Source organism: Fructobacillus sp. ESL1129 (assembly GCF_058507945.1).
On sequence record NZ_CP196668.1, the window covers coordinates 935,001 to 992,671 of the forward strand.

Sequence of the window (57,671 nt, forward strand, 5' to 3'; positions counted from 1 at the left end):
TGTCCGGCCGTACTCAGGATCCTGTCTAGAGGTAAGTCATCTTTCGGTTACGGGATTATCACCCTCTTTGATAACGCTTCCCAACGTTTTCACCTAAATGCTTACTTGGTAACTCAACGACAGTCCTACAACCCCAAGATGCAAGCATCCTGGTTTGGGCTCTTCCCGTTTCGCTCGCCGCTACTCAGGGAATCGATTTTTCTTTCTGCTCCTGCTGCTAATGAGATGTTTCAGTTCACAGCGTATTCCTTCTAAAAGCTATGTATTGACTTTTAGATAACATTATAATGTTGGGTTTCCCCATTCGGAAATCTCCGGCTCATAGCGTACTTACCGCTCCCCGAAGCTTATCGTAGTTAGTCACGTCCTTCATCGGCTCCTAGTGCCAAGGCATCCACCACGCGCCCTTATTCACTTAACCACAACTATTTATAGTTGGATCAGTTTTATGAGTTGGTCATTTTTCAGACCTGCGATTAAACCGTTCTTTTTAAAGAACTTGTGTTGTTTCTCGGTTTATTTAAGAATCAATTTCTTGATTTTAAAAGATTTTCTTGATTATTCAGTTTTCAATGTACAAGCTTGGTTACCGAAGCAACCAATGGAGAATATCGGGATCGAACCGATGACCCCCTGCTTGCAAAGCAGGTGCTCTCCCAGCTGAGCTAATCCCCCGTACCCAAATTCGGTAGAGTTCACACACTCAAAACTAAACAAAACTTTGTAACAAATCAAATTGACACTTAAGTCCCTGTAACGTTCCGGTTATCCTTAGAAAGGAGGTGATCCAGCCGCAGGTTCTCCTACGGCTACCTTGTTACGACTTCACCCCAGTCATCAGTCCTGCCTTAGACGGCTCCTCCCCGAAGGTTAGGCCACCGGCTTTGGGCATTACCAACTCCCATGGTGTGACGGGCGGTGTGTACAAGACCCGGGAACGTATTCACCGCGGCATGCTGATCCGCGATTACTAGCGATTCCGACTTCATGTAGTCGAGTTGCAGACTACAATCCGAACTGAGACGTACTTTAAGAGATTCGCTTACCTTCACAGGTTTGCTGCTCGTTGTATACGCCATTGTAGCACGTGTGTAGCCCAGGTCATAAGGGGCATGATGACCTGACGTCGTCCCCGCCTTCCTCCGGTTTGTCACCGGCAGTCTGTCTAGAGTGCCCAACTGAATGCTGGCAACTAAACATAAGGGTTGCGCTCGTTGCGGGACTTAACCCAACATCTCACGACACGAGCTGACGACGGCCATGCACCACCTGTCACTTTGCTTCCGAAGAAGACAGCACTATCTCTAGTACCTTCAAAGGATGTCAAGACCTGGTAAGGTTCTTCGCGTTGCTTCGAATTAAACCACATGCTCCACCGCTTGTGCGGGTCCCCGTCAATTCCTTTGAGTTTCAACCTTGCGGTCGTACTCCCCAGGCGGGATACTTAATGCGTTTGCTTCGTCACTAAAGGGCGGAAACCCTCTAACAACTAGTATCCATCGTTTACGGTGTGGACTACCAGGGTATCTAATCCTGTTTGCTACCCACACTTTCGAGCCTCAACGTCAGTTGCAGTCCAGTAAGCCGCCTTCGCCACTGGTGTTCTTCCATATATCTACGCATTCCACCGCTACACATGGAGTTCCACTTACCTCTACTGCACTCAAGTTGCCCAGTTTCCAAAGCCATTCCACAGTTGAGCTGTGGGCTTTCACTTCAGACTTAAGCAACCGTCTGCGCTCGCTTTACGCCCAATAAATCCGGATAACGCTCGGGACATACGTATTACCGCGGCTGCTGGCACGTATTTAGCCGTCCCTTTCTGGTATGGTACCGTCACTGTCTAAGCATTTCCTCTTAAACCCGTTCTTCCCATACAACAGTGCTTTACGACCCGAAAGCCTTCATCACACACGCGGCGTTGCTCCATCAGGCTTGCGCCCATTGTGGAAGATTCCCTACTGCAGCCTCCCGTAGGAGTTTGGGCCGTGTCTCAGTCCCAATGTGGCCGGTCAGTCTCTCAACTCGGCTATGCATCATCGTCTTGGTGAGCCTTTACCTCACCAACTAACTAATGCACCGCGAATCCATCTTAAAGCGCTGCAAACGCAGCTTTTAACCTTAGTGCATGTGCACTTGGGTTTTATCCGGTATTAGTCACTGTTTCCAATGGTTATCCCAGACTTTGAGGTAGGTTATTCACGTGTTACTCACCCGTTCGCCACTTACTTGGAAAGTGCAAGCACTTTCCGCTGTTCGTACGACTTGCATGTATTAGGCACGCCGCCAGCGTTCATCCTGAGCCAGGATCAAACTCTCATGTTAAAAGTTTGAAGATTGCTCTTCGATTAAACTGACTAGTTGCTATCTCTCGATAACGCCTATCCGTTTATTGTTTGTTACGAATTGACTTCGCAAATTTGTTCGATTTAGCTGTCAAAGCTAAATCGCGTTACAGATTTGTTTGTTCAAAGTTTTGTTCAGTTTTCAATGTGCTAACCCGTTTGGGCAACTCATATATCATAGCAGGCATCATTTCTTTTGTCAACTACTTTTTATTGAGTTTTCTTGCCCTTCGACCTTTGCCGAAGCGCTTGTCCCTCGCAAGGAACAATAATTAGTATACTGACTTTCTTCCTCCTGGTCAATGCTTTTTTTCAAAAAAACAAACAAATCACAATTCATCTGTTATACCATTTAAAAAGCCGAGAAACATTCGTTTCTCAGCTTTTTATTTTTGGCATTCACATCAAATTGTTCGTTATTTTATAACCATTCAATGGTTTGACCATCGCGACCATCTTTGACAGCTACTCCGTTTTCCTTTAAGGCATCACGCAACTCATCGGATAACGCGAAGTCCTTTTCCTTGCGTGCTTGTGCCCTACGCTCCAAAAGTCGCTTTACTTCGTCCGATAACTGATGATCTTCCTCAAAATAATCAATTCCAAAAATATGCAGCCAGTTTTGCAGGTGGTTTTCAATCAGTTGCAATCCCGCTGCTGATTCACCTGCTTCAAGCGAACGGTTTGCCAAAGTCAGCGCTTCAAAGACAGCTGTTAGTGCGTTCTCCACCCCAAAGTCGTCATCCATCGCGCCAATAAAACGCTCCTCCAACAAGTGCACCTGCTCCGCCAAGTTGTCAGACACCTCACCCGTATTTCCGGCTTTTTTAGCCAAGGCCCGCATCGTCCGGTAAATTTTTGTTAATTCCTGCTGAGCCTGATCCAAACGGGCACGAGAATAAGCGACTGGACGGCGGTACTGTGTTTTGGCTAAGAAATAACGCAATCCCTGAGGGTCGATGGAAGGGTCTTGCAACAAGTCATGGATCGTTACGAAATTCCCCATCGATTTGGACATTTTCTCGTCGTTAATGTTCACAAAGCCATTATGCAACCAGTAGTTGACGAACGTCTTGCCATGGTACGACTCAGACTGGGCCAACTCATTCGTATGGTGTGGAAAGACCAGGTCAATGCCGCCCGCATGAATATCAATGGTTTTACCCAAGAGAACGTCGTTCATTACTGAACACTCCAGGTGCCACCCTGGGCGTCCTGGTCCCCATGGCGATGGCCAGGACGTGACATTTTCACGGACCTCTTTCTTCCAGAGAGCAAAGTCAGTTGGGTTTTCCTTTTCTTCCTGATCATCCCCATCCAGACGGCCGGCAGCGTTCTTTTTTAATTCGTCCATGTTTTGGTGCGATAACACGGCATAATTTTTAAACTGATTCGTCCGGAAATAGACGTTGCCGTTGACCTCGTAAGCCATTCCTTCCGCCATTAATTTTTCGACGAAGTGAACCATTTCTTCCATATACTGTGTGGCACGTGGTCGACTAGTCGCTGCCTCCACATTCAAAGCCGCTACATCTTCCAAAAAGGCATCCGCATATTTGTCAGCCACTTCTTCTTCAGTTAAGCCTTCCTTTTCACCCTGAGCAATGACTTTGTCACCCAAATCCGTAAAGTTTGAGACAAAATTTACGTCATAGCCCCGCCATTCCAAATATTTCCGAATGGTGTCAAAGGCCACGGAAGAACGAGCATTCCCAATGTGGATGTAGTTGTATACCGTTGGTCCACAGAGATACATGCGCACCTTGCCGGGTTCGATTGGTGAAAAGATCTCTTTTTCCAAACTATAGGTGTTGTAGACACTTTGCATGCTTCTGCTTCCTTTTCGACTTTTTTCTTAATTATAACAAAAAGCGAGAACCAACCGGCTCTCGCTTTTATGTGATGATTACCCCTGATACTTAGCGATAACGTCATCCATTGTCTTCAGTACTTCTTCCTTATCTAAAAGAACAAGCAATTCTGGCAAGTTGGGACCTTGAATCTGATGGGTTGTGGCAATTCGGATTGGGTTCCAAAGATCACGTCCCTTGATTTCCAAGTCGTTTTGAATAGCACGAATCGTCTTCATGTAGGTATCTGCATCAGTATCGTCAGGCAGTGCACGGTACGCATCATTCCAAGCAGCCAAGACCTTTTGACCGGCTTCTGACGTGAGGTAATCCGTCATTTCATCCGTGATTTCACCCAATTGGAAGAAAGGTTCACGCATCAAATCAACAATTTGACGAGTGTAAGAAATACCATCTACTCCGGCAACGTCAATGGCTTGGACTAACCAATCGTGCTTAGCCTTTGCCTCATCTTCCGTGATGAAACCGGCCTTGACCAATTCATCAATCAGTTGCGGCATAATCTTATCTTTTTCGCGACGAATCCACTGGTTGTTGATCCACTCCAGCTTCTTTTGGTCGAACTTAGCGTTCGCCTTTGACAAACGGTGTTCGTCAAACATGTTCTTAAATTCTTCAAGGGAGAAGATTTCATCCTCGCCCTTTGGTGACCAACCAAGCAAACCAATGAAATTATCAAGAGCTTCAGGTTGGTAACCCAATTCGCGATACTGCTCCACGAACTGCAGAACATCGTTATCACGCTTAGACAACTTCTTACCAGTTGCCGCGTTGATGATCAAAGCCATGTGCCCGAACTTTGGAATATCCCAACCAAAGGCATCGTAAACCATCATTTGCTTTGGCGTGTTCGACACGTGATCATCCCCACGCAAAACGTGCGAAATTTTCATCAAGTGGTCATCAACCACAACGGCAAAGTTGTACGTTGGCATACCATCAGCTTTTTGGATAACCCAATCGCCACCAACTTCTTTTCCGCCAATGGAAATGTGTCCCTTAACGATGTCGTCCCATTCGTAAACCTTTTCTTCAGGCACACGAATCCGAACAACGGGCTTCAATCCCTGCGCTTCATACTTAGCGTATTCAGCTTCACGCTCTTCTTGTGACATTCCCTCGTATTCGTACACATAGTGAGGAGCCTGCTTAGCCGCCTGTTGCGCTTCACGTTCAGCCTTCAATTGCTCTGAAGTCTTGTAGGACTTGTAAGCCAAACCACGCTTCAACAAATCATCGATGTAGGGTTGGTAAATTCCCTGTTCGTTACGTTCTGATTGGCGGTAAGGACCGTATTCACCAGGGTTTTCTGGTGATTCGTCCCAGTCCAAGCCCAACCACTTTAAGTTATCGAGTTGGGACTTTTCCCCGTCAGCAATGTTTCTGGCAGCGTCAGTATCTTCGATACGAATCACAAAAGTACCGTTGTAATGACGTGCAAAAAGCCAGTTAAACAGCGCCGTACGGGCGTTTCCAATATGCAAGTAGCCCGTTGGTGATGGGGCATAGCGGACACGAAAGTCGTCTGTCATGAATTCTTTTCTCCTAAGTCAGCTTAGCTGAAAATTTCTCTTAATTAGTATACAACAAAAAGGCCGTCTTTTCAGTCGAATCCCCCGACTTTACCGGGTTTCTCAACCAAGGGCAAGTTGCAAGGCTTCCTTAATCGTGGAGACCCCGATGACTTTTAAGCCATCCGGCACGTTGACCCCGCCTAAATTATTTTTAGGAACCACCGCCCTGGAAAAGCCAAGTTTCCGCGCTTCCTTCAAACGGCCTTCCAAATCAGTGACCGAACGAACTTCACCAGTCAATCCCAGTTCGCCGATGAAAACATCCGATGCCGGTGACTCCTTATCCTGATAGGAAGAGGCAATCGCCACGGCAATCGCCAAGTCAATGGCCGGTTCATCCAGTTTCACACCCCCAGCCGCTTTCAAATAAGCATCCTGATTTTGCAACAACAGGTTGGCCCGTTTTTCCAAAACTGCCATAATCAGGGATACCCGGTTGCGGTCCAAACCAGTGGCCGTTCGCTGCGCATTTCCAAAGACCGATGGTGTGACTAAGGCCTGTAGTTCAACCAAAATGGGTCGTTCCCCTTCCAAAGTCGCGACGATGGAAGAGCCAGTCGCTCCCGCCAACCGTTCTTCCAAGAAAATTTCCGAAGGATTGGCCACTTCAGCCAATCCCTTATCGCGCATTTCAAAGATTCCTAGTTCGTTCGTTGCACCAAAACGGTTTTTGACAGCCCGCAAGATACGGTATTTGTAGTGCCGATCGCCCTCAAAGTATAGAACTGTATCGACCATGTGTTCCAAAATCTTTGGACCAGCGATGGCGCCGCCCTTCGTTACGTGACCAACAATGAAAATGGAAATGTTGTTTGTCTTTGCAATTTGTAACAGGTCCGCCGTGACTTCTCGAATCTGCGCCACCGAACCAATCGGCGATGTCAAATCCGGTTCCTGCATCGTCTGAACGGAATCAATGACTAAGAAATTCGGCTTCAGTTCTTCCACCTGTTTCTTAATCGCTTCCATATCCGTTTCGGGGTAAAGGTAAAAGTCTTCCCCACCAACTTCCAACCGGTCCGCCCGCATCTTAACCTGTGTGGCGGATTCTTCTCCCGTCACGTAAAGGACTTTGCCATGGTTAGCCAACTGTCCAGACACCTGTAACAGGAGCGTGGACTTCCCAATTCCGGGATCACCCCCAATCAAAACAAGGGTACCAGCGACCACACCACCCCCAAGCACACGGTTTAATTCTTGAAGATCCGTGGCGACTTTCGGTGTTTCTTCCAGCGAAACTTGGTTAATTTTTTGAACTTTAGCCGCTTTGCCATCTAGTCCAACCCGCGATTTGCGAGATTGAGTTTCCGGCTGAATTTTTTCTTCAACAAAAGTCCCCCACTCACCGCAGTTTGGGCAGCGACCCAAGTAGCGCGCTGAGATAAAGTCACAGTTCGAACAAATAAATTGTGTTTTCGTCTTGGCCACGAATTAGGCCTCCCCCGTTGATCCAAAACCGCCGGCACGGACAATCTTGATGTCATCTGCGTCTTGGTCCGCTAACAAAAATGGCAAGAAAAGTCCCTGGCCAATCCGGTCGCCTTTCTTAATTTGTAAATCTTCATCTCCAAAATTCAAGAACTGGAAGAAAATTTCGCCTTCGTTCTTTTCGTTATTGTAATAGTCAGCATCAACTACACCCACACCGTTTGGCATCATCAACTTTTTCTTGATGGGACCAGAGGAACGGGATACTAGCTGCAAGTACTCACCTTCTTGCATGTACGCTTTGATTCCAGTTGACACTAGGACCGGCTTCAGTGACTCTTGTAGGCCACGTGCAGGAATGACTTTATCTTCTGCAGCTTCAAAGTCATAGCCTGCAGCTAACATCGTGGAACGCTTTGGTAAGTTCAACCCTGCCTCTTCATATTTTGTGACAACTTCAAATCCTCGTACCGGCATTTCGCGTTCCCTTCTTTTCTGCTAAACTTTACTTACATGATGACTACCATTATACGTCATTATTTTCGTTTCAAAAAGGAGTAAGCACATGGCAATCATTCAAAAACCCGGTTGGTTCTACTACGAAAAGGACGGGGAACGTCTGGGAGAAGTTTCCTACTTAAAAGCAGCGCACAACCAGGTCCTCGTCTTGAACCACACCTACGTTGATCCCAGCCTCCGTGGTCAAAACATCGCGCGCCAACTGGTCGATGCCGTCTGCGACCTAGCCCGTTCACAAGGCCAAAAAGTTCAACCCGACTGCCGCTACGCTGCCGTGCTCTTCAAGCGTTACCAGGAGGATTATGTCGACGTGGCCTTAGAAGATGGTCCCAAAGCCAATTCCTGCTCAATTTAGTTCGTACTTCGATAGAAAAGGGCCCCTATCACCACCTTTTTGGCCACTTTTATTTCCTCCATTCGTACTCTTGATTTACATTGATGTTTTTCTTCCATATGGCATACTCGGCACTTGGTGACATTCAGTGATTTTCTTGCTAGAAAAGTCATGGACTATTTGGGTGGGAAATAATCATTAATTTTGTCGTTTTGAAATCACAGTTTCGAAACGACTTTTTTATTTTTAAAAATGCTACGATGCACACTTCAATACACTTTAAAGAAGTTTGTATTTCATTGTGTTCAAGCCCATTAAACAAGCGTTAGCCGGAACCAAAGAACTAACGGAGGAACTGTATACCGACCTTTTCTGAGACCATCAGCCTCTTAATTAGTATTCCCACAGTGTTGATTATGCCATTGTCCTGCGCATTGAAAAGCAAGATCATCAGCACAGCTTTCTACAAATACAATTGGCACTGAATACGATTTACAAAGCCTTTCTTGTTGATTTACCTGATGACCATATCGAGCAATTTTTTAGTTAATTACATCAACAAAAAAACACGCGATGGCCAATTCTAATTAGCTATCGCGTGTTTTTTTTCTTTCAATTAACTACTTTTGACGTTATAGAACACATTTAATTAGCACCAAGGCCACAATAACCTGAATCAACCCAACCAAAAATCCGTAGGATACGACCTTCGCACCACTATTTTTAATCGTCTCCCACTTTAAGTTGAGACCGATGGCAGCTAAATTGACAATTCCTAAAAAGCTAGAAGAGAACCGGACGGGCTGTTCAATATAGACTGGTAACTTAAAAAGTGAATTAACAATAATTAAAAAGATAAAGGCAACGATGTACCAAGGCAAAATACTTAGTTTCTTTTCAACATCAACATCAGTAATGCCTCGCGACTTTGCAAAACGCGCAAAGAGCATCACAACAACGACTAAGAGCATCACGCGGATGACCTTAAACAGTGTCGCATAAGTCACCACGCTCGCATTAATTAAGGAGGCAGTTCCTAAGACTTGTCCAACCGATTGCAAAGTCCCACCGACAATGGCCCCCATCCTAAAATTATCATGTGCGAGTAGAACGGGCGCAACCGTTGGCAGCGTGAACAACAGCAACATTCCCGTCAACGACACGGTGGCAATGGTTGTTCTTCTTTGATCGTCCGTTGCCCCAATAACCGGCGAAACACCGGCAATCGCGCTACTCCCACAGACGGCGTTTCCAGCCGACATAAGGAGACTGCTCTTAATGTCGGCTTTAAAGATCAGTCGGCCGACTAAGTAGGCCGTCGTAATGATAATGGCCATGTTAATAACGGCAAAGGCGATTCCTCTCAAACCGACGTTTGTCAGTGTTGTCACGGTTAACGTGCCGCCAAGCAAGGCAATGGATATTTCAATCGGATACTTTTCGGACCATTTAATGCCCGACGTATACTTTTTGTGTGAAAAAAGCGTGTTGCCCAAAATAATTCCAAGAATCATCGCAATACTTTCAGCGCCAACGCTCGGTATGAAAATTGCCAGAACTTGCGAAATGATTGTCACGACCACCACCAAGGCGATTCCTAAATACTGTTCCTTATGTATTTTCAAAATAGTCCCCCATTCATTAACCGACGTGTTTTGAATTAACAAGCTAAGTATGACATAATTATTTTATTCTGTAATACGATTTTAATGCATTGTCTAATCGAAAAAGGCGATTAAAATGATACCGAATTTAAACACCTTTCTAACGGTTTATCAAACCAGAAGTTTCAATAAAGCAGCAGAAATTCTCTTTATATCCCAATCAACCGTGTCAACCCAAATCAAAAAGTTGGAAAACAAGTTGGGACAACCACTCTTCGTTCGTCATAAAAGAGAACAGGTTCGGCCAACCAGTGAAGGGGAGCGGCTCTACCCCCAGGCGCTTGAAATGATCACCAAATGGAACGACATCAAAAACACCTTTACTAATCAATTAGGCGCAAAGGTTCAAATTGTTGCCTCGCATTCTGCAGCCCATTTAATCGTTCCAGACATCATGCCTTTGATTGATAATGACCAGAGCAACATTTCAATAGCCGTTTCAAATTCGAATGATATACTAAGGGCCGTACTAGACGAAAAGGCCCAAATCGGCTTTATCGAAAAACCCCTGAGTCACGAAAACATTGTTCAACTACCCATTTTCAATGATGAATTGGTTCTGGCTGGTGACTCTTCCAGCAAGACGCTCTTCATTCGAGAATTAGGTTCTGGTGTGCGCTTCTATAGTGACCGATATCTTCAAGAAAGCCATCCTGATCAGCATCTATTGGAAATTTCCGATAATAGCTTGATTCTCGACCTAGTGAAACGAGGTCTCGGCCAGTCCGTCCTCTCTAAAAACTTAATTGATCAAGACACGCCTTATCAGACTTTAGGGCCCCAATTTAAGCGGGAAATCAACCTCATCTATTCAAAGTCTGAAACCAGCTACCAAGTAAAAAAATTCATTTCAGCGATTAATCACTTATTTAAAAAGAAGTATTCCTAATCCAAAGCCTTTTACCAAAGCAAACAGCACTCAGACTACTTTATTTCTCATCATTGATGAAAAAGGTATGTTTTGTGCACAAAAACACGCCTCCAGCGATTTACTTCGCCAGAAGCGTGTTTTTATAATACTTATTTAGAAATAATTTCTAATTACTTCTTTGCCTTCTTTTCTTCGATGGCAGAGATAACAACCTTACCATCAACCAAGTCGGCGGACAATTCCTTCTTATCAGGGTTGTCCAAGTAGAAGTCCGTTACTTGATCACGGATTTGTTGCTCGATAACACGGCGCAATGGACGTGCACCAAGGGCTTCATCATAACCATCTTCAATCAAGTGCTCCTTGACTTCGTCAGAGATTGTCAACGTGATATCCTTCTTAGCCAACGTTTCGTTAACATCGTCTAACATCAAGTTAACAATTTGCTTCAAGTCATGCTTCGTCAAAGCCGAGAATTCAACCACACCGTTGAAACGGTTCAAGAATTCTGGACGGAAGAAGTGTGACAAGCGATCCATCAAATCACCCTTTTCGACTTCCTTGTTACCGAAGCCGGCGTTCGAAGTGGCGATAACAACCGTGTTCTTGAAGTTAACCACGTTTCCTTGACCGTCCGTCAAACGACCATCATCCAAGACCTGCAAGAGCAAAGTCAAGACTTGTGGGTTTGCCTTTTCAATTTCATCCAAGAGGACGATTGAGTAAGGGTTACGACGAACTTTTTCAGTCAAAGTGTGTGAGTTATCATCATAACCAACGTATCCGGCAGTGGCACCAATCAACTTTGAAACGGCTGTTTGGTCAGAGTATTCTGACATGTCCAAACGGATAATGGATTCTTTCGTACCGAAGAGATCCTTAGCCAATTGCTTTGCCAATTCCGTCTTACCAACACCAGTAGGTCCGACGAAGAGGAATGATCCAATTGGACGGTTTCCTTCATCAAATCCAGCACGGTTACGACGGATTGCGCGAGCAACCATGTTAACCGCTTCATCTTGACCGATTACCTTTCCGGCCAAGCGCTTGTCAATTTGCTTCAAGTGTTCAATATCTGAAGCACCCATCTGTGAAACAGGGATTCCAGTCAAACGCTCAACAGACTTGGCAACGTCGTTAGGAGTTGCGGTTACCTTCTTGGCTTCCTTTGTCTCCTTCAATTCGTGCTTGATGTCTTTGATTTGCTTCTTGATTGACAAAGCCTTCTCGTAATCCTCTTCGGCTACGACGCGGTCTTGTTCAGCTTGCAAATCAGCCAAACGCTTTTCAAGTGAAACCTTATCCGTTGCAGGGTTCTTCGCTGACAAGTGAGCAGCCGTCATATCAATCAAATCGATGGCCTTATCAGGCAATGAACGCTGTGGAATGTATTGCACTGAGTAATCCACGGCTGCCTTCAAAACATCATCAGGCAAAGCCACGTTGTGGTGCTTCTCGTACAATGGCGCGATACCCTTCAAAATCTTCAAGGTATCTTCCGCAGAAGGAGCGTTGACTTTCACTTCATTGAAACGACGTGCCAAGGCAGCGTTCTTCAAAATCGTGTTCCGGTACTCGTCTTGGGTAGTAGCACCAATCAATGACAATTCACCACGTGACAAAGCTGGCTTCAAGATATCAGCCAATCCCTTACCACCTTCGCCGTCACCGGTTGAACCGGCACCAAGGATTTGATGAATTTCATCGAAGAAGAGGACAACGTTTCCAGCCTTCTTAACTTCGTCAATCAACTTTTGAACATTCTCTTCAAAAGCGCCACGGTACTGGGTACCAGCTTCCAACTGAGAAATGTCAATTGAGTAAATTTGCTTGTCTTGGATAGCGGCAGGAACGTCACCGGCAACAATTGCCTGTGCCAAACCTTCGATGACCGCCGTCTTACCAACACCGGCATCCCCAACCAAGACTGGGTTGTTCTTTGTACGACGAGATAAAATCTCAGCCGTCTCTTGAATTTCCTTGTTACGTCCAATCACTGGGTCGAGCAAGCCATCCTTAGCTTCTTGGGTCAAGTTACGGCCAAGCTTTTGGAGCATGCCGTCTTGCTTTACTTTACCAGCTTGTTGACTAGCACGACCGTTCCCGGCAGTTTGTGCTTGGTCCATGTTTGGCAACTTACCCGTTTGCTTGTATTGTGCAAATTCTTCAGGGGTAACTTCCCGTCCGTTGATGAGGTAACGACGGTTTTCAGAGTTCATGCCGCCGAGGCCGCCCATCATGTTGTTAAAAATATCATTCATATCTGAGTTAAAAGGATCGTTTTGGTATGCCATAATCTTACCTACCTTTATTTATAGTTTATTATTTGACTCGGTTACTATCATCTTGCACTTCACTATAGCCCTCTTCAAGTTCCTGCAGAACTTGCCACATCGCGAGATGCTGAGCCTTAGCTAATGCATCCAAGTCGCGAACGTTCATCGACGTTGCTTGCGACTGATCTTTATTAAAAGACCGATGGATGGTGGTGTAGCCATATCCTGATTGCTTGGACACTCGATAAATCGTTAACGATTTATCGTCCAAGTAACGCTTAATATTGAATCGAACCATATGCAGCCTCCATTTCACTATTTGCTGTCATATTCTTTACCATCCTGTAGCCTCCTCAACAATTATTATAACACACTTGTGTTATAACACAAGTGTGCTATATCTATTTTTTAAAATTTCCATTAAACTAGAAGAAACAATACCAGAAAGCAGGATGCTGACTGGTTTTTCTTTATTTTTCCTATTTAAGAGGTAAGCCCGTGGCGAACAAACGTTTTGAAATCGAACTACCAAAAGAAGCTGTTGATGAGCTCCATCTCAAGGATGGCGAGCAATTCGATATTCAGGTTAGCAACCAAGCCTTTAAAGTCTTACCAAATCGAAAAACGGAACAAAATCAAAACCAGCAACTGTCCATCCGTCGCTTTTTAATTCCCTCTATTTTAGCTAGCGCTTTCTTTGCCTTCTTTACTATTTGGCAAAATGAAAACCTAGTGCCACTGACTGGGACAAACTCCATCGCCACTTGGGTGATTTTCTTAGGCGAAATCACCGGAATGGCGACCTTTATGTATACCCATCTTCAAAGTATCCGGATAATGGTTGATCCAGTCAAGAAAAAAGTCGCCCGCCGCTTGGCCCCAACCCTTTTCTTTTCCTTCGCCCTCATTCAGGCCTTCACTTCCGTTGCCCTCTTCTGGGCCATCGGCTATCTGTTTCAGGCAGCCTCCTTTGATTCTTTAACAGCAACACTCATTTTCTTCATCTTCATTTCGGTCGAAAACTACGTCATGATTTACTCAGCGACGTTAATCTCGACGACTTTCATGATGTTTTTGCTCATTATCACCATTGTTTGTGGTGTTTTGGTGGCCATGGTCACCAATTCGCGCCTCCTCTGGTGGCAGCACAACTTTTCTTTTCTCGGCACGGCCAAGGCTGACTTTTCATGGACTTTTAACGCCACATTGATGGTGGCTGGATTGCTTTGGGCAACCTTAATCGATTACCTCTTTGTCCCCATCCAGAACCGAATCCCCAGAAACTGGCGACTCATTTTACTACGTGCTTTTTTGACTTTTGATGCACTTTGTCTCTTTGCCATCGGCGCTCTGCCAAACGACCCCGGCATTTTGCACATTGCCCATGACACCGCCGCCAATTTTTTGATTCTCGGCACCGGTCTACCGATGATTAGCATCCGCTTCTTATTACCCAATGCCTCACGGGAGTTCTTTATCTTCTCCTTTTCAACGGCCATTGGTATGTTGCTATCCTCGCTTCTTTTTTACGGCATCCATTATTTCTCACTAACAGCCTTTGAAATCTTCGTGCTAACGATGGGCATTTCCTGGCTATTACTACTCATGCAAAACATTCACGAACTGTACGAAATAAAAGACAATACTTATTCCTTTACACTCAAAGCCCTCAACTAGGAGAGATTATGTCAGCATACCAAAAGAACATTAAATCAAAAAAACAAACCGCTAAAGGTCCAAACACTCACCGACGCTACCAGCCCCGTCAGGGCGAGGTTTCTGTCAAAGTCGGTCAAAAGTTTCCCTTAACAATCAAGCGCATGGGCATTAATGGAGAGGGAATCGGCTATTTCAAACGTAAAATCACCTTCATTCCCGGCGCATTGCCTGGTGAAGTAGTTACCGCAAAAGTCACCAAGGTTACCGATAAATACTTAGAGGCCAAGACCGTGACAGTCCGTGAACCTTCGCCTGACCGAGTGGTACCCGAGGACCCTGCCGCTGACCTAGTCGGTGGTTTTGAATTGGCTCACCTCTCTTATCCGGCCCAACTGGCCTTCAAAAAGGACTTAATCGTTCAAGCACTGGAAAAGTTCCAACCAAAAGGCTTTCAACAGATTAAGATTCTAGACACTTTGGGCATGGCTAATCCCACCCATTATCGTAATAAGGCTTCGTTACCAATCCGTAAGCTGAAAGGCCAGCTGACCATTGGTCTTTACAAGCGGGGCACCCATGACTTGGTTGACCTACCCGAAATGGCCACTCAAGATCCTCGTACGCTAAAGATTATCCGCCACCTTGGACAAATTCTTGACAAACATTCACTCTCCTTTTACAACGAAAAAACCAAGAAGGGATTAGTGAAAACACTCATCGTTCGGACTAACGAAGAGGGACAGGCCCAGGCCACCATTGTGACCACGGACGATCGATTGCCAGATGAAGACCTCATTATTCAGGACGTTCAGAAGGAACTACCAGAAGTTCAGGGCCTCTTTCAAAATCTAAATGACGGTAGCAACTCGCTCATTTGGGGTGATGAAACTTGGAAACTCTGGGGATCTGACTATCTAAAAGAGGATATCTTGGGCTTAACGTTTAACTTTTCCCCAAGAGCCTTTCTGCAGCTCAACTATGAGCAGATGGAAAAAACCTACGAAGTGGCGCTGGCCGCTCTCGATTTGCAGTCAACCGACCGTTTGGTCGACGCCTACGCCGGAGTCGGTACGTTAGGTCTTTCCATGGCTTACAAAGTCAAAGAAGTCCGCGGGATGGAAATCATCCCCGAAGCCGTAGCCGATGCCGAACTGAATGCTCAAGAAAACGGGATTCAAAACGCCCACTACGAAGTCGGTTCCGCCGACCGCGTCTTTAAGAGCTGGGCCAAGGATGGTTTCAAGCCAACGGCCCTAGTCGTTGACCCACCCCGTCCGGGCCTAGAGGATGACTTAAAACGCGCCATCCTCAAAGCCCGACCAGAAAAGTTTGTCTATATTTCTTGCAATCCTTCGACTTTGGCACGTGACCTACGGGATTTGGATTCCGCTTACAGGGTTGATTACATCCAGCCCGTCGATATGTTTCCGCAAACGCCACGCTGGGAAGGTGTCGTTAAGCTGAGCTTAAAGTAGACTTTATCACCCTTTTTATTACACAGGAGGCAGTTTACATGCTTAATCATGATGGACAGTACTTCGAGCTTTCCTTCAAACAATTTCTTTTTTATTTCATCCTATCGTTAACGCTCGATGCGCTCGGAAACGGCCTCTCCGTTTCTACCAACTTGGGTTCCGCGCCCTGGACTGCTGGCGCCGCGAACTTAGCTAACGTGACGGGCCTCCCCATCACCTTATTTTTGGCCCTAACAACTGTCTTAGTGGCCGTTGCCAACATGTTCTTTGCTCACAAACTTGATTGGCGCCGCTTCTTCGGAAACATTCTCTTTGGCCTGCTTTTCTCATTTCTGGCTGGCTTCTTTACAGGATTTTTCAATCTTTTCCATCTAGTTGCCTACCCACTCTGGGCCAAAATTATTTTGGACATGATTGGTCTAACCACCATCGGCATTGGGATTTCCATTTACCAGCGCGTCAATGTCATCTTGCATCCCATCGATGATTTGACCAACATTCTCCGTTTTTCTTACTTCCACGGATCAGCACCGAAAGCCCAAATGTCCAACTTCGTCGTTGGAATTATGATTTCCTTAGTTTGTTGGTTACTTTCTGGAACCGTTGTCGCCCTAAACATCGGAACCGCCTTTGCCTTCTTCTGTCAAGGACCAATCATCGCCTGGTCAGACCGCCATATCTTTCCGATGCTTGTTCACGGAAACTTGGACAAGTCTCATAAGGATATACCACAACAACCCCACTAATCAAAATAAAAGGAAGCCAATCATTAGACATGATTGGCTTCCTTTTTTACCTTATTTGTATTGGAAAAAACGCTTTGATAAATCAAGAACAACCCGATTATTCAATATCCAATAGGTCAACACCAGTTGAATTGGATAAAAAATCACGGACTTCAGCAAGCGTGGTGAAAGCATCCCCATAAATACCGACCATGAATGGTGAGGCGAGTATAAGAACATAATCGCCAGGGTATTAATCACGAGATTAACTAACACCGTAATAGCCAAAACGGCCAGCGCAATGGTTAGCCAAGACAGCTTTTGATCTTGGCGCTCCCGATAAAAGAAAGCACCATAGATTAAACCAGCCAAAGCAACCCCAATCGCCATCACCGGCGACCAGGTCCCTCCCGAGATAAAGGTGACTTTGACAAAGTCCGACAAAACCATGACCAGCATAGTCCAGATGGGACCAAACCACTTTCCCATCAAAGAGGATGCCAGGAACACAAACGAGATTCGAAGAATCTGCGTTGTGATTGATACCCGACCCAAGATGAAGGAAAGGGCGATCAGAGCAGCCAGTAAAACCAGTTGCTGGACGGACAAGATGGGCAGTCCCCACCTTGAAAAACGCGTGCGTGTATTGTTCATATGATTGAACCTCCTCAAAGGAGCGTTCACCTGGATTGGTGAATGCGAAACCCGTACCGCACATTAACTGTTTCGTCGCTGGCCCACATTCCGTTTCCAGCGCACTTAACGCACGGGTTCCTACCCCATAAATTGTTGACATTCGCTAGCAGAACGCCACTTCCTATTATAGCAGGTTTTATAAAAGCCCCTTGACCAAAGTCATTTCGAAAAGCTCCTAAAATACCTATGCTATACTAAATAGACCAATCGATACAATATCCCAACTTGTAAAGGAGACAATTTCATGAGAGAGTTCATCGAAAAACACATCATCTGGTTCTTAAGTGCCATCATTATCTTAGAAGCACTGAACCTTTTTAGTCCACTGGGAAAAGATGCCACGACAAGCATTATTTTGAACCTCGCTCTCTTGCTCTGCTCTGCTTTCCTATTAGTAGGTGTTCGATCACACCGCAACAAAAAGAGGTAAGAAAAAGCCCTCTGTTTTCTATCCAATCAAAAGATAAAAAGCAGAGGGGCTTTTTTTGTATATCAGTAAATTAAAACGGCCGCTCTAATGGAAAAACGCCAGCACGAAGTCAATTGGATTTGGCAACTCCTTCCCATAAATAAAGCGGAAATATGCCATTAGCCAAATAAAGAGAAACATCAAATAAAGAATCAGAGTAACTTGCGTTAACGAAAAATGAGCTGGGAAAAAGGTCGCCGCACCATCAAAGGCCATCTTAACACCAGTTTGTGTTTGAAAAGCTTGGCTACTGCGATTTAAAAACAGTTCAATCATATTATCAATCAAAAAGATTAAGACATATACCGCAGATGCAATCGAAGCTTGCTTCGTTAATTTTCTCAATACCTTTGCCATCTAAATCCTTTCTCCCCATCTAAACTCTTTTCCTATGATAACAAAAAACAGCCACCAACCGGTGACTGTCCTTTTCATTTACATTTTTGCTTCCAAATCAACGTCTGGATATTTATCCTTAAACCAATTCAAAGCAAATTGGTTTTCAAAAAGGAAGACTGGCCGGTCATAGCGATCTTTCACCAAAAGGTTACGTGATGAGGCCATCTTTTCGTCAACCTGGTCTGGATTAATCCAACGTGCAACCTTTGAACCAATTGGTTCGAATTGAATGGCCACGTTGTATTCGTTTTCCATTCGGAATTTAAACACTTCGAACTGCAATTGTCCGACGGCACCGAGAATATATTCGTTGGAGTTCCAAGACTTATAAAGCTGAATCGTTCCTTCCTGTACCAACTGGGTGATTCCCTTGTGGTAGGACTTCTGCTTCATGACATCCTTAGCAATGACTTTGTTAAAATATTCTGGCGTAAAGGTTGGTAAATCAGGGAAAGTCAGCTTTTTCTTACCCGAATAAATCGTGTCACCAATCTGGAAATTCCCGGTATCGTAGACCCCAATAATATCACCAGGAACGGCATCTTGAACGTTTTCACGTTCTTCGGCCATGAACTGGGTCACGTTGGCCAAACGAAGCTTCTTGCCTGTTCGAGACAATGTGACATCCATCCCCTTCTTAAATTCACCCGACACAATCCGTACGAAGGCGATGCGGTCACGATGTCGGGGGTCCATGTTGGCCTGAATCTTAAAGACAAAGCCTGAGAACTGGTCGTCGGTTGGCTCAATTAACTGATCATCAACCGTTTCAACGGCAGCTGGTTCCGGTGCATACTGCAAGTATTGCTCCAAGAATTCCGTCACACCAAAGTTAGCCAAGGCAGATCCAAAGAAGACCGGCGTCAACTTCCCATGCGCCACGGCATCCTTATCAAAGTCGTTTCCAGCATCTTCAAGCAATTCCACTTCGTCCATCCCCTCAGCCATCACTTCGGGCTGGTCGGAGGCGTTTTTAAACGGAATCAATTCCTTTTGGCGTAGATCGTAAATTCCTTGCAAAATCTGTCCCGAACCAATTGGCCAATTCATCGGGAAGGCTTGAATGCCAAGCGTTGTTTCCAATTCATCAACCAAGTCCAACGGTGCTCGAGCGTCACGGTCAATCTTGTTAAAGAAGGTAAAGACCGGAATCCCACGCTTTGAGACAATCTCAAAGAGTTTCTTGGTCTGGGGCTCGATTCCCTTGGCCGCATCGACAACCATGACAACCGAATCCACGGCCATCAACGTTCGATACGTGTCTTCCGAGAAATCTTCGTGCCCTGGTGTGTCCAAAATGTTAATTCGCTTCCCATCGTAGTCAAACTGCAAGACCGAAGAGGTAACCGAAATTCCACGCTGTTGCTCGATGGCCATCCAATCAGATGAAGCCAGCTTCTTCGCGCCACGCCCCTTGACCGTTCCCGCTTCACGGATGACACCACCATGGAGCAAAAGTTGCTCCGTCAAAGTCGTTTTACCCGCATCAGGGTGAGAGATAATGGCGAATGTTCGCCTTGTTTTCAATGCTTCTTTAAAGTCTGTCATAATATCCTTATTCTACCGGAAAAAAGCAGCTAGGGCTAGACGTAATGTCTGCCTTAGCTGCTTTTTGTGGTTTCTTTATGAGAATGTCATAAGTGTAGTCATGACTATTTTTGTTCGGCCTTATACTTTTCAGCCTCTTCTGGCGTTGCTAAGACGAAGTGTCCTTTTTCCATTTCTACCATTTCCCGTTTTTGACCATCCTTCTCAAAAGATGGGTCGTAACTTTGAACCCGATGAGCCTTTTCCTTTACAGGATCTGGTTCCGGAACAGCTGAAAGCAAAGACTTGGTGTAAGGGTGCAACGCGTGGTTATAAACCTGTTCGGCCGTTCCCAGCTCAACCAACTTTCCCCAGTGCAAAACACCGATTCGGTCGGACAAATACTTCACCATGGCCAAATCGTGGGCGATGAACAGATAAGTCAGCCCGTGGTCCTTTTGCAATTTGGCCAACAAATTAACCACCTGTGCCTGGACGGACACATCAAGGGCCGAAATTGGCTCATCGGCAATGATAAACTTTGGCTTAACAGCCAAGGCACGGGCAATCCCGATTCGTTGTTTCTGCCCACCAGAGAATTCGTGTGGATAACGAGAAGCGTGATCCTCGTTCAAGCCAACCATGTGGAGGAGTTCCAAGATTTTCTTCCGACGCTTTTCCTTATCCTTTGGATAACCGGCTTCATCCAGGCCTTCGCCAAGAATACTTGAAACCGTTAGACGTCCATTGAGAGAAGCCTGTGGATCTTGGAAAATCATTTGGGCCTTTGAACGAAAGTTTGCTAATTCTTTCTTTTTCATTTTGTTGATATCTTGACCATCGAATTCAATCGACCCACCGGCCGGTTCATATAGCCTCAAAGCAGCCCGACCTAGCGTTGTCTTTCCAGAACCGGATTCACCAACTAGTCCAAAGGTTTCACCTTCAAAAATATCAATTGAAACATCTTCCAACGCGTTTTTTTCGTTTTTCTTACCCGCATTAAAGGTTAACGTTAAATTTTTAATCGATACTAATTTCTTAGATTCAGGATTTTGCATCGTGTTAACCTTCCTTTACAAAATGTTCTTCCCAGTATGCCTGACGTCTCTGAATTTCAGCAGGAGGCACGACTTTTGGAGCTCTCTTATCAAGCAACCATGTAGCCGCTTCATGTGTATCAGATACCTTAAAGAACGGTGGTTGTTCTTCATGATCGATAGTCAAAGCGTAAGCATTACGATTGGCAAAGGCATCGCCCTTTGGTGGGTAAAGCAAATCAGGTGGTGTTCCTGGAATGGCGTGTAAGGAACCAAGCGCAGTGGAAGTCGTTGGCATAGATGAAAGAAGCCCCCATGTATAAGGATGCTTTGGATTGTAAAAAATTTCGTTAACCGTTCCTTTTTCGACAATCTTACCAGCGTACATAACAGCCACACGATCTGCCACATCAGCCACAACACCCAGGTCGTGTGTGATAAAAATAACAGCCATTTTACGTTTCTTTTGTTGGGCCTTTAAAATGTTCAAAATCTGAGCTTGGATAGTCACGTCCAACGCAGTCGTTGGTTCATCGGCAATCAAAACATCTGGTTCAGCTGCCAAAGCAATAGCAATAACGGCACGCTGGCGCATCCCACCAGACCATTGATGAGGATAATCATCGATATGCTCTTCTGCATCAGGAATACCAACGTCCTTCATCAATGCCAACGCTGCTTCTCGTGCTTCCTTTGGCTTCTTACCAAGATGCTTTTCCATTGGTTCAGCAATTTGCTTCCCAATTGTCATCGTGGGATCCAGAGAAGTCATCGGATCTTGGAAAACCATCGCAATTTTACGACCTCGAATTCGATCCCAATCTTTTTCTTCATAATCAGCAAGATTATCGTCGCCAAAAAGAATTTTACTACCATCTTTAATCGTGGCGTTTGTTGCATTCAAACCCAAAAGAGTTCGTGTTGTTACGGACTTTCCGGAACCAGATTCACCAACAATAGCTAAGGTTTCACCCTGAAAAAGTTGGAAATCAACACCACGAATAGCCTGAATTGTTCCTGCATAGGTCGCAAACGAAACTGCTAAATTTTTTACTTCAAGAATTGGCGTTTCCATAAAGCACTCCTATTCGTCTAACATCTTCGGATCAAATGCATCACGCAAACCATCACCCAAAAGGATGAAAGCCAGTGAAACAAGAACCAGGACTCCAGCAGGAATCAAAATTTGATATGGATAATATTGTAGCATTGACTGCGCATCTGAAATCAGCGTTCCAAGGGAGGCAGTCGGTGCCTTTACACCCAAATTAATGGCAGAAAGTACAGCTTCAAACATGATAGCGGAAGGTACCGTCATCATCACTTGGACAATGATAGTTCCCGCCATATTCGGAACCAAATGCTTAACGGCAATCTTTGGGCCAGACTCACCCAATGTTTTGGCAGCTAAAATAAAGTCTCGTTCTTTTAGTGTTAGTGTTTGGTTTCGAACCTGTCGGGCCATTCCAACCCAGTTAGTCAAGGCAATGGCCAAAATGATGGAACCCACACCTGAACCAAGTAACATAGCTAATAACGTCACAACGACCAAAGTTGGAATCGATGAAATGATTTCAATAAAACGTTGCATGATAATATCAATCCAACCACCGAACCAGGCAGAAACTAGTCCATAGGAAACACCGATAACCAAGTCAATAATTGTTGCTGCAAGAGCAACGAACAAAGAAATGCGGAGTCCAACAGTCACTCGTTTCCCAAGTGACCGCCCAAGATTGTCGGTTCCCAAAATAAAGTTCTTTGAAACATCGTTCTTTTCATAAACATCGACTTTTTCCGTTGAACCAAGAACCGTTCCAGTACCGTCCCAAAAAGGAATTGGTAAACCAGACTTTGGTGGCAAATTTTTATACTTTGCACCTGTATTCGTATTGAACTGGTTGGCCGAATTTTGTGAGACAACAGCCATTGATCCAAGAGCAAAAATACTAACGGCAACCAAGAAGTAAAGAGACACAACTGCTAGTTTATTCTTTTTCAACCGGTGCCAGACCGACTGCCAGAATGTCAGCGTTGGCTTATTAATTTTTTCAGTGGCGGCAACGTTTTCGATACCGACCAATTCAAACGATTGACTCGCTTCCATGACTGTCCTCCTACTGCAAACGTACACGTGGGTCAACGATTGCTGTTAAAATGTCAGTGATCAAAATCATCACCATGAACATCAAGGCATAGACAATCGTGGTTCCCATAATAACGGGATAATCTTTTGTCGGAATTGAAGAAACAAATTGTTGACCAATCCCAGGGATTGAAAAAATATTTTCAACCAATGTAGATCCAGTTAGAAGCCCGGCCGTCATTGGACCCATCAAAGTTAAAACTGGAATCATCGAGTTTCGGTAGGCATGCCGTTGAATTACCTGTCCTTCCCCAATCCCCTTTGCTCTCGCTAACTGAATATAGTCTGAATGAAGAACTTCAATCATTTCAGAACGAATGAAACGAGTTGTAATGGCTGCAGGGCCGACCGCTAAGGCAATTGTTGGCAGAATCGTTTGTGAAAACGAATCTCCCCAGCCAGAAATTGGTAACCAATTCAATTGATACCCGAAAACATAAAGCAACACAATGGCCAAAATAAAGGATGGCGTTGAAATGCCAAGTGTTGATAGAATTCCTAGAAAACCATCCAGCTTTTTATTCTGATTACGAGCGGAAAGCGCTCCAAACCAAAGACCAATTACAACACCAACAACCAAAGCTTGAAAACCAAGTTGAGCAGAAATTGGTAGGCGCTGTCCAATCAATGTTGAAACTGACTGATTTTGGTACTGGAAGGAAGTACCCATGTCACCATGCAAAAGATTAATCAAATAATCCCAATACTGAACCCATACAGGCTTGTCCAATCCATATGCAGCGTTTAACTGTTCAATAGCTGATTGTGTCAACTTAGGGTTGTTATATGGTGTTCCTGGTAAAATCTGCATTAAGAAAAACGTTAACGTGACAACAATCCAAAGCGTTGCAAGTAGAATCAACACACGTTTCAATATATAGCGGGCCATAAGGTCTCTCCTTTTGTTACAAATATGTACGAAAATCGGCTTTCGCCGATTCTCTTAATAATTTAGTTTACTTACGGTGTGCATAAGTCAAATCAAGTGTTAATCCAACTGGGCTTGTAACATCCCCAGTTACATTTGAACGAACAAGTGACGTTGCCTTCCATGAGTACAGTGGGTTAATATTTGCATCATCCATCAAAGCCTTTTCAGCATCCTTAAAGTCTTGCTGACGAGCTTCTGCATTTGTAGCATCCGTCGTGTCGGCCTTCTTTACAGCTGCGAAGTAAGCTTCATTGGTAAACTTACCATCATTGTAGCCAGCATCCTTACTTGCAAAGAGGTCATAGAAAGTTGAACCATCTTGGTAATCACCATTCCAGTTCGTAACAACAACATCAAAGTCACCGTTTTGAGAATCCTTCAAACGTTGCTTAAATGGCACAACCTTTTCAGTCACTTCGATGTCAGATCCGAAGGTTGATTCCCAAGCCTGCTTGATGTAGTCAACCGTGTTCTTTGAGATCACAGAATCAGCATCGGTTTCAAGGGTGATCTTCATCTTGCCTTGGTTAACTTCGGCCAAACCTTCCTTGAAGAGCTGTTGGGCCTTCTTCTTGTCGTAAGTATAGCCAGGCTTTACGTAGGCAGCCAAGTCTTCACCAGAAATCGTCTTCGTCAATCCCTTTGAAACGAGGGAAACGGCGGCATCACGAGTTCCACCAGTTGCCTGTGAAGCCATTTCTGTACGGTTCGTTGCTAAGTTCAAAGCCTGACGAATCTTTTGGTTCTTTAAGAATGCATTGTTTGCTTGGTTGTACTCAAGGTACGTTGCAGCCGCAACCGCAACAGACTTAGCGTCCTTGTTGTTCTTGTTAGCAGCATACATTTCAGGCGTGTTTGAAATTGAAACACGGTCGATCTTACCTTGCTTGTACAGCTTCAAAGCCGTATCCGCATTCTTAACAACCTGCCAGTTAACCGTCTTCGTCTTCACGTTCTTGGCATCCCAGTAGTTATCGTTCTTAACCATCTTGAACTTACCGTTGGTTCCGTTCCAACCTTCAAACTTGTAAGCACCAGAGTAGATTTGCTTGTCAGCAGTCGTTCCGTACTTGTCGCCTTCTTTGTTAACAACGGATTCTTTTTGTGGAGCAAAGTTAGCAAAGGCCAAGAGATACTTGAACTGTGGCATTGCGTGGTCCAACTTGAAGGTAATCGTGTTACCAGAAGCAGAAACCCCTAATTCAGAAACATCTTTCTTGCCTGCCATAATATCGTCAGCGTTCAAGACACCGGAAGCCAGGTATGAGTATTGTGAGGCAGTCTTAGGGTTAACCATTCGTTGCCATGAATAAACAACGTCTTTGGCAGTTAACTTTGAACCATCTGACCACTTCAAACCTGAACGCAATTCAACTGTATAAGTCAACCCATCGTCAGAGACCTTGTATGACTTAGCCAAGTCAGGTGCAGGTTCACCCTTGGAGTTGACACGCAACAAGTTTGATTCTGTGTTACCTAAAACCAAGTTTGAATATTGGTCTGTTGCTTTTGACGTATCCAGTGTTTGCACATCCGCAGACATTGCATAGTTCAAAGTGTTCTTATCGGAGCTAGGGTTTGATCCCCACCATCCGGCTGCTTTGGTTCCACCCGCCACAGCAGCGACAACAACCACAGCTGCTGTCCACTTCTGCCATTTTTTCATTTCCTCGTCCTCCGACGTTTTTAATGTTGAATTAATGATATCAGATTTATTTTTAACTTTCAATTTATTTTATAATAATTAACTAATAAATTTGTTATGAAAGCTTACACAATAGTAATCAATCGCCAAACAAAGGCATTTTAAAACCATTTAACTTTCATAAAAAAATATTCTTTATGATTCAAATATCAAAGTCAAGCAACATATACTCAAAAGTTGATTAATTATATGCTTACATAATTGTTGATTGATAGCTGTTAGATAGGCGAAATCCGTGGCAGTAACAAACAAATTATAAATTAAATGTTTCATTTGATTTTGGAAACCTAATTTATTTTCTAATACAAAAAAAGTCATCACACCAATTGATGTGATGACTTTTTCATTTAGTAATTAAGCTTCCGGATTTTCCTTGTAGGACAAGGCCGCCACGTTCAGTGTTTTATCAGCGAGGTCTTTGGTGAAGGAGGTTTCGTGGGAAACGATGATGGCGTTTCCTGGGAAGGCTTTGATGGCCTTGTAAAGGGCGTTTTTCGTTTCTTCATCCAAGTGGTTGGTTGGCTCATCGAGGATGAGGAAGTTGGATGGCTTCATCTCCATGATGGCCAGTTTAACCTTGGTCTGCTCCCCTCCAGACAACTGGAACAGGGGCTTTTGCGCGTTTTCGGCATTGATGCCGGCACCGGCGAGGCGCTGACGCAATTCTTTGGGCATGATGGTTGGAAAGAGGTCCTGCATCGCCTGTAACGGCGTCTGCTGGTCGTTATCCCAGTCCAGGTCCTGATCAAAGTAGTTCACTTTGGCGGATGGTGAGAATTCCACCGTACCACCCAGTTTCGGGATGTCCCCCAGAATGGACTTGATCAACGTTGACTTACCAGCTCCGTTGAATCCAGCAAAGACTAACTTTTCTTCCGTACGAATTGAGAAAGTCACGGGTTCCAGAATTGGCTGGTCATACCCAACGGACAGGTTGGTCACCGTCAAAGCAGCGGCAGACTGTGAGTTCACGTATGGGAAGTTAAACTTCGCCTTCAGGTTCTCCTGAGGTGGCTCCACCTTATCCATCCGGGCCAGCATCTTTTCACGAGAACGGGCCTGCTTCGAAGTTGAGGCACGGGCCTTGTTCTTCGCAATGAATTTTTCAGCCTTAGCAATCTCGTTTTGTTGCTTCTCGTATTCACGAATTTGCTGGTCGGCGCGTTCAGCTTTTTGTCGCATGGCCTTTTGGAAAGAACCACGGTACTTGGTGATCTTTCCGAAGGAAACGTCCGCGATGGCGTTCGTGACTTTGTCTAAAAAGTCAAAGTCGTGGGAAATAATCATTGCCGCACCCTGATAGTCCTGCAAGAATCCTTCCAACCATTCGATGTGGGCCACATCCAAGTAGTTGGTGGGCTCATCCAAAATGATGACGTCATCGTTTTCAAGCAGGAGCTTGGCCAAGATAACCTTGGCACGTTGACCACCCGACATGTGTTCGAGTTCGCGGTCACGGCCAATGGCTTCCAAGCCCAAACCAGAAATCACGCGCTCGATTTCGGTGTCGACATCGTAAAAGCCGGCAGCGTCCAGCTCTTCTTGAAGCCGGCCGGCCTTTTCGAGGAGTTTATCCTCGGCCGTGGCGGCGTACTTCTCGTAGAGCGCCGTCATTTTATCCTGCTTATCGTAGAGATCTTGGTAAGCGGTATGCAAAAAGTCCACCAGGGTCATCCCCGCTGGAATCTCCGCGTACTGGTCCAGGTAACCAATCTTCAGGTTCTTGGCCCAGTCAATCTTTCCCTCAAGTGGCAACACCTGTCCGGTTAAAATCCGGATTAACGTTGATTTACCAGCCCCGTTTTGACCGACAATTCCCATGTGTTCGCCGGCCTGGAGCTCCAGATCCGCCTTATCGTATAATGTTTTTTCTGCGTAGGCCATCGTGAGCCCACTTACTTCTAATAATGCCATAAGCCTAATTCTAGCACATTTTGCCCCATTTCCATAGCAAAGCAGCACGGCATGCCCTATACTAATACGTGATACGAAAGGAAGATCCGAATGAAAGCACGCAAATTAAACAAAAAGACCATTCCCGCCCAAGATAAAAACCGGGCCTACCGTTTCTGGCGGGACGTTTTTGACCTTCCACAGGTCGGTGCACAAAGTGAACGGCGTCTGGCCGTTGATCACGAAGAATTGACTTTTGTTGATGGTCCGGCCGAAGCCGGTTTTGAATTACTCGTTCGCGATCACGAAAGCACCCTCCAGCAACATTTTAAGAACAACTTTGTCTCAGTGTTGCAACGTGAAGAACGCTTTGGTCACAAGGTTGCCTTGACGGTTCAAGACTCCGAAGGAAACCAGGTGGTTGTCGAAGGAAACCTTGATTAATTTTCCTTTTTTTCAGTAAAAATACTTGCCTAGTACTAGTTGTCATGCTACAATAATATCTGTTGTTTGAAACAAACTGGTTAGTTAGCTCAGTTGGTAGAGCAACGGACTCTTAATCCGTGGGTCCAGGGTTCGAGCCCCTGACTGACCATCATAAAAAAAGACCAACACTTCGCTGTTGGTCTTTTTTTATTATTTTTTTGTTCGGAACAATTGCGGAACTTGCGGAATAAAGTAAACCACGCTCATCTTCAAAAACAACGAAAACACACTTCCCATCAACATACCCAATGAAAAACTGGTATTAACAGCTGTCGGAATACCATCAATTTGGCTAATGAAGTATAGGAAAGCAATGGCCAATGCTAGTAGGGCCCACTTATTTCGATAAATCACCACCGGCTTTTGTACCGTTAAATAAAGCGTGATAACTGATACCAATAGAATAATTGCCGCCACGGTTGTCACTTGGCTCGGCAAAGTAACGTAGCGTGACAAAAGACCGATTGGCAAACAGACAATACTGATGCAATAGGCTAATGCATATAGGTACTGTTGCCGGACAGACTGCCGATCAACGCTTTCAAAGTGTGCTAACATTTCTTGATCCTCCTTCAATAATTCATCTAAAGAAACATGATAACGGTCACTAATGGTGACGATATCTTGAATACTGGGGTAACTCTTTCCCTTTTCCCAATTAGAAATTGTTTGTCTGGTTAGATGTAAATCTTGCCCGAGTTCTTCTTGCGTTAGGTTAAAAGTCGTTCGGATTCGTTTGATCTTTTCTCCGATTTGCATGCTGTACGCACCTCCCATGCCTCTAAACTAGCAATAATTGGCTGATTTTGGTAGCAAAAGAAGTTAACATTGCCTTTGTTAACGACTTTTCCCTGCTAATAAGAAAAAACACCAAACGTTTTATAACAACCGCTGGTGCTTTTCCAAAATTGTTTCTACTGACGATATACCGCGTAATCCATGTTACCGCCGTTGTAAGCATAGGCCGTCTGGTAATTCCAAACCGAAACCGCCGCACCTTCCTGCTCACCGTGTGCGTAGTTAACTGAAATGGCGTTTTGACCATCCGTCATAACCTGAACGTGACCAGCCGATCCCGCCGATGCACCAGGCGTTCCCCAAATGACAATATCTCCACGCTGGGCATCCCAGGGTTGGTTATTGGCAATTAACTGGTACCCGTTTTGAGTAAGATAGTTCGGTAACGTATCCGTATTGTATAGGTACGCCGGCTTCGATGCCCCGGCCTCGTACAACGCTTCGGTCATTGAGCCCGAACAATCGGCCGTACCGTCGGTTCCGTTACGTGAACCGGACATATCATAAGTCAGCTGACCCATGTGGTTGTAGAACCAGTTGATAACAGCTTCGGAATCAACGCCCTGTCCAGTCGTTGTGTTAGCCGTTGGCACTGCTGTCGCCTGGCCAGCCTCATCTGCTCCACCCACCGCAGCGGTCGCCTCCGTGTTAGTGGGTACTGTCGGTTCCTCTTGGTTGGCCACGGCTGGCTCAGCTTGGTCCGCTTGACCAGTGGCAACCGGATTGGCCATTGGCGTAACCACTGGCTGACTCTGCGTTGCATCCGCTGACAAAGTCGTTGGCGCATCAGCAGCAGCAGTACTTGTTTGTTGAGCAACAGGCTGTGCAGTTGGCTGTTCTGCCGCTGTCGTTTGGCTAGCTGTTGTCTGCTGTGCCTGTGCTGGAGCCGCTTGGCTAGCCGCTACTTCAGCCATGCTGTTGGTAGCCTCTTGCCCCTGACTGGCAACGGAATTATTGGTCTGTTTCGTGCCAGACTGGCTCGCATTCCCATTCGTCGCGTCCTGTTCCGCTGTGGCCGTGGCTGTTTTCGCGTTTGACTGAGCAGCCTGTCCGGACTGAGGCTGAGTCGTTTGCGTTGCAGCTTCCGTCGTTTGGTTAACGACCGTCTTCGCCTGCTCAACACTACTTACCACTGGTTGTACGGCAACTGAAGACTGTCCTTCCTGGTTGGTGTTCTGACCGTTCGATTGTTGGTTTGCCTCCGTTGACACGGTTGGCGTTCCCGGCTGCACAATCACAAGGTTTTGATCGCCATGGCCGAAATCAGCTTGTACCGCTTGCTGGTTACCGTTCAACAAACCGGCTGCTTGTAGCTTTTGAATCAATTCAGCCTGTTGTCCCAGTGTTTGTCCGGCAATCAGTAAGCCATGGTCGGTCAGACCGAGTTCCCCTGCGGCCGTATCCGGCGTCGTTTGAAAAGCCTGAGCAATGGCCGAGAGTGTGTCCCCCCACTGCACCTGGTAATCAGCTAATTGACTAACGCCCTGCTTCTGCACAGCTTGTTGCACGGTGGCAACGGAATTCGCCGTCCATGAAGTTTGCGTCGTTGTTTTACCATTACCCGTCGACAAGTCATTGGCCGAAGCGGTTGAAAAATTAACGAGCGCACTTCCTGCCATGACAGCACCCGTTGCCGCCAGGGCACTGGCTCCAAGCGAGACAACTTGACGCTGACGAGGCGCCTTTTTCTTTTTGTTCTTCATGTTTTGTTCCTCCTTTTATTTCGAACTAGTCTTCTCCAGCCTAGCAAAATTTCGCACGGCAATTGCTTAAAACAGCCAGTCTTAAACACAGCTTAACCATTTTTGCTAAAAGGAAAAAAGATTAACTTGATCGGAACAAGTTTGGCTTTGAAATCAACCTTTTCTGCTTAACTGCTTGACTTTTTACCGATTCATTAAGCACAAAAAAGCAGCGCAATGCGCTGCTGAAGCCGTTAACCTTGTATATCGAGCGATGATGAATGCCCCGGACCAGCCTGTTCAGGATTGTAATAGGCAATGGCCGCGTTCACAGCCGCCGGTGCCTGGCCAAAGCCCGTGGCAATCAAATCGACGTGATCAGGGTACGACGTGACGTCCCCGATGGCAAACAGACCGGGTTGCTTGGTTTTCACTTGGTCTTCGACACGCAAGCCAGCCTGGTCCCAATCGAGGTCAATTGCCCAGTGGCGCTCCGCTTGACCGGCCGTTTTGAAACCGTACTGAACGATGAGTCGGTCAACCGTCAACTCTTCGCTCTGTTGATCATCCTTCGGATTGGTCAACGTTAAGACAAGTTGCCCGTCTTTTTTGGCCACGGCCTCACTCACCTTAAAGGGCGTTTTTTTCGCCACCTTGGCCGATGCCAGTGCCTTAACGGACTGTTCCAAAGCTCGGAAGGCCTCTCGACGGTGAATCAAATAGGTTTTATCCGCAACGGATGCTAACTCCGTTGCCAAATCCACCGCTGAATCACCGCCCCCTAAAACCGCGACCGTTTGCCCTTGAAAAGCAGCTAAATCGGGTGCCGAGTAGGAAAGTCCCGCCGTTAATAGTTCCGCTTCGTTTGCCACCTGCAAACGCCGTGGTTCAAAGGCCCCCTTACCAGTTGCCAGAATAACGGACTTACTTTGCAGGATTTCCTCGCCATCATTAATGGTTAATTGGTAGCCACTGTCAGTGCGCACAAGGTCCGTTACGCGACACCCCCGTTGAATCGGCAAGTCAAAGCGTTTTGCTTGCTTGACTAAGCCATCAATCAATTGGCGACCTGTATCGCCAGCCAAGCCAGCCACATCCCAAATCTTTTTATCTGGATAAAGAGTGGCCACTTGCCCACCCAAAGCATCCTGCGCCTCTAACAAGAGCACGTTCGCATCCCGTAGGGAAGCGTAATAACCAGCAAAAAGGCCAACTGGTCCGGCACCAACGACAATAATATCGTACATTTTTGACATTTTTATCCTCATTATACGGAAAAAACCGTTTTTATCTGTTTTTAAACCCAAAAAATCAAGAAATTTTGCTATACTTATTGTACCGAACCTAAGGAGACTTTCAATGGCACAATACAAAATGATTTTAGACCTTGATACCGGTATCGATGATGCTTTAGCCCTGGCCTATGCGGTTGGACATCCAGACATCGAACTAATCGGGATTATCGCTTCCTACGGGAATAACCTAACGGACGTGACGGCTCAAAATTCCCTCAACCTCTTAGACCTCTTGGGAGCGTCTGACGTACCCGTCTTCTATGGTGCCAGTCATTCGACGACCACTGACGACTTTACCGTCATGGAAGTTTCCAAGACAATTCATGGCCAAAACGGTGTGGGGGACGTCGAGGTGCCGACTTCGCCTCGCCAGTTGGCTGAACAGTCCGGCATTGACTTTTTGATTGATGCCGCCCATGAGTTCAAAGACCAGTTAGTTTACTTGCCAACTGGTCCCATGACAAACCTAGCCTTGGCCCTTCAAAAGGATTCAAGCATTGCCCAATTGATTGGTCAAACGACGTTGATGGGTGGGGCGTTAACGGTGCCTGGTAACGTCACTCCTTTTACGGAAGCCAACATTAACCAAGACCCTGAGGCCGCTGACGTTGTCTTCCGAAAGCAAGAAAATCTGACAATGGTGGGCCTTGATGTCACCCTCCGCACGCTCTTAACCAAGAAACATACGGCTGAATGGCGAGCACTGGGGACACAAAAGGGGCAACTCTATGCCGATATGATGGACTACTACATCGACGCCTACTTCAACCTTGATATCGATAAGCGTGGGGCTGCTCTCCACGATCCGTTAGCCGTTGCCGTGGCTGTTGAACCCGACTATGTCGAGACACTGCCACTCAATATGAAGGTAACAACTGACCGTGTGTCCGGCGATTATGGTCGAACAATCGGAAATACCGACAAGCTCTTAGACAAAACCACATCAAAGGCTGCTGTTTTGGTTGACCAAGACCGTTTTGTTTCTGACTTCCAGCAAATGATGCTGACCGTTCTCTCAGATTAAAAATCTTTTCAAATAAGAAAGGCTTCGCCAATTGGCGAAGCCTTTTTCTTTTACTTACTTTCCTGAAACTTCGGCTAATTTGTCGTCAATCATTTGCAAGACTTTTTCACGAGCCGCTGCGTCTTCCACAAAGTTCAGTTCGTCGCCATTAATCAACAACTTAGGGGAACGATCATACTGGTCAAACCAGTTTTCATATCGGGCGTTCAAGTCCTTATAGTATTGATAAAGCTCAGGGTCCTGGTCCACTTGTTCATATGGTCGACCACGTTTGGCGATTCGTTCCAGCATCGTTTCTAACGAAACACGCACGTGAATGAGAAGGTCCGGCGTTTTCAACCGGTTGTCGTCATCCACTTCTTCCAAGACGTTGTTGACAAGATCCTTATAAATCTCAACTTCTGTTTGGGTGGCACGACCAAGGTCAGCGTTTAACTGAAAGAGCAACGAGTCTTCGAAAATCGAACGATCGATAATCGCCCGTTCTTCTTCCTGCGCTTCCGTGATTTGGTCCAAGCGACTGTTTAGGAAGTAAACCTGTAGTAAGAAAGCATATTTTTTAGGGTCTTTGTAAAATAAAGGCAGAATTGGGTTGTTATCAACACTTTCATAATAAGCCTTCGCATCAAGGTGTTCGGCTAAAATTTCCGTTAACGACGTCTTCCCCGCACCAATTGTTCCTGCCAATACAATCATGATTTAATCTCCTAAACTTTCACTTTTTTTAGTATAGCAAAGTTATTCGAACACCAGTAGTCTTGACTTTTCGAAATCGCCCTTAACCTCAATCAAAAACGCTCAAGCAGGCTGCTTGAGCGTTTTTTACAGTTTCATGACTTTTTATGATTGTAACGTTTGGTTCAACTTGATTGTTACCGTCTTCTTCTCGCTACCACGGTAATACGTCAACTTCACCTTATCGCCAACCTTATGCGTATAGAGCTTCTCACGGAGATCAGCCTGCGTTGACACGCTCTTGCCGTCAATGCCAACAATCACGTCGTACTTCTTTAAACCGGCCTTATCAGCAGGAGAACCATCATTAACCTTATAGACAACGACACCACCTGACACGTCGGTTGGCACCTTCAACGTCGATTTTTGCTCATCGGCCGGAACCTGTGACAGGTTAATCATCGAAATTCCAAGGGCAGGACGGGTCACCTTACCGTACTTGACCAGCTTATTCACAATGTTGACAACCTGATCGGAAGGAATGGCAAAGCCAATGCCTTCAACGGCCGTCCCCGACGACGAAGAAGACAACTTCATCGAATTAATACCAATAATTTGCCCTGCTAGGTTAATCAATGGTCCCCCAGAATTACCGGGATTGATTGCCGCATCGGTTTGGATAACCGTTGAACCACCATAGTTGGCGTTCGACGTGTCCTCAGAACTTACCAAGCGCTTTGTGGCGGAAATGATTCCTTCCGTTACCGAAGAAGCGTATTCCGAGCCCAAAGGCGATCCAATCGCCAGTACCTTTTGACCAACGGCAATCTTTTCCGAGTCACCAAACGAAGCAGCGGAAAGGTCATCCGAGTCCGCGACTTTTAAGACAGCCAAATCAGTTAACGAGTCCTTCCCCACTAAATCAGCTACCACTGTTTTACTGTTGTTGGTGATAATCTGAATCTTAGCCGCGCCATCAATCACGTGATTATTCGTGACGATAAAGGCAGAACCATTCGCCTTCTTATATACCACACCGGAGCCTTCGGACGATTCCGTAAAAGTCGTGCCGGACTTTTTGAAGTTAATGACTGACACAACGGCATTCGCCACCTTGGTATAGGCTGACGAGGCTGTATCGGAGCTATTCAACTTCTTGGTTGTATTGGCTTCGGTTAACACCTTCGAATGGGTCACTTGGTAGTTTTGGTAGATTTCCTGCCCCGCAAGAACAGCCGAACCACCAATCAAACCAGCAAAGGCACCTGCCAAAATCAATTTCGTGAGCTTACTTTCCATAATGCACTCCAAATTTTGCTCTTTTTAGCTTACGAGTTAGCGATTAATTAAAGATTAACGCCATTAATCCTCATCCCACTGCTTGTCGGATGAAAGTAAATCGTCATCTACATAATCAAGCTCTAGTCGGAAGGTTGAGCCTTCCCCTTCTTTTGACTCTACCCAAATTTTACCACCAAATGTCTCAATCACTTCCTTGGAAATGGCCAATCCCAGCCCAGTTCCGCCCATGGCACGCGAGCGAGATTTGTCAACACGGAAGAAACGGTTAAAGACCTGTTTTTGATCCTTTTCAGGAATACCCAATCCCTGATCACGAATGGTGATACGCGCTCTTTTCTTAACTTTTTCAAGCGAAACGGTAATGACTCCCCCGTCGGGAGAATACTTGACCGCATTATTTAGCAGGTTATCCAAGACTTGAATGACCTTATCATGGTCGACATCAATCCAAAGTTCCTCATCGAGAATGTGGCGAACAATTTGTAAGGGCTGACCGTTCTTGTTAGCATTATTCGTCTTAATAATCATGTCAAACCGATTTAAAACAAAGTTTAACAAAGCGTTCAGATTAACTAACTCGGTTTTAACTGACATCGTCCCCTGATCGAGCCGCGAAAGTTCGAGCAAATCCGAGACCATGCGAGACATTCGTTCCGTTTCAGTCTGGATAACCGATAGAAAGGCGTCTAGCGTCTCTGGACTATCCTTGGCTCCATCGATTAAGGCTTCAATGTATGAAGTGACCGTTGTTAGCGGCGTCCGTAGTTCATGCGACACGTTCGAGACAAAGGCCTTCCGCTCGTCTTCGGTCTTCAATTGAACCGTGACATCACGAAGAATCAAAATTAAGGCGTTAATCATTCCCGATGGATCCTTGATCATTGAAATTCGCACTTCAATAATGCGATCCCCCAAGTCGATGGTAAACGGCTTTTTATTTTTGATCAGGTCACGAATGTTTTGGTATTCCGGCATGTTCATGACATCGAAAACCGGTTGACCAAGGGCATCGTACTCATTGACTTTTAAAAAGTTTGAAGCCGCCTGGTTAATGATGGTTAAGCGCCCTCTGGCATCGGTCAACAAGACGCCATCGTTCATGTGATGGAGTACCGAGTAAAGTCGGTTCTTTTCATTCGAAATTAACTCGGTCGACGACGCAATTTTTTGCGACATGACGTTCACTGAACGAGCCAACACGGCAATTTCATTGGAACCAGCAATTTTGTTGACCATGGCATAATCACCAGCAGTGATTCGCGCAGTCTGCTTAGCGATTTGTTCGATTGGTCGTGTCACTGTCCGCGAAAGAACATAGGACAGATAGAGAGAAGCCAAAACGGTCAAAATTCCGGCAAAAATAAAGACCCACATCACGCGACGAGCGTTGGCATAGACTTGATGGAGGTTACCGTAGACAACCACCACGCCAATGATTCGGCCATCCTCTTTCAGCGGGGTGGTGACAATTACCTCCTGCCCCTTTGCCCGGTCATTTGTTCGAACAGCCCGGTAAGCCGGACTATTGGAAAGAGCAAGCTTCGTGTTAGCATCAAAGCGGGTCGTCATGGCCTTTTGACTTTTCAGACTAACTTGATCGGTAACGATTTTCCCATCTCGATTATAGACAACGACATTATCGACCATTCGGTCATCAAAACTTTTCACGGCCGACGACATGTTGTTTTTTGACTGTTGATTGTCGGTATGAACCAGTCCCTCAATGACCTGATCTTTCAGATAGGTCGGCATCGTCAGTCGTTGACGCGAAGTGAGCAAATCCGAAGACTCAATCTGGTGAACGAAAAAAATCCCGACTGACTCAAATAAAATCACAAAAAAAAGGACAAAGACTAGCGACAGTCTAAAGCGAATCGATTGTAAAACATTAGTAAAAAAATTCATATTCGCGAACTGGCTAAAGCCTTGTCCCCCTCAATTGTCATTGCTGTCCATTTTTTCCGGATGACAGGAAGTATCCGACACCACGGCGTGTTCCCAACCAAACTGGGTGAGAAGGCACGTCTTCAATTTTTTCACGTAAGCGGCGAACCGTCACATCCACAGCACGGACGTCACCAAAGTAGTCATAACCCCAAACTTGACGAAGCAAATTCTCACGATTCATAACCTGACCGATGTGTTGAGCCATGTATGAAAGCAATTCAAATTCACGGTGCGTCAACTCAACATCGACTCCGTCCTTTGTCACCATGTAGGTTTTAGTATGAATCACCAAATTACCTAATTGAATATCGTCCTGACTGGAGGAAGCATCGTTCCCCTGTCCAGCCGCTTGTCGGTTACGTAAATTAGCCTTCACACGAGCAATCAATTCACGGTTTGAGAAAGGCTTCGTGATGTAGTCATCCGCCCCCATCTCCAATCCGATGACCTTGTCGATCTCGGAATCTTTGGCCGTAACCATAATTACCGGCGTCTTGTCCTTTGAACGAATTTGACGAAGTACTTCAATCCCCTCAATTTCGGGCAACATTTGGTCTAAAAGTACCAAATCAGGATGTTCTGAGTGGTACATGTCCAAGGCTTCCTGACCATCACTAGCCGTCACAACCTCGTAGCCTTCTTTAACCAAATTAAATTTAATGATATCCGAAATTGGCTTTTCGTCGTCAACAACTAAAATCTTGTACATAAACGCATTCCCACCTTAAAAATTTAACACATATGGGTTATTGTATCATACTTACAACAATGGTTGATTTTTTTACACAATAACTTCACAAAAAAAGCAGCCGTGCTTAGCTAAAAAAGTCGCAACACCACTGCCTTTTATCTTAAAAAATGAATTAACGTTAACAAAAATCAGAATAATCGTTACGTAACGAACGAGCTTTACTGATTACGACGACGGAAACGGTGCTTGAACAATGGACTGATGGCTTCGTTCATTGACACACGACGAATGGCTTCACCAATCAATTCACCAACTGATACAATTTCCAACTTCTCGAACTTTTTTGAGTCCGGCAAGTTAATGGAGTCCGTCACAATGACTTTTTTGAAAACGGAATTTTGCAAACGTTCTAAGGCTGGCCCCGAGAAGACGGCGTGAGAAGCCACAACATAAACTTCCTTCGCTCCGTGTTCCATCACCAACTGAGCCCCCTGTGTAATCGTTCCGGCCGTGTCAATCATGTCATCAATCATGATGGCTGTCTTACCGGCAACATCACCAACAATGGAACCCACTTCAGCAACATTAGGCTTAGGGCGGCGCTTGTCAATAACGGCCACAGGCGCATCCAAACCAAGCATGTTGTTCAAGTTCCGGGCACGAGTCATGCCACCATGGTCGGGTGACACTACAACAGCGTTTTCCTTATCCGCAATACCCGTTTCAATCAAGTAATCAGCCAACAAAGGCGCTCCCTGCAAGTGATCCATTGGTAAATCAAAGAATCCTTGAATTTGAGCAGCATGAAGGTCTAAGGCCATTACACGAGTTGCCCCCGCACGTTCAATCATGTTGGCGACAAGCTTGGCCGTGATTGGTTCGCGAGAACGGGCCTTCCGGTCTTGACGAGCATAACCATAGTAGGGCATCACAACGTTAATTTGCTCAGCTGAAGCGCGCTTCAAGGCATCAATCATGATGAGCAATTCCATCAGATTATCATTAACGGGCTGTGACGTCGATTGAATAACGAAAACGTTTGCACCACGAACCGATTCTTCAATATTAATCTGAACTTCACCATCGGCAAAGCGCTTAACAGAAATATCCGACAACGGCACGCCAACCTCTGCTGCAATTTTTTCAGCTAAGGGATGGTTTGAAGAGAGTGAAAAGAGCTTGATATTTGACTGTGACATAGATTACTCCAGGAATCCTTTGCAATATTTCTCTTTTATTATAACAATTTTTCCTTTAAATCTGGGTAAAAAAAGACCGATTTTATCAATCAGTCTTTTGGTAAACGCTCCGCTCTCACAAAGCGTACTTTTGAATGGCATTGGCAACACCATCATGATTATTATCCGTTGTTTGAACGTCAGCCGCTTCTTGAATCATCGGTACTGCGTTTCCCATAGCAACCCCAATACCAGCCTGCTGAATCATCGTGATATCGTTTTCTTGATCACCGATGGCCATCGTTTCTTCTGGTTTCACTCCCAGCTTTTCTGCCAGCGCCAACATGGCCGACCCCTTAGAAGCGTCCCTATTCATGAACTCAAGGTTATTCGGTGTCGAGCGAACCACGTTGGCTCGATTCAACAAATCGGCCGGCACGCGACTTTGCACTTGGTCAACTTGATCCTGAGCCCCAATGATAAGCGCTTTAACAAAGCCGGTATTTTGCATTTCAGCCAGTGAGTCAACCACACGCAGAGGGAGTTGCACCACGAAGTTTTCCTGTGAAACAAAGACGTTTTGCAACCGATCCAACGTATAGGCACTAACATCCGATTCAAGTTGCAAATAGGCCCCCTGATCCAGAGCAAAGGCCTGGGCCTCTTTGTACAAATCCCAGGAAAGTGATTCATGATAAACAACCTTTGAATGATCCGTCGTTTGTGCCATCCCACCATTGTGAGTAATCACGTATTGCTTATCCGAAACAAGACCAAGTTCCTCAATCACGTCCTTAACACCAGTCGCCGGACGTCCTGTTGTAATGACAACATAAATGCCTTTTTCTGAAGCCTCTTGAACAGCCTTCTTCACTGCTGGCGTAATTTCACGGTTATCATTCAACAAGGTACCATCGATATCAATCGAGATTAATTTAATGTTTTTCATGGCGAATCCCTTTCCTCAATTAGGGCTATTATAGCATTTATTCCCGTACATCTGCCTCTTTAAAAAGTCATTCTACGGGTATAAATAACTATTTTATGTATTAAAAAAGAACGAAGCCGGAGCCCCGTTCTCTTTTCAAAATGACGGTTTGCTTACTTCAAAGCAGACCATTGCCACTTCGTGAATTCTTCGATATCACGACCTTCTTCACGAGTAACCTTCATGTGCTTTGCCAAGATGTCATCCATCTTAGTGATGAATGTATCAGCAGCAGCTTGATCGATTACGCCGCGGTCAGAAAGAACTGCGACAGCTTCCTTAGCTTGGTGGAAGCGGTCAAGGTGTGAGTAAACACGCATGTCATAAGTCGTTGTGATGTCACCATCTTCACGGTATCCGTGAACGTATACATCACCGCGGAACTTACGCTCGAAGAAGAATGATTCAACCAAGTCTTCGTATCCATGGAATCCGAAGATAACTGGTGTATCAGCTTGGAAGAACTTGTTGAATTCGTCAGCAGACAATTCACGTTCGTCGTTTCCAGCAGCTTCAGACTTCTTTTGCAAACGAAGCAATTCAACAACGTTTACGTAACGGAACTTAACTTCTGGGAATTCTTGGTTAACCAACCAAAGGGCAGCCAACGTTTCGATTGTTGGTTCAGTACCTGCAGATGCGAAGGTAATGTCAACCTTAGCAGAAGGTGCAGTAGAAGCCCAATCGATAACAGCCAACCCTTCGTTAGCAAGAACTTCAGCTTCAGCAGCTGAGAACCATTGCTGACGTGGTTGCTTTGAGATAACCATGTGGTTAACCTTTGAGTGTTCTGAGAACGCACGGTCCATCACGGCCAAAGTAGCGTTACCATCAGCTGGCAAGTACTGGCGAATGAAGTCTGACTTCTTTTCGGCCAAGTGAGTCAACATACCAGGATCCTGGTGAGTGTAACCGTTGTGGTCCTGCTGGAAAGCAGTAGAAGTAGAGATCAAGTTCAATGATGGGTAATCATTACGCCATGCTTGTTCTGAAGCGTGACGCAACCACTTGAAGTGCTGAGTAATCATTGAGTCGACAACGCGGAGGAATGATTCGTATGAGGCGAAGATTCCAACACGACCAGTCAACGTATAACCTTCCAACCAACCTTCAGCTTGGTGTTCAGACAATTGAGCATCCAAGATACGGCCTTCTGGGGCTTCGTATTGGTCGTTTGGTTCCTTCACTTCTTCCATCCACTGACGGTTCGTCGTGTCGAAGAGTGACCACAAACGGTTTGACATGGTTTCGTCAGGTCCGAAGAAACGGAATGACTTAGGGTTCATTTGCATTACCTTTTCAAGGTAAGTTGACAAAGTGAACATGTCCATGTTGCGGTTACCATCTGGCAACAACGTTCCACGGTTGTCAGCAGTAATGTCGTTTGTGTATTCGTGCCAATCTGGCAAGTCAAGATCCTTAAGATCTTCACCGCGCTTACGTCCACCGTTCGTGATTGGGTTAGCAGACATACGCTTGTCGCCCTTAGGAGCGATTGCCTTCAATTCATCCTTCAATGAACCGTCAGCGTTGAACAATTCTTCAGGCTTGTATGAGTTCATCCATTCTTCGAATTGTGGCAAAGTCTCCAAGTTGTTTTGACCAAGAGGCAATGGAACTTGGTGGGCACGGAATGAGTTTTCAATTGGCATTCCCTTTTGGTCCTTACGTGGACCACCCCAACCCTTAGGCAAGCGAGCAATGATTACAGGCCATGCAGGGATTGTACCATCTTCATACTTACCGTCTTCACGGGCAGCCTTTTGGATAGCTTGGATGTCTTCGATGGCTTGGTCAAAGATTGACGCAGCCTTTTCGTGATAAGCCATGTAGTCATGGATGTCGTCGTTTTCGATGAAACGAGCTGAGTAACCAAGACCCTTGAAGAAGTTTGTGATTTCTTCATCTGACATACGAGCAAAGACAGTTGGGTTAGAAATCTTAAATCCGTTCAAGTCCAAGATAGGCAACACAGCACCATCATTCTTAGCGTTCAAGAACTTGATTGAGTGCCATGAAGTCATTGATGGACCAGTTTCGGCTTCCCCATCACCAACAACCGCGAAAGCGATTTGGTCAGGGTTATCCAAAACAGCACCGAAGGCGTGGGACAATGAGTATCCCAATTCGCCACCTTCGTGCAAAGAACCTGGCGTTTGGGCCGTCATGTGCGAACCAATTCCACCTGGGAATGAGAAGCGCTTGAACAACGTTGACATACCCTTCAAGTCTTGTGTAACTTCTGGGTAGTCTTCCGTATATTCACCATCAAGGTAGGCGTTGGTTACCATTACCTGGCCACCGTGTCCTGGACCACCGATGTAGAACATGTTCAAGTCATACTTGTTGATCAGACGGTTTGCGTGAGCGTACAAGAAAGTTTGACCAGAGATCGTTCCCCAGTGCCCGATAGGCTTAACCTTCACGTCTTCAGCTTGAATTGGCGTCTTAGTTACTGAGAACAATGGGTTTGACTTCAAAAAAATCATCCCAGCTGACAGATAGTTGGTAGCACGCCACCACTTGTCAACGAGTTCCAAGTACTCTTTTGAGTTGTAATCAACCATGTAAATAGTACTCCTTTTTCTTTCCACGAAGGACGCTTATGCAATCCTTCGGTTAAATATTTACAAGTATTATTATATCTGCACATTAAATGGGTTTCAAGATAATTGGGGCGATGGAACGAACTTTCTCGATTTTGGTTACACCTGTTTTTATAATTGGACCGTTCCAATTATAAAAAGGACGACTTTTGCCTTTTTGCCCACAAAAGTCGTCCCACCGATCATTCCGAACCAATCGATACGAATGCGTTATAACGTAAGTATTTGTAATGCAGCCGCATGTTTGCGTACTCCAACGGGGTGCCATCATCCATGAAAAAAATCCCCTCCATGATGCCAACCGGTTCCGTTTTCTTCAGTTTCAACAGGTGCTGTTCCTCCTCATCGGAAGGTGCGGCCATAATCGTCATGAAGGACCGCGTGACTTTCTTCTGCTTTTCCTTTTCCACGTAGCCATAGATTGACTGGGTCACGTTCTCTTTCTTAAGACCCGGCAGCAGTGAAATGGGCACGTAACCGTACTCAATCATGAAGGGCACCCCGTCCAACTTGCGCAGGCGCTTAATTTCATAAACAAAGTCACCATCGTTTAGAAAAAGCGCCGACTGCTGTTCCTCATTAGCCTGAATCACACGAAAGTCGAGTAACTCAATGGAGGGCGCCTGTCCGTTAATCCGAAAGGAATCCGAAACCCCTAGGTTGGAGCCTTCATGCTGGAAAATGGCCTGATTCTTTAGGTACAAAGGATTCACAAAAGTCCCGGAACCCCGTTTTTTAAAAATAATTCCCTGCTGAACCAGCACCGAGAGGGCCCGCTTAATGGACGAACGCGATACCCCGTAATCTTCGGCCATGGAGCGCTCATCGGGCAGTTTTAATTCCGGGTAGGCACCCTGATAAATTTTTGCTTTGATGTCGGCTTGCACCGATACGTATTTTGCTTGTGTCATGGTTTCAGTTTAGCACAAATTGGTCGGACCAGTTTCTCATCTGGTCTTACCCCTTTGCGATTGTGTTAAAATAAATCCATGGCAAAGAAGAAAAAAGACAAAAAAACACTCCCCGAACTTGTTTTAGAAAAGCACGGTGTTTCCTACGAACCGCTACACTTGAACGCTCTTGACCTGACAGAGGAAGAAAAAGCGGCCAAGTTCGCAGAACTCGGCATCCAAGAGTCCGATATCTACAAGACTTTGGCAGCCAAAGGAGACAAAACTGGTCCAATTGTTGCTGTTGTACCACTGACCGAACGGTTGGATATGAAGAAATTCGCCGCCGTTTCCGGCAACAAAAAGGCCCACATGTTACCTGTTAAGGAACTGGAAAAGACAACCGGTTACGTACACGGTGCGAATAATCCAGTCGGTATTTGGCAGAACAAGCATTTTCCGATTTACCTTGATCAACACGCGGAAAAGGCGTCCTTTATTCTAGTATCTGCCGGCGAACTCGGCCGTTCGGATAAACTGAACCCCAGAGATTTAGCAGAAATGATTGACGCTTCCTTTGAGGACTTAACGGAATAATCAGACACTCCTCTGGCCTAAGAGTGGTCAACACGAAATTTCAAAAATATAACATAGAATCACTGATTCTTGATCAACCAAACAAAAAGAAGCTAAACAAATGACATGTCCTAATTTTAGGGTTCATATCACAAGTTCGGCTTCTTTTTCGATTACCACGAGTTATTCATATTTGCCGGTGGAATGGGTGGCATCCCCGCATCATTGGCTCGGTAGTCCGGCGCCCGATCAGCAAACTTAAAGGTCGGCTTATTAAACATCAAAGTCGCCGTACCCCGTGCACCAGCACGGTTCTTTTCCAAAATAACATCAATCGGCACGGAATCCTGTTCAGGTTCGGCAGGGCCGCCCCCGTCTTCCTCACCGTCATTTCGATAATAATCATCTCGGTAAAGAAAGGCCACGATGTCAGCATCCTGCTCGATTGAGCCTGATTCACGCAAATCCGAAAGAACTGGTCGCTTATCCGTTCGTTGTTCAACACCACGGGAAAGCTGAGCCAATGCAATGATTGGCGTGTGCAATTCCTTCGCCAGCTTCTTGATGGAACGAGAGATTTCGGAAACGGCCTGCTGGCGACTTTCCGTGTTACCGGATTCAATCAATCCCAAATAATCAATCATGACTAGACCAAGGGGGTGTGGATTTTCATCGCGCTCCTCTTCAGACATGTTCGCCAACAAATCCTTCTCCAACTGACGCAGCTTGGCCGAAATTTGGGCCATTCGGATGCCCGGTGTATCGTCCATATAAATCTTCATGTTCGACAATGATTGGAGGGCAACCGTTAATGAATTCCAGTCTTCTTCCTGCATCTGACCAGTGGTGATGTGGTTGGAATCAATCGATCCTTCAGCCGCCACCAAACGGGTGACCAAATCAACCGCTCCCATTTCCAACGAAAAGATGACAACGGGCACTTTTTCGGACTTGGCAGCGTTTTTCGCTAAATTCAGCACGAAGGCCGTCTTACCAACGGCCGGACGGGCCCCGATGACAATCATCTGATCCTCACGAAAGCCGTGCGTCAACTTATCTAATTCAGGATAACCTGTGGCTAACCCGACAACATCGGACTTGTTTTCCACAGCGGCGGTCAAATTATCATTGAATTCGTCAAGAACGTCTTGAATGCGTTGCAGCCCATCATCCCCACGGTTTTCAGCCAACCGGTCAACTTCGTGCGAAACCTCTTCCAAGAGTTCCGCAGAATCTTTGGCTCCGTCATAGGCTAAGGACATGTTTTTCGTCAACGTCTCAATCAAGCGGCGTAGCACGGCTTTTTCGTGGACGATATCGGCATAATGCTTTAGGTTCGCAGCTGACGCCGTTGATTCAGCGAGTTCAGCCAAGTAGGCAATGCCACCAACGTTTTCCAACTGCTGGTTCGCGTTTAACTTATCTTGTAAAGTCAACACGTCAATTGGCCGATTTTCAGCGACCAAGGACTGCATGGCTTTAAAAATTTCCTGGTGAGCGGCCCGGTAAAAGTCCTTCGGTTCAAGGATGGCTTCGGCCGTCACCATGGCAGTATCAGAATGCACGTCAAAGAAAATCGCCCCAAAGACGGCTTTTTCAGCTTCGATGTCTTGGGGCGCTTGTCGGTATTCGTTAGCCATTAATGAAACATCGGCCATGATTAACCCTCTTGAACGTGAACACGCAAGTCAGCTTGAACTTGCTTGTGCAACTTCACTGGGACAGTAGTGAAGCCCATGGCGTGAATGGGTTGGTCAAGCAATAACTTGCGCTTGTCCAACTTAACCTGGTATTGCTTTTCCAAGGCCGCCACAATTTGCTTTGAAGAGATGGCGCCGAAGAGACGGCCGTCCGTTCCGGCTTTTCCTGGAATCGTAACAACGGTCTTCTCGTTTTCGAGCAACTTCTTCAAATCTTCGGCCGCTGCCAATTCAGCCGCTGCTTGCTTTTCTTCAGCCTTTTGGCGACCCTTAACAGCACCCAAGTTCTTACCAGTTGCTGGTTCTGCCTTTTTGTTCTTGATTAAGAAGTTGTTGGCGTAACCATCGGGAACGTTCTTCACTTCCCCCTTCTTACCGCGGCCCTTTACATCTTCCAAAAATACAACTTTCATGCGTGCCTCCCTCTGGGTTCTAACCCCAATCGCTTTACTCTATTATAACGTAGTTTGATTAAATTGATGCTTCTTCGGCCTCTTGACCTTCAATGGCTTTGATCAGTTCTTGATAAGCTTCGTCCGTCGTCACGTCCGCCATTTGCGTAGCAGCGTTCGACAAGTGACCACCGCCACCAAGGTCTTCCATCACCGTTTGAACGTTAAAGTCACCGTTGGAACGTGCTGAAATTCCAACCCGTCCATCTTGGCGTTTCGTCAATACAAAGGATGCCTTCACCCCTTCAATTTGCAACAGTTCGTCCGCCGCTTGGGCCGTAATCACCCCGCCATAGACGGTATCGTTGTCCCCAACGGAAATCGCCGTTGCATCACGCACTTCAGCATTGGCAATCAGTTCGGCCCGGGCCTTAAAGTCGCCAAACTTTTCCTTCAAGAAGGATTGAATCAATTCATTGTCGGCACCGTTTGCCCGCAAGTAGGAAGCAGCATCGAACGTTCGTGACCCTGTTCGGAGCACAAAGTTCTTGGTATCCACTTGAATCCCACCAAGCATGGCGGTTGCTTCCAAACGTGTGATGGCAGCACCCTTCTGATTCTGATACTGAAGCAGCTCCGTTACTAATTCAGAAGTGGACGAAGCGTATGGCTCAATATAGGTCAACAAAGGCTTATCAGCCAGCCCATCTTCACCCAAACGGTGGTGGTCAATCACTACTAATCGACCAGCCAACTCATTCAGCAATTCCGGCGCACCGGTTAACTGAGCCTTCGAATGGTCAACCAAAATCAATAGTGATTGATCCGTTGCCCGGTCCAAGGCCTCTTTTTCAGAAATAACCGAAGCACCCAGGTTTTCACCAGGAACTGGATCTTCTGGATCAGCATGCCGAACCGCCCGCAAAAGTGACTGAATATCTGAGAAAATGTGGTCTTCATCAACTACCACAAAGGCCTTTTTATGTCTTGTTTGACTAAAGCGCCAGAGTCCCATGGCGGAACCAATCGCGTCCAAATCGGGCGAACGGTGACCAACCACAAAGACCTGATCGGCCTGATCGATCAATTCGGCGATAGTTTGCGAAATCACACGAGCACGCACTCGCGTCCGCTTTTCCATCGGGTTGGTTGTTCCTCCATAGAAACGGGCCGGTGATTCGTCATCCTTAACAACCACTTGGTCACCACCTCGTCCAAGCGCCAAATCCAAGTTGGTTTGAGCCAATTGAACAAGGGAGTTAATGTCCTTTTCACCGTAAGCAATTCCCATTGACAAAGTCAGTGGTGAATTCTTTTGAGCAGTCGAGTCACGAACCGTTTTAACAACGGAGAACTTATCATTCTCGGCCTTTTGCAAATCCTGCTGATACCCCATTAACAAATAAGTAACCGGAGAAAGTCGGCGGACGTACATGCCGTACTTCTTCGCCCATTCCGTCAGCTGACCAGTGACTTCTGTCCGAAGCATTGACGTCTCTGAATCCGGCATCCCTTCCGTCACTTCTTCGTAGTTATCCACCGAAACAATTCCCGTCACCAGACGGTGATTCTGGAGGTTGGTTTCAAGGGCAACGTTTTCTGATACATCGAGCAGGTAAAGGGTTCCTAAATCTTTTTGGTAAACCAACTCAAAGGAATGGTCCAACCAGTTCACCGTGGGGTGACTTTCGTCGTTCATGGCCTTAACCAACGATGGTTCAGAATCCGAAAGCACATCCCCAATCAGATCACGGCCACCCATCATTTCCTGCAAGTAGGGGTTTACCCAGACCACTCGCTCGTCATCCAGCAAAATCACCCCAATCGGCATCTGCAAAACGGCTTCCTGTTGGCCGACTTTGACACGATGAGTTAGTTCTTCCAAATAAGAATCCGAATCTTGACTCGACAGAATCAACTGTCGCACCAAGAACCCGGCCATCACGACCAAAATTAACAGCCATACCAAGGCAAAAATCCAGTTGACCAAAACAGCCAAAACCATGGACAACACAGCCACCAAAGCCGACATTGCCACAGACATGACAAAAGTCTTATTTTGTTGATAGCGGGCTAACGCCCCAATGTTTAAAAAGGTTTTCATGTTTTCCTCAACAATCTTTTATACTTAAGCTCATTTTACCATATTTACCCTTTTCTTAAGAATTTGGTTGGGGAGAGTGGCCAACTGGGGCTTTTTTAGATAATAAAAAAGCCATCGCTGGCCGACGATGGTGGCAAAAGAAGGCGTAAGTTCTTCTTAAATAATCTAACGAAATTATAACATCCTTTTCCAGAACGAAGTAAAGTCATTTAGAAGAATCTGCCTAAGTTAAGCTTACTTGTTTCTATGCTTTAATCTATCACTCAAAATTAAAAACAGGGCATACAGAAGGGTAAAACTAACAACTGATTTAATGTTGTATAGTAAGAAAGTTTTTGAAATCAAGTTAATTATTAATTGAGTTACAGCCACCACACCAAAAACAGAAATCGTTTTTCTCAAGATATTTTTGTTCACCATAATTATTCCCTTCGATATTAATTCGATTTATTAGCAGTATCTATAGCAGTGCAATTTTATCCTCTTTGTACTCATCTTCAAAAGACTTTTCCCAACACTTTTTTCTATACACTTACTATCAACCAAATAAGAACAATGGTAACTAACAGCCGCACCAGATGATGTTGCCAATGAAAATCGTGCAGGGGCAAGCCACGAACAACGGCTAGGATTTGGAAAGCAACCAATGACAGGATACTCAGAATAACGAAGTTTGGCCAAGCCAAAAATGTTGCAACTAGAAGTACAATTGCTGCTAGATTCGTTAAGTAATTCAACCAACTCAGATTTGTTTTCTTGGTTTGCCAAGTTGCTAGCATCATTAACGAAGCATAAATTGCTAGCAAAACCCGTATGATTAGTGCCATTCTTCTCTCCTACTCTACTTTCAAATGGTGTCCATCCGTTTCGTTCAGTCTGAACATGTCCGTATGATTGTTTAAATTATGGCGTACTGCTAAAAGAAAAGCAAATGACACGACCGATAGATCACGTCCCCTTATCAGTCGATAACCCATTCTATGTACAAAAAAAGCGAGACCGTAGTCTCGCTTTTTCTTTTACCATTAGTCTTCAGTAACGAATGGCAACAACGCCATGATACGAGCGCGCTTGATAGCGGCCGTAACTTTACGTTGGTTCTTTGCTGACGTTCCAGTCACACGACGTGGCAAAATCTTACCACGTTCTGAGATGAAGCGTTCCAACAATTCAGTGTCCTTGTAGTCAACGTGTTCGATGTGGTTGGCTGCAATGAAGTCTACCTTACGGCGACGGCGTGGGCCGCCTTGTGGGCGACGACGTTGTGGACGTGCGTTTTGTTCTGACATGAAGATGCTCCTTTCTTAAAAGAATTTTTAGAATGGCAAATCGTCATCTGAGATGTCGATTTCCGAATTTGTGTTGGCTGCGAATGGGTTAGCATTCTGACCAGACGTTTGATTATTAGATTGGCTGTTGCTTGCAAACGGATCAGCTGCGGCGGAGCCGTAGTTGTTGTTACCACCAAACGAACCGTTCTGACCTTGGTCAGCAGAACCATTTTGTGCGCGACGACGTTCAGAATCAGCCTTTGACTCCAACAATGAGAAGTTGTCGACTGAAACTTCGGTCACGTAGACACGTTGGCCGGCGTTGTTTTCGTAGTTACGGGTTTGCAAACGACCTTCGATTGCCACAAGGGCACCCTTGCCAGTAAAGTTGGCAAAGTTTTCAGCTGCCTTCCGCCAGATCACGGCGTTAATAAAGTCAGCTTCCCGGTCGCCATTGGCGTTGGTAAAGTTCCGGTTCACGGCAAGCGTGAAGGAACCAACCGCCACCCCAGACTGGGTATAGCGCAATTCCACATCACGGGTTAACCGTCCAATTAAAACAACTCGATTGATCATCTTTTAGGTTCCTCCCGGTGGAATTTCGTTTTACTTTTCGTCTACTTTAACGATCATTTGACGCAAGATATCAGCTGAGATCTTTGCCAAACGGTCGAATTCGTTTGCTGCTTCGTTAGAATCAGCAGTGAATTCAACAACATGGTAAGTACCTTCACGGTAACCAGCGATTTCGTATGCGAAACGGCGGTTAGCGGCCCAGTCAGCTGACTTTTCAATGTTCGCACCGTTGTCAGCCAAGATCTTGTCAAAGCGCTCTACAAGAGCTTTCTTTGCATCGGCTTCCATGTCAGGGCGAATAATGTAAGTTAATTCGTATGCTGTAGTCATCGATTTTTCCTCCTTTTGGTCTCTGGCAACCTGCTGGTTGCAAGGAGTGCGTGCAGAGTCTGCACTCACGTCTATTAAATATACTAAATTTCCACCAATTTAGCAAGGGGTTGCAAAAGGTCCACCTACCTTTTCCTTCCGCACATTAAATGATACGAAAAAAGTCGGTGAAAGCCACCGACTTTTACAAAATATTATGCTTCTTTTTTCGACTGCTTCAAGCCCACACCCGTCAGTGCTGACAACAGTGAGAAGACTGGTGACAGTAAGGCTAAGAAGGTGAATGGCACGAAGGACAGCACGGGCACGTGTAGCGTTTGACTAGCAAAGGCTCCGGCAACGCCCCAAGGTACCAAATAGTTGGCAATGGCACCGGAATCTTCCATGGCCCGGGAGAGGGCTAATGGTGAGAGCCCGAAGCGCTTGTAGTCTTCTTTGAAAAGTTGCCCAGGTAACATGGTTGAGAGGTACTGCTCACCAACCAAGAAGTTGGTGGCAATTCCCGTGACCAAGGTTGAAAAGACCAAGGAACGCTGGGATTTGAGTTTTGAAACCAACGGATTCATGACGGCCCGTAGAATACCTAGGTTAGAGAGTAGCCCACCCAAAGCAAGAGCCAACATGATTAACATGATGGTGTCCATCATGGCCACCATCCCCCCACGGTTCAGCAAGGCTGCCAAAGTCGCGTTGTGCGATGTTGTATGGAAACCGTTGACAACCAAGTTCGACCAGGTTTTCAATGAGTGACCAGAAAATAAGTAGTAAGCCGAGCAAACTACCACGTTAATGAGGAGGGAGGGAATGGCCGGCACCTTTTTCATAGCGGTAACGAAAATGAGTAGGATTGGCACAATCGCCCACCAAGTTGGCGTAATCAGATGGGTCATGTCGGACGTCTTCAAGGCGACACTGCCCGCATGAACGCCACTCAGTCCAAAGACGAAGGCGATCAGCAACGTGACTAGCAAGGCGGGAATCGTTGTCCACATCAAGTTCTTCAAGTGGGCGAAGAGATCGACCTCGGCAACGGCTGCCGCCAGGTTGGTGGAATCTGATAGTGGTGAACTCTTGTCACCAAAAATGGCACCAGAAACCACGAACCCAGCCACAATGGCGGGATTAAAGCCAATGGTTGTCCCAATGCCCATCAAGGCAACCCCAACCGTTGACATGGTGGTAAAAGCGGAGCCAATCATCATCCCCACCAAAGCACAAGTCAGCAAGGCCGTTGGCAAGAACCACTGGGGGTTGATTAACTTAAAGCCGGCCCAAATCATGGTTGGAATGACCCCAGTCCCTAACCAAAGGGCAATCATGGCCCCAATCAAAAGGAAGAGGAAAAGCGGTGCAATCCCGGCTTCAATTCCCTTAATCAAAGCCGCTTGAGCATCCTTGAAGGAAACGCCAGACAGGCGCATCAGTAGAACAACCCAGGCGATGGCCACCAAGAGCGGCGCAATGGGCGCTAATCCAAGGCCGATAATCCCTCCGGCCAAAATAACGACCACGCCAATTAGCAATAGCGTGGCAAATGTACGATTAATTTTATTTGTTGTCATGTTTATCATCCTATTCGTGTTGGACACTTCTCACACGTTTAGTCCGCTTGCGCGACTTTCTTATTTTTTGATACAAAGTAAAGACCAATGTTTACTAACACCATGCCGACAAAGACCGACAGGAACAGACCGGCAAACCAACCGTGATCGAGCATAATGCCCCCATAAACGGGGCCAAGCATTCGGCCGGTCGAAATCATCATGCCGACAAAGCCCTGTGCCTGACCCGAAACGGACTTCGGCGTTACTTGGGCGACCCAGGCCGGCACCTGTGGTGAAGCCAACATCTCCCCCACCGTCAGCAGTTCAAAGACCAAAACAATTTGCCAGAACTGGTCCACGAAAAGCATTAATAGGAAAGAAAGTGCGAAAATCAACCCACCAGCAATCACCGAAATGGCATAGTTGCGCTTGTTGGCCCAGTTTGAAATCATCTTTTGGAAAACGATGATGGTCAACCCATTCAATACCCAAAGGTTGGCATAGTGAGCGGTTGAAATACCGATGCGATGCAGATAAGTCGCCATGACCGTCTCCCAAAGCATGTAGGAAAGGTACATTAATAGAAGAAAAGCTGCAATCCAAATCAGCAGGGCCGTAAATTTCAACTTGGGGCGTTGACCTGACAGAGGCTCAGATACGGTCTCGACCACTTGGCTTTCATCTGAGAGTACCGACTGGTTGTCCGCTTCTTCTTCGGGCAAAACGTCTCCAGCAACGGAATCGGTATCCACGTTGAAAAAGATAGCGACCACAATTCCCAGTGTTAGGTAGAGCAACCCAGCGATTAACATCAACCAGGAAAAGCCGTAGTCAAAGAGATACCCAACCACCAGGGTACCCAGAACAACCCCAACGTTTAGCACAATGTACATGTTGTTGAAGACGACTCGTGTGTTTTTCCCCGTCACCGTGGTGGCATAGGCATTTAACAAAGTCGTCACCGACCCGAGACCAATCGACGTCAGCCAAATCAAAAAGGCAAAGACCGGCCAGCCATTATAAAAGAACAGCGTGGTCACCGAGCAAAAGGCAATGGCCGAGGCAATGAGGAGCGAGGGGTAGGCCTTCCATCGGTCAAACAGTTGACCAGCAATGAAGGACCCTAAGACGTTCATCAACGCCGCGACTAAGAGGACCAAACCCGATGTCGTTAAAGTCTGTCCCAGCGACAAAGTCATGTGGAGCGTCGTTACCGGCCAAATCATGGCGTGGCCAGTATTGGCGGTCAAGTTGGCAAGCAACAACCATTTTTCATTCAATTTTTTAACCGCTGTTCTTGCCATTTCCCCCTCCAAGCGCTTTATTTCTAGTATAGCATAGGGATGCCGATTCCTTGTGGCCTTCCCCATGACAGTCCGTTATCTATTTTAACAGGGGAAAAGCCGAACAGGAAATGACTTTTCACAAGTGGTTAACAGTGGGAAAGTAAACGTTTTCATCTTTAATCACATTTCCACTTTTCCCACTGATTTTTCGTCAGTAATCGTTTATAATGGAGGGGATAGAGAAAAGAAAAGGGGAATTTTAATGGCTAAAGAATTAAAAACCTTAGTAACGTTTTTCGGTGCAACGGGTGATTTGGCTAAGCGCCTACTTTACCCATCCGTGTTCAACTTGTATAAGAAGGGTTACCTGGTCAATGACTTTGCCATTGTCGGTACTTCGCGTCAAGAATTAACGGATGACGAATACCAAGACATGGTTCGCACTTCAGTTTCAGAAGGTCAAGACAAGGACCAAGTGGAAAGCTTTTTGAAGCACTTCTCTTACATCGCTTCGGATGTTACGGAAGCCGAAGGCTACGCCGGTTTGAAGACGAAGATTGAAGAAGAATCTGCTAAGTTCAACGTTGTCGGCAACCGAATTTTCTACCTGGCTGTTGCCCCACGTTTCTTTGGAACGATTGCTCAGTACCTGAAGTCCGAAGGGCTCATGTCGGATGAGGGTTACAACCGCATCATGATTGAGAAGCCATTTGGTACTTCATACGAAACGGCCGAACAATTACAAAACGAATTGACACAAGCCTTTGATGAAGATCAGGTTTACCGTATCGACCACTTCATGGGTAAGGAACTGGTCATGGGCATTGCCCCACTCCGTTTTGGAAATCCAATGCTAAACACAGCTTGGAACAAGGATTACATCAAGAACGTCCAGGTAACTTTGGCCGAAACACTTGGTGTTGAGGAACGTGCCGGTTACTACGACACGGCCGGTGCCCTTTTGGACATGATTCAAAACCACACCATGCAAATCATCGGTTGGTTGGCCATGGAAGAACCAAAGGACTTCTCTGACGTTGCCATCCGCAATGCCAAGAACGCAGCCTTCTCCGCCCTTGAAATTTACGATGCCAAGGGTGCTGATCGCTACTTCGTTCGTGGTCAATACACGGCCAGTGCGACGAATAAGGATCACGTTGCCTATACGGACGAACCTGGTGTACCAAAGAATTCACAGACCAACACGTACATTGCTGGTGAATTACACTTCAACACACCACGTTGGCAAGGCGTACCTTTCTACATCCGTTCTGGAAAGCGCATGGAAGCCAAGACAACTCGGATTGACGTTGTCTTCAAGGCCGGCGCCTTCAAGTTCGGTGGCCAACAGGAACCACAAGAAACGGTTCTTTCAATTGTTGTTTCACCAGATGCCCACATCACAATGTCATTAAACGCCAAGGAAGTTTCCGATGACTTCTCAACGCAGTTGATTGACCTTGGATGGGCACCAACTGATCAGCAAAAGGCTGACACACCTGCCCCTTACGAACGTTTGTTGCACGATGCCATGGATGGTAACGGTTCAAACTTCGCGGACTGGCACGGTGTTGCCACTGCTTGGAAGTTCGTCGATGCTCTTTCTGCTGCATACGCTGAAAACAAGGCACCGCTTTACAAGTACGCATCCGATACAATGGGTCCTAAAGAAGCTGACGAATTGCTCGAACGAAACGGCGATTCATGGGTCTTCAAGGGTTAATTTTCCCACTAAAAAAGCGATTCACGTTAGAGTGAATCGCTTTTTTCTGTCTTAAAATAGCTTGACGATTAATTCGTAAACATGAACCAAGAAACCGGAATCCAGCAGCACATAGAGCCCAATCAAAATGTAGCAAATCTTCATTAATTTTTCACCGAAACGGTCAATTAATGACGTCACGACTTTGTTATCAGCAACTGCCCGAAGAACAAAGACAATGATTACAGTTAAGACCCCAATGTATAGTAATGTTTCGGCAAAAGTCAGCCAACTTTCACCCAGCAAAACTGGCAGAAAAATCGAAAGGTTGCAACCGGCACATACCGATAAATACGTTCCAAGCACAATCCAAAACGGTGACTTTCCCTTCGCGTCGTCCTCCTCATCCTCATCGTCATCGCGGAAAGCCAAGTAAATTGGTATGAAACCCAGCACACCCAATAACCATTCTGGCAAAAAGGCTTCAAGAACCTGTCCAGCCACAAAGCTGACTGACATTAGCAATAGGTTCCCAACCAAATAGGCGAGTAGCACGGCTCGAAATGGATACTTCTTCAGTAAGAAGAGCATCATAATGAAGAAATCGAGGTTAACCGCAAAAAAAGTCAGTGTCAAAAGTGAAATGTTCATAAAGCCCTCTCAAATCCAATATATGATTTTTTATTCATCTTTAATACATGAATATAATATCATGTATCTGTTAATTGTCAATAAAAAAGACAGCCATCGCTGTCTGGTCATTACCTTTTATTTTGCTTTCAGACATTCTCCAAATCAAACGCTTCGTTTTCAAGTAATCCGGTTTCATCATTCAGCGTTTTCAAGAAGGTTTTCATAAACTCTTTTCGCTTCTCTCCTTCGACACGGGCCGCCGGCGTATTTAATTGGGCAGGCAATTTAAAGATTTTTTCGTAAAAATGGTTGACGGAGGGATTTTCGTTCTTACGGTAGGCTGCCTTATCCTTCAGCTCTGTGACCGGCAAGACCTTGGGGTCGGCCAGAACGCGTCCCTTGGCGCCACCATATGCAAAGGTTCTCGCGATGGCAATGGCCCCTAATGATTCAATGCGATCAGCATCTTGCACGTATTGACCCAGTTCGGAAAGTTCATAATGGTGAACCAAATTAGCCGAATAGGACATGTGTTGAATCGTATCCATGACATCAGCAATTTCCTCTGTTGAAAAATCACTATTCGACAGCAACTTTTCCACCTTTTGGATTTGTCCTGGCACATCGTCGACGACTTTGTCATCAATGGTATCGTGCAGGAGCCCCCCCGCACGTAGAACCGCCTCTTCGTCCTCCGTCATGTTTTCGTGATCAGCCAAGAAAAACTTAACCGCCCAGTCACCCACTCGCTGTGCATGATAAAAGTCATGGCCGGACGCATCCCCACCAAGTGTCGCTTCCGCAAAATCGTAAATCTTCTCCAATTGCACCATGTCGCCTCTCTCCCATTTCATCAACTATCAAAACGTTTTTCTAATTTTAGTACGAAAAACGCTTTACTTCAAGGAAAAATATTTAAAATCTGAAGAAAAAAAGAATGTTTTTCAAAGCTATTAGGAAAAACGTTCGTTTTTAAGTAGCCAAACTGGTTACCGGACGAGCATGTCCACGCCAAATTTGTTAAACTGGTCTTAATACAGAAAAGAAAAGGAATCCAAATGTCATTTTTAGAGCTTAAAAACATTCATAAGTCCTATTACCTGGGCTCGCAAGAGTTCCCGGTTCTAAAGGGCATCAATCTCGACTTTGACCTCGGCGACTTCGTCTCCATTCTCGGTGAATCCGGAGGGGGAAAGTCCACGTTGATGAACATCATCGGTGGCCTTGACCGTAATTTTGAGGGTGAAGTGCTTGTTGATGGAAAGAAGCTTGATCACAAGCAGGAAAAATCCCTCGACAAATACCGTCGTGAAACAATCGGCTATATTTACCAGTCCTACAACTTGATTTCCCACTTGTCAGTTCTAGACAACGTTTTGGTGTCATTAGACATGACGACTTTGTCAAAGAAAGAACGGGAAGCTCGTGCCAAGGAATTGTTGGTTAAGGTTGGCCTGGAAGGCCAAATCAAGAAGTACCCCAACCAGCTTTCTGGTGGACAAAAGCAACGTGTGGCCATTGCCCGCGCCCTGGCATCCGACCCCAAGGTCATCATCGCCGATGAACCAACCGGTGCGCTTGACTCGCAAAACACCAAGGAAGTCCTGTCACTCTTGAACGAAATTGCATCGGAAGGTCGTCTCGTGATTACCGTGACTCACTCCGAAGCCGTTGCCGATGCCGGTACCCGAATCGTTCGTTTGGCTGACGGTCAAATTGAGTCCGACGAACGCATCAAGCCCGCTTACCCTAAGCAGGATAAGGAAATGATTCCGTCTCGAGCACTTCCTCGTCGTGCTTCGATTAAAACGGCCTTCAAACACTTCCGTCATCATCTGGGAACCAATTCACTGATTATTCTCGGCACGGCTATTGGACTTTTCTCTGTTATCTTGTTCTCTGGTCTTGGTAACGGGATTGCCGGCTACATGTCTAGCCAAATCACCAAAGTTGCCAACCCACAGGTCATGTCCGTGAGTCGTTATGTGAAATCAGACGATGATGAGAACAGTGCCTTCTCCGAAAGCAGCAATACACCGGCTTTCACCGCGGCCCAACTCAATCAAATCAAAAAGCAAAAGCACGTTTCAAAGGTTGAATCTTCTTACACAGCCATGAATGCGACCGCTACATACAATAACCAAAACGTCACGATGCGCGCCTTAACAAACTGGACGTCATCCAATTCTGACGATTCCGTTAAAGCCGGACACGCTCCAACCAAGGATGGCGAAATCTTAATTGACCAATCAGCCGTAGCTGAGAAGTTCAATAAGAACAATTATAAGGACTTGATTGGCAAGCAAGTGACCGTTTCCTACCAAGCTCTCAACGCACAACAAGAAAACGTGACCGTTAAATTCACGGCAACCGTTTCTGGAATCGGCCACTCAGATAGCCAGGGTGCCCAGATTAACGCCGTTAACACAACAACCATTCAAAACGCCT

The 57,671-nt window shown here is 45.8% G+C and carries 48 protein-coding genes, 2 tRNA genes, 2 rRNA genes and 1 riboswitch (2 of these 53 cut by a window edge); of the genes, 11 read left to right on the forward strand and 41 right to left on the reverse strand.

Annotation, left to right across the window (positions count from 1 at the left end; translation table 11 throughout):
- The 7 genes from ACSYSL_RS04610 to ACSYSL_RS04640 form a co-directional block, all read right to left on the reverse strand.
- A 23S ribosomal RNA gene (locus tag ACSYSL_RS04610) occupies window positions 1–421 on the reverse strand (it extends 2,487 nt beyond the left edge of the window).
- Window positions 422–602: 181 nt separating this feature from the next.
- Window positions 603–675, reverse strand: a tRNA-Ala gene (locus ACSYSL_RS04615).
- A gap of 100 nt (window positions 676–775) precedes the next feature.
- Window positions 776–2,325: ribosomal RNA gene (locus ACSYSL_RS04620) — 16S ribosomal RNA — on the reverse strand.
- Together the 16S and 23S rRNA genes with 1 tRNA gene alongside form the textbook arrangement of a ribosomal RNA operon.
- Before the next feature lie 441 nt (window positions 2,326–2,766).
- A complete protein-coding gene (gene cysS, locus ACSYSL_RS04625; RefSeq protein ID WP_491708460.1) occupies window positions 2,767–4,173 on the reverse strand; it encodes a cysteine--tRNA ligase in 1,407 nt (468 codons plus the stop codon).
- Window positions 4,174–4,251: 78 nt separating this feature from the next.
- The gene (gene gltX / locus ACSYSL_RS04630) at window positions 4,252–5,748 is read right to left on the reverse strand and encodes a glutamate--tRNA ligase (RefSeq protein WP_010691988.1); all 1,497 of its coding nucleotides are present in this window, start codon (window positions 5,746–5,748) and stop codon (window positions 4,252–4,254) included.
- 102 nt (window positions 5,749–5,850) lie between these two features.
- Complete coding sequence (gene radA / locus ACSYSL_RS04635; protein WP_491708461.1) at window positions 5,851–7,218, reverse strand: DNA repair protein RadA; 1,368 nt, start codon at window positions 7,216–7,218, stop codon at window positions 5,851–5,853.
- A 3-nt stretch (window positions 7,219–7,221) separates the two neighbouring features.
- Window positions 7,222–7,695, reverse strand: coding sequence for a dCTP deaminase/dUTPase family protein (locus tag ACSYSL_RS04640; RefSeq protein ID WP_491708462.1), 474 nt, complete (start codon window positions 7,693–7,695; stop codon window positions 7,222–7,224).
- Window positions 7,696–7,783: 88 nt separating this feature from the next.
- On the opposite strand from ACSYSL_RS04640, the gene ACSYSL_RS04645 reads away from it, so the two are divergent.
- Window positions 7,784–8,092: a GNAT family N-acetyltransferase gene (locus ACSYSL_RS04645; protein WP_491708463.1), complete on the forward strand. Its 309-nt coding sequence runs from the start codon at window positions 7,784–7,786 to the stop codon at window positions 8,090–8,092.
- A gap of 611 nt (window positions 8,093–8,703) precedes the next feature.
- Here the strand turns inward: ACSYSL_RS04645 and ACSYSL_RS04650 are convergent.
- Window positions 8,704–9,696 carry a YeiH family protein gene (locus ACSYSL_RS04650; protein ID WP_491708464.1) on the reverse strand — a complete coding sequence of 331 codons (993 nt, stop codon included), beginning with the start codon at window positions 9,694–9,696 and terminating at the stop codon, window positions 8,704–8,706.
- A gap of 115 nt (window positions 9,697–9,811) precedes the next feature.
- On the opposite strand from ACSYSL_RS04650, the gene ACSYSL_RS04655 reads away from it, so the two are divergent.
- On the forward strand, window positions 9,812–10,624 hold the full coding sequence (locus tag ACSYSL_RS04655; protein ID WP_444670681.1) for a LysR family transcriptional regulator: 813 nt from the start codon (window positions 9,812–9,814) through the stop codon (window positions 10,622–10,624).
- Window positions 10,625–10,776: 152 nt separating this feature from the next.
- Here the strand turns inward: ACSYSL_RS04655 and ACSYSL_RS04660 are convergent, their stop codons facing one another.
- A complete protein-coding gene (locus ACSYSL_RS04660) occupies window positions 10,777–12,900 on the reverse strand; it encodes an AAA family ATPase (RefSeq protein WP_248657143.1) in 2,124 nt (707 codons plus the stop codon).
- Window positions 12,901–12,928: 28 nt separating this feature from the next.
- Window positions 12,929–13,180: a hypothetical protein gene (locus ACSYSL_RS04665; RefSeq protein WP_010691996.1), complete on the reverse strand. Its 252-nt coding sequence runs from the start codon at window positions 13,178–13,180 to the stop codon at window positions 12,929–12,931.
- A 200-nt stretch (window positions 13,181–13,380) separates the two neighbouring features.
- Here ACSYSL_RS04665 and ACSYSL_RS04670 point away from each other — a divergent pair, with 200 nt between their 5' ends.
- From ACSYSL_RS04670 to ACSYSL_RS04680, 3 genes are read left to right on the forward strand one after another with little or no spacing between them, the layout of a single operon-like run.
- Window positions 13,381–14,559 carry a DUF998 domain-containing protein gene (locus ACSYSL_RS04670; protein ID WP_010691997.1) on the forward strand — a complete coding sequence of 393 codons (1,179 nt, stop codon included), beginning with the start codon at window positions 13,381–13,383 and terminating at the stop codon, window positions 14,557–14,559.
- An 8-nt stretch (window positions 14,560–14,567) separates the two neighbouring features.
- Complete coding sequence (gene rlmD / locus ACSYSL_RS04675; RefSeq protein ID WP_491708465.1) at window positions 14,568–16,016, forward strand: 23S rRNA (uracil(1939)-C(5))-methyltransferase RlmD; 1,449 nt, start codon at window positions 14,568–14,570, stop codon at window positions 16,014–16,016.
- Window positions 16,017–16,054: 38 nt separating this feature from the next.
- The gene (locus ACSYSL_RS04680; RefSeq protein WP_010691999.1) at window positions 16,055–16,762 is read left to right on the forward strand and encodes a YczE/YyaS/YitT family protein; all 708 of its coding nucleotides are present in this window, start codon (window positions 16,055–16,057) and stop codon (window positions 16,760–16,762) included.
- 51 nt (window positions 16,763–16,813) lie between these two features.
- Here the strand turns inward: ACSYSL_RS04680 and ACSYSL_RS04685 are convergent, their stop codons facing one another.
- The 9 genes from ACSYSL_RS04685 to ACSYSL_RS04725 form a co-directional block, all read right to left on the reverse strand.
- Window positions 16,814–17,395: a folate family ECF transporter S component gene (locus tag ACSYSL_RS04685; protein ID WP_187753841.1), complete on the reverse strand. Its 582-nt coding sequence runs from the start codon at window positions 17,393–17,395 to the stop codon at window positions 16,814–16,816.
- Between the two features lie 34 nt (window positions 17,396–17,429).
- A riboswitch (THF riboswitch) is annotated at window positions 17,430–17,525 on the reverse strand.
- Window positions 17,526–17,951: 426 nt separating this feature from the next.
- Entirely contained in the window at window positions 17,952–18,263 is a 312-nt protein-coding gene (locus ACSYSL_RS04690) for a hypothetical protein (protein ID WP_491708466.1), read from the reverse strand.
- 78 nt (window positions 18,264–18,341) lie between these two features.
- Window positions 18,342–19,853, reverse strand: coding sequence for a peptide chain release factor 3 (locus ACSYSL_RS04695; protein WP_444670685.1), 1,512 nt, complete (start codon window positions 19,851–19,853; stop codon window positions 18,342–18,344).
- A gap of 104 nt (window positions 19,854–19,957) precedes the next feature.
- Entirely contained in the window at window positions 19,958–20,893 is a 936-nt protein-coding gene (locus tag ACSYSL_RS04700; protein WP_491708467.1) for an ABC transporter ATP-binding protein, read from the reverse strand.
- Window positions 20,894–20,897: 4 nt separating this feature from the next.
- On the reverse strand, window positions 20,898–21,947 hold the full coding sequence (locus ACSYSL_RS04705) for an ABC transporter ATP-binding protein (RefSeq protein WP_444670687.1): 1,050 nt from the start codon (window positions 21,945–21,947) through the stop codon (window positions 20,898–20,900).
- Window positions 21,948–21,956: 9 nt separating this feature from the next.
- Window positions 21,957–22,979 (reverse strand): ABC transporter permease, encoded by a 1,023-nt coding sequence (locus tag ACSYSL_RS04710; RefSeq protein ID WP_444670688.1) that lies wholly within the window; start codon window positions 22,977–22,979, stop codon window positions 21,957–21,959.
- A gap of 10 nt (window positions 22,980–22,989) precedes the next feature.
- Window positions 22,990–23,907 (reverse strand): ABC transporter permease, encoded by a 918-nt coding sequence (locus ACSYSL_RS04715; RefSeq protein ID WP_444670689.1) that lies wholly within the window; start codon window positions 23,905–23,907, stop codon window positions 22,990–22,992.
- A 67-nt stretch (window positions 23,908–23,974) separates the two neighbouring features.
- Window positions 23,975–25,615 carry a peptide ABC transporter substrate-binding protein gene (locus ACSYSL_RS04720; protein ID WP_491708468.1) on the reverse strand — a complete coding sequence of 547 codons (1,641 nt, stop codon included), beginning with the start codon at window positions 25,613–25,615 and terminating at the stop codon, window positions 23,975–23,977.
- A 393-nt stretch (window positions 25,616–26,008) separates the two neighbouring features.
- On the reverse strand, window positions 26,009–27,568 hold the full coding sequence (locus ACSYSL_RS04725; RefSeq protein ID WP_029489929.1) for an ABC-F family ATP-binding cassette domain-containing protein: 1,560 nt from the start codon (window positions 27,566–27,568) through the stop codon (window positions 26,009–26,011).
- Window positions 27,569–27,658: 90 nt separating this feature from the next.
- Here ACSYSL_RS04725 and ACSYSL_RS04730 point away from each other — a divergent pair, with 90 nt between their 5' ends.
- Together ACSYSL_RS04730 and ACSYSL_RS04735 are read left to right on the forward strand one after the other, a co-directional pair.
- Window positions 27,659–27,991 carry a hypothetical protein gene (locus tag ACSYSL_RS04730; protein ID WP_010692012.1) on the forward strand — a complete coding sequence of 111 codons (333 nt, stop codon included), beginning with the start codon at window positions 27,659–27,661 and terminating at the stop codon, window positions 27,989–27,991.
- Window positions 27,992–28,069: 78 nt separating this feature from the next.
- Window positions 28,070–28,142: transfer RNA gene (locus ACSYSL_RS04735), tRNA-Lys, on the forward strand.
- Window positions 28,143–28,183: 41 nt separating this feature from the next.
- Here the strand turns inward: ACSYSL_RS04735 and ACSYSL_RS04740 are convergent.
- The 3 genes from ACSYSL_RS04740 to ACSYSL_RS04750 all read right to left on the reverse strand — a co-directional run bounded on the left by ACSYSL_RS04740 (window position 28,184) and on the right by ACSYSL_RS04750 (window position 31,769).
- The gene (locus ACSYSL_RS04740) at window positions 28,184–28,792 is read right to left on the reverse strand and encodes a helix-turn-helix domain-containing protein (protein ID WP_491708469.1); all 609 of its coding nucleotides are present in this window, start codon (window positions 28,790–28,792) and stop codon (window positions 28,184–28,186) included.
- Between the two features lie 155 nt (window positions 28,793–28,947).
- Complete coding sequence (locus ACSYSL_RS04745; protein WP_491708470.1) at window positions 28,948–30,534, reverse strand: peptidoglycan amidohydrolase family protein; 1,587 nt, start codon at window positions 30,532–30,534, stop codon at window positions 28,948–28,950.
- A 233-nt stretch (window positions 30,535–30,767) separates the two neighbouring features.
- Window positions 30,768–31,769 (reverse strand): NAD(P)/FAD-dependent oxidoreductase, encoded by a 1,002-nt coding sequence (locus ACSYSL_RS04750; protein ID WP_491708471.1) that lies wholly within the window; start codon window positions 31,767–31,769, stop codon window positions 30,768–30,770.
- A gap of 103 nt (window positions 31,770–31,872) precedes the next feature.
- On the opposite strand from ACSYSL_RS04750, the gene ACSYSL_RS04755 reads away from it, so the two are divergent.
- Window positions 31,873–32,832, forward strand: coding sequence for a nucleoside hydrolase (locus tag ACSYSL_RS04755; RefSeq protein ID WP_491708472.1), 960 nt, complete (start codon window positions 31,873–31,875; stop codon window positions 32,830–32,832).
- A gap of 54 nt (window positions 32,833–32,886) precedes the next feature.
- Here ACSYSL_RS04755 and ACSYSL_RS04760 read toward each other — a convergent pair whose 3' ends face one another.
- The 8 genes from ACSYSL_RS04760 to ACSYSL_RS04795 all read right to left on the reverse strand — a co-directional run bounded on the left by ACSYSL_RS04760 (window position 32,887) and on the right by ACSYSL_RS04795 (window position 43,130).
- A complete protein-coding gene (locus tag ACSYSL_RS04760) occupies window positions 32,887–33,528 on the reverse strand; it encodes a deoxynucleoside kinase (RefSeq protein ID WP_010690418.1) in 642 nt (213 codons plus the stop codon).
- A gap of 144 nt (window positions 33,529–33,672) precedes the next feature.
- Window positions 33,673–34,809: a S1C family serine protease gene (locus tag ACSYSL_RS04765; RefSeq protein WP_029489738.1), complete on the reverse strand. Its 1,137-nt coding sequence runs from the start codon at window positions 34,807–34,809 to the stop codon at window positions 33,673–33,675.
- Between the two features lie 60 nt (window positions 34,810–34,869).
- Window positions 34,870–36,645, reverse strand: coding sequence for an ATP-binding protein (locus tag ACSYSL_RS04770; protein ID WP_491708473.1), 1,776 nt, complete (start codon window positions 36,643–36,645; stop codon window positions 34,870–34,872).
- 106 nt (window positions 36,646–36,751) lie between these two features.
- Window positions 36,752–37,465: a response regulator YycF gene (gene yycF, locus ACSYSL_RS04775; RefSeq protein ID WP_010690415.1), complete on the reverse strand. Its 714-nt coding sequence runs from the start codon at window positions 37,463–37,465 to the stop codon at window positions 36,752–36,754.
- A gap of 200 nt (window positions 37,466–37,665) precedes the next feature.
- Window positions 37,666–38,646: a ribose-phosphate diphosphokinase gene (locus tag ACSYSL_RS04780; RefSeq protein ID WP_010690414.1), complete on the reverse strand. Its 981-nt coding sequence runs from the start codon at window positions 38,644–38,646 to the stop codon at window positions 37,666–37,668.
- A 115-nt stretch (window positions 38,647–38,761) separates the two neighbouring features.
- On the reverse strand, window positions 38,762–39,574 hold the full coding sequence (locus ACSYSL_RS04785) for a Cof-type HAD-IIB family hydrolase (RefSeq protein ID WP_010690412.1): 813 nt from the start codon (window positions 39,572–39,574) through the stop codon (window positions 38,762–38,764).
- Window positions 39,575–39,726: 152 nt separating this feature from the next.
- On the reverse strand, window positions 39,727–42,180 hold the full coding sequence (locus ACSYSL_RS04790; protein WP_187753828.1) for a phosphoketolase family protein: 2,454 nt from the start codon (window positions 42,178–42,180) through the stop codon (window positions 39,727–39,729).
- A 221-nt stretch (window positions 42,181–42,401) separates the two neighbouring features.
- A complete protein-coding gene (locus ACSYSL_RS04795) occupies window positions 42,402–43,130 on the reverse strand; it encodes a GntR family transcriptional regulator (protein ID WP_187753827.1) in 729 nt (242 codons plus the stop codon).
- A 78-nt stretch (window positions 43,131–43,208) separates the two neighbouring features.
- Between ACSYSL_RS04795 and ACSYSL_RS04800 the strand changes: the two genes are divergently transcribed.
- Window positions 43,209–43,706 carry an aminoacyl-tRNA deacylase gene (locus ACSYSL_RS04800; protein ID WP_491708474.1) on the forward strand — a complete coding sequence of 166 codons (498 nt, stop codon included), beginning with the start codon at window positions 43,209–43,211 and terminating at the stop codon, window positions 43,704–43,706.
- Window positions 43,707–43,858: 152 nt separating this feature from the next.
- On the opposite strand, the gene dnaB is transcribed toward ACSYSL_RS04800, so the two are convergent.
- From dnaB to ACSYSL_RS04845, 9 genes are all read right to left on the reverse strand, one after another.
- A complete protein-coding gene (gene dnaB, locus ACSYSL_RS04805; RefSeq protein ID WP_491708475.1) occupies window positions 43,859–45,343 on the reverse strand; it encodes a replicative DNA helicase in 1,485 nt (494 codons plus the stop codon).
- A 2-nt stretch (window positions 45,344–45,345) separates the two neighbouring features.
- Entirely contained in the window at window positions 45,346–45,798 is a 453-nt protein-coding gene (gene rplI, locus ACSYSL_RS04810) for a 50S ribosomal protein L9 (protein ID WP_187753825.1), read from the reverse strand.
- Window positions 45,799–45,856: 58 nt separating this feature from the next.
- The gene (locus tag ACSYSL_RS04815) at window positions 45,857–47,881 is read right to left on the reverse strand and encodes a DHH family phosphoesterase (RefSeq protein WP_491708476.1); all 2,025 of its coding nucleotides are present in this window, start codon (window positions 47,879–47,881) and stop codon (window positions 45,857–45,859) included.
- Between the two features lie 524 nt (window positions 47,882–48,405).
- Window positions 48,406–48,708 carry a hypothetical protein gene (locus ACSYSL_RS04820; RefSeq protein WP_491708477.1) on the reverse strand — a complete coding sequence of 101 codons (303 nt, stop codon included), beginning with the start codon at window positions 48,706–48,708 and terminating at the stop codon, window positions 48,406–48,408.
- A 198-nt stretch (window positions 48,709–48,906) separates the two neighbouring features.
- Entirely contained in the window at window positions 48,907–49,170 is a 264-nt protein-coding gene (gene rpsR, locus ACSYSL_RS04825) for a 30S ribosomal protein S18 (protein ID WP_010690392.1), read from the reverse strand.
- A gap of 27 nt (window positions 49,171–49,197) precedes the next feature.
- Window positions 49,198–49,728 carry a single-stranded DNA-binding protein gene (gene ssb / locus ACSYSL_RS04830; protein ID WP_010690390.1) on the reverse strand — a complete coding sequence of 177 codons (531 nt, stop codon included), beginning with the start codon at window positions 49,726–49,728 and terminating at the stop codon, window positions 49,198–49,200.
- Window positions 49,729–49,758: 30 nt separating this feature from the next.
- Window positions 49,759–50,058, reverse strand: coding sequence for a 30S ribosomal protein S6 (gene rpsF, locus ACSYSL_RS04835; RefSeq protein WP_010690389.1), 300 nt, complete (start codon window positions 50,056–50,058; stop codon window positions 49,759–49,761).
- A gap of 194 nt (window positions 50,059–50,252) precedes the next feature.
- Window positions 50,253–51,620 carry a Na+/H+ antiporter NhaC gene (gene nhaC, locus ACSYSL_RS04840; protein WP_491708478.1) on the reverse strand — a complete coding sequence of 456 codons (1,368 nt, stop codon included), beginning with the start codon at window positions 51,618–51,620 and terminating at the stop codon, window positions 50,253–50,255.
- A gap of 38 nt (window positions 51,621–51,658) precedes the next feature.
- Window positions 51,659–52,906, reverse strand: coding sequence for an MFS transporter (locus ACSYSL_RS04845; RefSeq protein WP_338342607.1), 1,248 nt, complete (start codon window positions 52,904–52,906; stop codon window positions 51,659–51,661).
- A gap of 244 nt (window positions 52,907–53,150) precedes the next feature.
- Here ACSYSL_RS04845 and zwf point away from each other — a divergent pair, with 244 nt between their 5' ends.
- Window positions 53,151–54,611: a glucose-6-phosphate dehydrogenase gene (zwf, locus tag ACSYSL_RS04850; protein ID WP_491708479.1), complete on the forward strand. Its 1,461-nt coding sequence runs from the start codon at window positions 53,151–53,153 to the stop codon at window positions 54,609–54,611.
- Window positions 54,612–54,662: 51 nt separating this feature from the next.
- Here the strand turns inward: zwf and ACSYSL_RS04855 are convergent, their stop codons facing one another.
- Window positions 54,663–55,241, reverse strand: a complete 579-nt coding sequence (locus ACSYSL_RS04855) for a cadmium resistance transporter (protein ID WP_491708480.1) — start codon at window positions 55,239–55,241, stop codon at window positions 54,663–54,665.
- A 128-nt stretch (window positions 55,242–55,369) separates the two neighbouring features.
- Entirely contained in the window at window positions 55,370–56,056 is a 687-nt protein-coding gene (locus ACSYSL_RS04860; RefSeq protein WP_491708481.1) for an HD domain-containing protein, read from the reverse strand.
- Between the two features lie 225 nt (window positions 56,057–56,281).
- Between ACSYSL_RS04860 and ACSYSL_RS04865 the strand changes: the two genes are divergently transcribed.
- Window positions 56,282–57,671 carry the 5' portion of an ABC transporter ATP-binding protein/permease gene (locus tag ACSYSL_RS04865; protein WP_491708482.1) on the forward strand. It continues 575 nt past the right edge of the window, so only the first 1,390 of its 1,965 coding nucleotides appear in the window; its start codon is at window positions 56,282–56,284; its stop codon lies off the right edge, out of view.

Coding starts and splice junctions, on each gene's coding strand:
- ACSYSL_RS04785 (WP_010690412.1), bottom strand. CDS start 39,574: ATGAAAAACATTAAATTAATCTCGATTGATATCGATGGTACCTTGTTG.
- ACSYSL_RS04730 (WP_010692012.1), top strand. CDS start 27,659: ATGAAAGCACGCAAATTAAACAAAAAGACCATTCCCGCCCAAGATAAA.
- ACSYSL_RS04860 (WP_491708481.1), bottom strand. CDS start 56,056: ATGGTGCAATTGGAGAAGATTTACGATTTTGCGGAAGCGACACTTGGT.
- ACSYSL_RS04760 (WP_010690418.1), bottom strand. CDS start 33,528: ATGATTGTATTGGCAGGAACAATTGGTGCGGGGAAGACGTCGTTAACG.
- gltX (WP_010691988.1), bottom strand. CDS start 5,748: ATGACAGACGACTTTCGTGTCCGCTATGCCCCATCACCAACGGGCTAC.
- ACSYSL_RS04815 (WP_491708476.1), bottom strand. CDS start 47,881: ATGAAAACCTTTTTAAACATTGGGGCGTTAGCCCGCTATCAACAAAAT.
- ACSYSL_RS04795 (WP_187753827.1), bottom strand. CDS start 43,130: ATGACACAAGCAAAATACGTATCGGTGCAAGCCGACATCAAAGCAAAA.
- nhaC (WP_491708478.1), bottom strand. CDS start 51,620: ATGACAACAAATAAAATTAATCGTACATTTGCCACGCTATTGCTAATT.
- ACSYSL_RS04745 (WP_491708470.1), bottom strand. CDS start 30,534: ATGAAGAACAAAAAGAAAAAGGCGCCTCGTCAGCGTCAAGTTGTCTCG.
- ACSYSL_RS04665 (WP_010691996.1), bottom strand. CDS start 13,180: ATGGTTCGATTCAATATTAAGCGTTACTTGGACGATAAATCGTTAACG.
- ACSYSL_RS04680 (WP_010691999.1), top strand. CDS start 16,055: ATGCTTAATCATGATGGACAGTACTTCGAGCTTTCCTTCAAACAATTT.
- ACSYSL_RS04640 (WP_491708462.1), bottom strand. CDS start 7,695: ATGCCGGTACGAGGATTTGAAGTTGTCACAAAATATGAAGAGGCAGGG.
- rpsR (WP_010690392.1), bottom strand. CDS start 49,170: ATGTCAGAACAAAACGCACGTCCACAACGTCGTCGCCCACAAGGCGGC.
- cysS (WP_491708460.1), bottom strand. CDS start 4,173: ATGCAAAGTGTCTACAACACCTATAGTTTGGAAAAAGAGATCTTTTCA.
- ACSYSL_RS04800 (WP_491708474.1), top strand. CDS start 43,209: ATGGCAAAGAAGAAAAAAGACAAAAAAACACTCCCCGAACTTGTTTTA.
- ACSYSL_RS04655 (WP_444670681.1), top strand. CDS start 9,812: ATGATACCGAATTTAAACACCTTTCTAACGGTTTATCAAACCAGAAGT.
- dnaB (WP_491708475.1), bottom strand. CDS start 45,343: ATGGCCGATGTTTCATTAATGGCTAACGAATACCGACAAGCGCCCCAA.
- ssb (WP_010690390.1), bottom strand. CDS start 49,728: ATGATCAATCGAGTTGTTTTAATTGGACGGTTAACCCGTGATGTGGAA.
- ACSYSL_RS04855 (WP_491708480.1), bottom strand. CDS start 55,241: ATGAACATTTCACTTTTGACACTGACTTTTTTTGCGGTTAACCTCGAT.
- ACSYSL_RS04790 (WP_187753828.1), bottom strand. CDS start 42,180: ATGGTTGATTACAACTCAAAAGAGTACTTGGAACTCGTTGACAAGTGG.
- ACSYSL_RS04755 (WP_491708472.1), top strand. CDS start 31,873: ATGGCACAATACAAAATGATTTTAGACCTTGATACCGGTATCGATGAT.
- ACSYSL_RS04720 (WP_491708468.1), bottom strand. CDS start 25,615: ATGAAAAAATGGCAGAAGTGGACAGCAGCTGTGGTTGTTGTCGCTGCT.
- ACSYSL_RS04660 (WP_248657143.1), bottom strand. CDS start 12,900: ATGGCATACCAAAACGATCCTTTTAACTCAGATATGAATGATATTTTT.
- ACSYSL_RS04700 (WP_491708467.1), bottom strand. CDS start 20,893: ATGCAAAATCCTGAATCTAAGAAATTAGTATCGATTAAAAATTTAACG.
- rplI (WP_187753825.1), bottom strand. CDS start 45,798: ATGAAAGTTGTATTTTTGGAAGATGTAAAGGGCCGCGGTAAGAAGGGG.
- ACSYSL_RS04740 (WP_491708469.1), bottom strand. CDS start 28,792: ATGCAAATCGGAGAAAAGATCAAACGAATCCGAACGACTTTTAACCTA.
- ACSYSL_RS04750 (WP_491708471.1), bottom strand. CDS start 31,769: ATGTCAAAAATGTACGATATTATTGTCGTTGGTGCCGGACCAGTTGGC.
- zwf (WP_491708479.1), top strand. CDS start 53,151: ATGGCTAAAGAATTAAAAACCTTAGTAACGTTTTTCGGTGCAACGGGT.
- ACSYSL_RS04690 (WP_491708466.1), bottom strand. CDS start 18,263: ATGGCAAAGGTATTGAGAAAATTAACGAAGCAAGCTTCGATTGCATCT.
- rlmD (WP_491708465.1), top strand. CDS start 14,568: ATGTCAGCATACCAAAAGAACATTAAATCAAAAAAACAAACCGCTAAA.
- ACSYSL_RS04715 (WP_444670689.1), bottom strand. CDS start 23,907: ATGGCCCGCTATATATTGAAACGTGTGTTGATTCTACTTGCAACGCTT.
- ACSYSL_RS04685 (WP_187753841.1), bottom strand. CDS start 17,395: ATGAACAATACACGCACGCGTTTTTCAAGGTGGGGACTGCCCATCTTG.
- rpsF (WP_010690389.1), bottom strand. CDS start 50,058: ATGACTACAGCATACGAATTAACTTACATTATTCGCCCTGACATGGAA.
- ACSYSL_RS04645 (WP_491708463.1), top strand. CDS start 7,784: ATGGCAATCATTCAAAAACCCGGTTGGTTCTACTACGAAAAGGACGGG.
- ACSYSL_RS04845 (WP_338342607.1), bottom strand. CDS start 52,906: ATGGCAAGAACAGCGGTTAAAAAATTGAATGAAAAATGGTTGTTGCTT.
- yycF (WP_010690415.1), bottom strand. CDS start 37,465: ATGTACAAGATTTTAGTTGTTGACGACGAAAAGCCAATTTCGGATATC.
- ACSYSL_RS04695 (WP_444670685.1), bottom strand. CDS start 19,853: ATGACAGACTTTAAAGAAGCATTGAAAACAAGGCGAACATTCGCCATT.
- ACSYSL_RS04710 (WP_444670688.1), bottom strand. CDS start 22,979: ATGGAAGCGAGTCAATCGTTTGAATTGGTCGGTATCGAAAACGTTGCC.
- ACSYSL_RS04820 (WP_491708477.1), bottom strand. CDS start 48,708: ATGGCACTAATCATACGGGTTTTGCTAGCAATTTATGCTTCGTTAATG.
- ACSYSL_RS04780 (WP_010690414.1), bottom strand. CDS start 38,646: ATGTCACAGTCAAATATCAAGCTCTTTTCACTCTCTTCAAACCATCCC.
- ACSYSL_RS04725 (WP_029489929.1), bottom strand. CDS start 27,568: ATGGCATTATTAGAAGTAAGTGGGCTCACGATGGCCTACGCAGAAAAA.
- ACSYSL_RS04705 (WP_444670687.1), bottom strand. CDS start 21,947: ATGGAAACGCCAATTCTTGAAGTAAAAAATTTAGCAGTTTCGTTTGCG.